Source organism: Cellulomonas fimi ATCC 484, from assembly GCF_000212695.1.
In the GTDB taxonomy this organism is placed as follows: Bacteria; Actinomycetota; Actinomycetes; order Actinomycetales; family Cellulomonadaceae; genus Cellulomonas; species Cellulomonas fimi.
Genome location: NC_015514.1, coordinates 3,207,181 through 3,263,700, shown reverse-complemented (window position 1 = coordinate 3,263,700; position 56,520 = coordinate 3,207,181). Strand labels below are relative to the sequence as shown.

Below are 56,520 nucleotides of genomic sequence, written 5' to 3'. Positions count from 1 at the left end.
TCGGACGCCTCGAGATCGGGCTCGGGTCCGCGATCTCCGTGCTCCTGTTCGTCGCCGTGATCGGCATCTGCTGGATCGCGATCAAGCTGTTCAAGGTCGATCTCGCCGGCGCGAGGGGGGAGCGGTGATGAGCGCGATGACGACGCGCATGAAGGTCGGCTGGGCCGTCATCACGGTCCTCGTCCTCGTCTACGCGCTGTTCCCGGTGCTGTCGATCCTCGCGACGTCCTTCAAGCTCCCGAGCGAGCTCAACCTCGGCACGTTCCTGCCGGCGCACTGGACGTGGACGAACTACGAGCAGATCCTCGGGCCCGAGGGCTCGGCACGGGACCTGTTCCTGCCGTCGCTGCGCAACTCGATCGGCATCTCGCTCATCGCGACGGCGATCGCGGTCGTGCTCGCGACGCTCGCCGCGTACGCGATCGCGCGGCTCGACTTCCCCGGCAAGCGGCTCATCCTCACCACGGCGCTCGGGGTGTCGATCTTCCCCGTCATCTCCATCGTCACGCCGCTGTTCAACCTGTGGCGCAACATCGGCCTGTACGACACGTGGGCGGGCCTCATCATCCCGTACCTGTCGCTCACCCTCCCGATCTCCATCTGGACGCTCGCCGCGTTCTTCCGGCAGATCCCGTGGGAGCTCGAGCAGGCCGCCCAGGTCGACGGGGCGACCACCTGGCAGGCGTTCCGCAAGGCGATCGTCCCGCTCGCCGCCCCCGGCGTGTTCACCACCGCGCTCATCGCGTTCTTCATCGCGTGGAACGACTTCGTCTACGGCATCTCGCTCACCTCGACGAGCCGCGCGCGCCCCGTGCCCGCCGCGCTCGCGTTCTTCACCGGCGCCTCGCAGTTCGAGGAGCCGACCGGCGCCATCTCGGCGGCGGCGGTGGTCGTCACCATCCCCGTCGTCATCCTCGTCCTGCTGTTCCAGCGTCAGATCGTCGCGGGCCTGACCCAGGGTGCGGTCAAGGGCTGACTAAGGAGACCTCCATGGCTGCGATCACCCTCCACGACATCCAGAAGCGCTACCCCGACGGGTTCCACGCGGTGAAGGGCGTGAGCCTCGACATCGCCGACGGCGAGTTCGTCATCCTCGTCGGCCCGTCCGGCTGCGGGAAGTCGACGCTGCTGCGGATGATCGTCGGGCTGGAGGACATCACCGACGGCGAGCTGACCATCGGCGGCGAGCGCATGAACGAGCGCGCACCGCGGGACCGGCAGCTCGCGATGGTGTTCCAGAACTACGCCCTGTACCCGCACCTCACGGTGTTCGAGAACATCGCGTTCCCGCTGCGGCTGACCAAGGGCCAGTTCAGCGACCAGGAGATCCGCGACAAGGTGACGTTCGCCGCGAAGACGCTCGAGCTGCAGGACCACCTCGACCGCAAGCCCGCGAACCTGTCCGGCGGGCAGCGCCAGCGCGTCGCCATGGGCCGCGCGATCGTGCGCGACGCGCGGGCGTTCCTGTTCGACGAGCCGCTGTCCAACCTCGACGCCAAGCTGCGCGGGCAGATGCGCACCGAGATCGCCCGCATGCAGCGCCGCATGGGCACCACCACCGTCTACGTCACGCACGACCAGACCGAGGCCATGACGCTCGGCGACCGCGTCGCGGTGCTGCGCAAGGGGGAGCTGCAGCAGGTCGCCTCCCCGCGCGCCCTCTACGAGCACCCGGTCAACCTGTTCGTCGCCGGGTTCATCGGGTCGCCGCCGATGAACTTCGTGCCGGGCGAGGTCGACGGCGACACGATGCACCTGCCGTTCGCGGACCTCCCGATCACGGACGACCTGCGTCGCCGGCTCGGCTCACGCCAGCTCGTCATCGTCGGCATCCGGCCCGAGCACTTCGAGGACGGCACCGTCGCCCAGAAGCAGGGGCGCACGGGTGGCGTGACGTTCGAGGCGGACGTCGACGTGACCGAGTGGCTCGGCTCCGACCTGTTCGCCTACATCCCGTTCGAGACGCACGAGTCGGTGCGCGGCAAGCTCGAGGAGCTCGACCGCGACCTCGACGGCGAGGGCCTGCGCACGCAGCTCGTCGTCGCGCTCGCGTCGGACAGCCGGGTGCGCGACGGCGACCGGGCGCCGCTGTGGTTCGACGCGACGAAGGCGCTCGTGTTCGACCCGGAGACGGGCGAGAACCTCACCTTCGACGCCGAGCAGGCGCGGACCATCGACGAGCAGAACGAGCAGGACCGCAAGGCGTCGATCGAGCGTGCGCACGCCCGCGAGCAGCGGGAGCGCGCGAGGACCGCCTGAGCGTCAGTCGCCGAGCTCGGCCGACGTCGGCGGGTTCGCGCCCGGGCGCGAGACCGTGATCGCGGCGATGCGCGCGCACCGCTCGAGCACCCGCTCGACGGTCGCGGCGTCCACGTCACGCAGCGCCTCGCGCCGGTCGGCGCCCAGCAGCCCCGCCGACCACAGGCCGTCGACGAGCCCGCCCATGAAGGAGTCGCCCGCGCCCACCGTGTCCGCGACCTGCACCTTCGGTGCCGGAACAGTGAGTCGCGCGCCCGCCGACGTGCTCGCGAACGCCCCCTCGCCGCCGTGCGTGACGACGACGAGCGCCGGGCCCGAGCGGCTCCACTCCTCGGCGATCTCCGCGGGGGCGACCCCCGGGTGCAGCCACGCGAGGTCCTCGTCGCTCACCTTGACGACGTCTGCGACGCGCACGAGCGCGTCGACGAACGGCAGCGCGTGCTCAGGGGAGCCCATGAGCGCCGGACGCAGGTTCGGGTCGTAGGTGATGGTCGACGTCGCCTGCCGGCGCGTCACCTCCTGCGCGACCCGGGTGCCGCCGGGCTGAAGCACCGCCGCGATCGAGCCGGTGTGCACGACGAGCGGGTCCCCCTCCGGCTCCTCCCACGTGCCGGGCAGGTCCCACTCCAGGTCGAACTCGTACGTCGCGACGCCGTCCGCGTCGAGGTGGGCCGTCGCCACGGGCGTGCGCGCGGCCTGCCGGTCGCCGCTCAGGACGCGCACGTGCGACGCCGCGAGGTGCGCCCGGACCGCGTCGCCGTCCGCGTCCGCGCCGAGCCACGTGAGCAGGTCGACCTCGCGCCCCAGCCGCCCGAGCCCGAGCGCGACGTTCGCGGGGCTGCCGCCGGGGTGCTGCGCGTGCGAGCCGTCGGGCCGCCGTACCGCGTCGACCAGCGCCTCGCCGATCACCAGGGCCCGCTCGCTCATCGCTCGTCCTCCTCGGGGGTGGGGGTGCGGCCCACGGGGCCGTCGTCGTCGGCCGCGCGCACCGCAGCCAGGCGCTCACGCGCGCCGTCGAGCCACTGCTGGCAGCGGGCGGCGAGGGCCTCGCCCCGCTCCCACAGCCGCAGCGACTCCTCGAGCGACGCGCCGCCGGCCTCCAGCCGCGCCACGACCTGGACGAGCTCGTCGCGCGCCTGCTCGTAGGTCAACGCGGCCACGTCGGGGTGGTCGACCTGCGCGGGGGGAGGTGAGTCGGGGGCGGCGCTGGGCTCGGGCGTCGTCGGCACGACGCACAGTCAACCACCCGCACCCCACACCCCCGGCCCGCCCCGCGTCCTCGTGCGAGACCGACGCATCGCCACGAGACGGCGACATGGTTGCCGCGCCGTCACGGCGACGTCACGGTCTCGACCGGCCCGGTCAGGGTGCGACGACCTGCGCCGCGAGCTCGCCACGGGCGACGCGGACGCGCAGGGCGTCACCGGGAGCCACGTCCGCGGGGTCACGGACCACGTGGCCGTCGTCGCGCTGCACCACCGCGTAGCCGCGGTCGAGCGTCGCGGCCGGGGACAGGGCACGGACCTGCGCCGCGAGGCCCGCGACCTCCGCCCGGCCGTGCACGAGCTCGGTGTGCAGCGCGCGCCGTGCCGCGTCCCGCAGCACCTGCACGCGGGCCTCGTGCGTGTCGACCAGCGTCGTGGGGTTCGCGAGCGCCGGGCGGCTGCGCCAGTGGTCCAGCCCCGCCTGCTCGCGCGTCAGCCGGTGCACGAGCGCACCGCGCGACCGCTGCCGCAGCTGGAGCACGCGCGCCCGCTCCTCGGTCACGTCCGGCACGACGCGCTTGGCCGCGTCGGTGGGCGTCGACGCGCGGAAGTCGGCCACGAGGTCGAGCAGCGGGGTGTCCATGTGGTGCCCGATCGCCGACACCAGCGGCGTCCGGCACGCCGCCGCCGCCCGCACCAGCGTCTCGTTGCTGAACGGCAGCAGGTCCTCGAACGAGCCGCCGCCGCGCGCCACCACGACGACCTCGACGCGCGGGTCGGCGTCGAGGTCCGCGATCGCCGCCGAGACCTCGGGCACCGCGCGCGGCCCCTGCACCGTCACGCGCCGGATCTCGAACCGCACCCCGGGCCAGCGTGCGCGCGCGTTCGACACGACGTCGTGCTCGGCGTCGCCCTGCTGCGCGCACACGAGCCCCACGACCGCGGGCAGGAACGGCAGCGGACGCTTGCGGCCCTGGTCGAACAGCCCCTCGGCCGCGAGCACGCCCTTGAGGTGCTCGATGCGAGCGAGCAGCTCGCCGAGGCCGACGAGCCGCACGTCGTCGGCCTGGAACGTCAGGTCGCCCTTCTTGGCGTGGAAGCGCGGGCTCGCGTGCACGACGACGTGCGCGCCGTCCGCAGCGGCGTCGCCCAGGCGCCGGATCGCGCTCGCGGGCGCGGTGACCGACAGCGACATGTCGAGGTCGGAGTCCCGCAGCGTGAGGAAGTACATGGTGTTCCACCGCTTGAGGTTGAGCACCTGCCCCTCGACCCACACCGGCGGCATCCGCGCGACGTAGTCCGCGATCTTCGGCGCGAGGTGCCGGACCGGCCACGGGCGCTCGGGCGTCGTCTCGGCGGCGCGCAGCGGCAGCGGCAGGCGGGCCGGCGACGGGTCGGTGCTCACCCGCACAGCCTGCCCCACGTCGCCGACAGCCCCGGCACGCGGGCGGGCGTGCGGCGTGACGTCGGCGTCGCCGCGCGCGGACGTCGGGCGACGCCCGGCTCGTGGGGACGTCGTGCGCGTCGCGTGCAGGTGCGTCACACCCGGGGCCCTGCGGCCGGTGCCCCGGCGGTCCGAACGTAGACTCGGGACGTGACCTCTGCGACCGACCAGGCCCCCGGCGTGCCGTCGACCAAGCGCGTGCTGCTCGCGGCACCGCGCGGGTACTGCGCCGGCGTCGACCGGGCCGTCGTCGCCGTCGAGAAGGCCCTCGAGCACTACGGCGCGCCCGTGTACGTCCGCAAGGAGATCGTGCACAACAAGTACGTCGTCGAGACGCTGTCCGCCCGTGGCGCGGTGTTCGTCGACGAGACCGACGAGGTGCCCGAGGGTGCGCGCGTCGTGTTCTCCGCGCACGGCGTCTCGCCCGCGGTCCGTGCCGCGGCGACCGCGCGGTCGCTGCAGACGATCGACGCGACGTGCCCCCTGGTCACGAAGGTGCACAAGGAGGCCGTGCGGTTCGCCGCCGACGACTTCGACATCCTGCTCATCGGCCACGACGGTCACGAGGAGGTCGAGGGCACGCAGGGCGAGGCGCCCGAGCACATCCAGGTCGTCAACTCCCCGGACGCCGTCGACGGGGTCGAGGTGCGCGACCCCGCGCGGGTCGTGTGGATCTCGCAGACCACGCTGTCGGTCGACGAGACCATGGAGACCGTCCGCCGCCTGCGCGAGAAGTTCCCGCTGCTGCAGGACCCGCCCAGCGACGACATCTGCTACGCGACGCAGAACCGCCAGGTCGCGGTCAAGAAGCTCGCGCCGCACTGCGACGTCGTCATCACCGTGGGCTCCGCGAACTCGTCCAACTCGGTGCGGCTCGTCGAGGTCGCCCTCGATGCCGGGGCGCGTGCGTCCTACCGCGTCGACAAGGCTGCCGAGATCGACCCCGCCTGGCTCGAGGGGGCCACGACGGTGGGCGTGACCTCCGGCGCGTCCGTGCCGGAGATCCTGGTCCGCGACGTCCTCGAGCTGCTCGCGCAGCACGGCTTCGGCGACGTCGAGGAGGTCCGCACCGCGACCGAGGACCTCATGTTCTCCCTGCCGCGCGAGCTCCGCGCCGACCTCAAGGCCTCGGGCGCCACGCCCGACCGCCCCCGCCGCGAGGACCGCCGCTCCCTGGACGTCCAGCCCGCCTGAGCGCGGCCCGCCCGTCAGGCGGAGGCGCCCGGGTCGACCGCGCCCAGGGCGTCCTGCCGTGCGCGCTCCGTGGCGAACGCCTGCTCGTCGCGTCGTGACGCCGCGTCGCCCAGGACGTGCTCGTCCAGCGCGACGATCTGGTCCGTCGCCGAGGCGACGAGCTCGGGGGCGCTCACGACCGACAGCTGCGGGTTCACCGGCGTCGGCGTCGGCAGGTCGCCGTCGACGACGTGCAGGTCGGCGAACCGGCGCGCGCTCACCAGGACCCGCGTCTCCAGCGAGCCGACGGCCTGGTTGTAGGCGCCCGCTGCGGAGTCGATCGCGCGCCCGAGCCGTGTGAGGTGCGTGCCCATGGTCGCGAGCCGCCCGTGCAGCTCCTTGCCGAGCGTCAGCACCGCCTGCGCGTTGCTCGCGAGCGCGTCCTGGCGCCACGCGTACGCCACGGTCCGCAGCAGCGTCAGGAGGGTGACGGGCGTCGCGAGGACGACGTTGCGCTCGAACGCGTACTCGACGAGCGTCGGGTCCTGCTCGGCGGCGGCGTGCAGGAACGACTCCGCGGGCACGAACATCACGACGAACTCCGGCGCGGGCGCGAACTGGTCCCAGTACCGCTTCGACGCGAGGTCGTCGACGTGCTTGCGGACGTGCCGGGCGTGCGCCGCGAGCCGCTGCGCCCGGACGGTCTCGTCGTCGGTCTGCGTCGCCTCCAGGTAGCCGAGGAACGCGACCTTGGCGTCGACGACGACCTGCTTGCCGCCTGCGAGCTTCACGACCATGTCGGGCCGCAGGAGCCCGTCGTCGGTGCGCACCTGCTCCTGCTCGACGAAGTCGACGTGCGCGAGCATCCCGGCGGCCTCGACGACCCGGCGCAGCTGGACCTCGCCCCACCGCCCGCGCACCTGCGACGACCGCAGCGCGGTGACGAGCTGCGCCGTCTCGCCGCGCAGCTGCTCGGACGCGACGCGCATCGCCCGGACCTGCTCGCCGAGCGCCGCGTGGCCCTCGACGCGCGCCTTCTCGGCCTCCGCGAGCTCGGTGCGCACGTGGTCGAGCGTGCGGGTCAGCGGCTCGACCAGGGCCCGGACGGCCTGCTCGCGCTGCGCGAGCTCCCCGACCTGCGTCTGGTGGTCGGCCGCGAACCGCTGGTGCGCGAGCGCGAGGAACTGGTCGGTGCTGGTCGCGAGGGCATCCGCCGCGAGCGCCCGGAACTGGTCGGCGAGCCGCTCCCCGTCGGCCTGCGCGGCCTCGATGCGCTGCGCCGTCGCGGCGCGCTCCGCGTCGAGCACGGCCCGCACGCGGGCGGCCTCGACCTCCGCGGCGTGCAGCCGGGCGCCCGTGCGGCGGGTCGCGGCGGACGACGCGAGGACCCACGCGACGACGGCGCCGACGACGAGACCGAGCGCGAGACCGAGGAGGAGCATCTGCATGCGCCCAGCCTCGCAGTCGCCGCCGACATCGCCCCGGAGCGGCACGCACCCCGCCTATGCTGGGCCGATGCTGCCCCAGGACTCCGTCAGCACCCCCGCCATCGCTCCACCGGCGCTCGCGCTGCGGGGGCTGTGGCGCCGGTTCGGACAGAAGATCGCCGTCGCCGGCGTGGACCTCGACGTGCCCGCCGGGTCGTTCTACGGCCTCGTCGGGCCCAACGGCGCCGGCAAGACGACGACGCTGTCCATGGCGACCGGCCTGCTGCTGCCGGACGCCGGGACGGTGCACGTGCACGGCCAGGACCTGTGGGCGTCCCCGAACCAGGTCAAGGCGATGCTCGGCGTCCTGCCCGACGGCGTGAAGCTGTTCGACCGCCTCACGGGCGAGCAGCTCATCACCTACGCGGGCCTGCTGCACGGCCTCGACCGCGACACGACCGCGGCCCGCACGCGCGACCTGCTCGCCGCGATGGACCTCACCGCCGACGCGGGCACGCTCGTCGTCGACTACTCCGCGGGCATGACGAAGAAGGTCGCGCTGGCGTGCGCGCTCGTGCACGTGCCGCGCCTGCTGGTGCTCGACGAGCCGTTCGAGGCGGTCGACCCGGTGTCCGCCGCCAACATCCGCGACATCCTCGCGTCCTACGTGCGCTCGGGCGGCACCGTGATCGTGTCGTCGCACGTCATGGACCTCGTGCAGCGCATGTGCGACCACGTCGCGATCATCGCGGGCGGGCACGTGCTCGCCGCGGGCACGGTCGACGAGGTCCGCGGCGACGCGAGCCTGGAGGACCGGTTCGTCGAGCTCGTCGGCGGCCGGGTCAGCGGGGAGGGGCTCGCGTGGTTGCGCACCTCGTCCGACTGAAGGTCACGCTGCTGCGCAACGGGTTCAAGCGCAGCGTGTGGCAGGTCGTCGGGATCGTCATCGGGCTGCTCTACGGGCTCTTCGTCACGGGTCTCGCGGTCGTCGGGATCATCGCCGTGTCGATCACCGCGCCGGACGCGCTGGCCACGGCCGTGGTGCTCGCGGGCTCGGTCGTCATGCTCGGGTGGTGGGTCGTCCCGCTCGTCGCCTTCGGGGTGGACTCCACGGTCGACCCGGCACGCTTCGCGACGTTCTCGATCCCGCGGCGCCAGCTCGTCACGGGTCTCGCGATCGGTGGCCTGATCGGCGTCCCCGGCATCATGACGACGCTCGTGTCGCTCGGGACCGTCGCGTCCTGGTGGCGCGACCCGGCGGCCCTCGTCGCGGCCGTGCCCGCGGCGCTGCTGTTCCTCGCGACCGCCGTCGTCGGGAGCCGTGCCACCACGACGCTCGTCGCCCCGCTCGTCGCACGCCGCCGCGTGCGGGAGCTGCTCGCGATCGTCGCGCTGGTCCCGATCTTCCTGCTCGGCCCGATCCTGTCGAGCCTCGACGGGGCCTTCGGCGGTCGCGACCTCGACGGCCTGGTCGAGAGCCTGGCGTGGTCGCCGCTCGGCGCGTCGTGGGGCGTGCCCGCCGCGGTCGCCGAGGGCCGGTGGCTCGTCGCGCTGGGCCGTCTCGCGGTCGCGATCGCGACGCTGTTCGTGCTGGCGGTCGCGTGGGAGCGGAGCCTGTCGCACAGCCTCGTGAACCCCGTCCAGGAGCGTGCCGGCGGCGGCAACCGTTCGCTCGGCTGGTTCGGCCGGCTGCCGGCGACCCCGCTCGGAGCCGTTACGGCGCGCTGCCTCACCTACTGGGTGCGCGACCCCCGGTACGCCGCGTCGCTCGTCTTCCTGCCGATCACGCCCGTGTTCCTGTGGTTCGTCGCCCCTGACGGCGCGCTGCTGCTGATCCTCGGTCCCGTCGCCGCGTACTTCATGGGCTGGGGCATCTCGGCGGACGTCGCCTACGACGGCACGGCGTTCTGGACGCACGTCGCTGCGCCCCTGCGCGGCACCGTCGACCGGCTCGGCCGGATCCTGTCCGCCGCGGTGCTCGGCGTGCCCGTCGTGCTGCTGTGCGCGGTCCTCCCGCCGGTCCTGCTGGGCCGCCCGGCCGACGCCGTGCCGCTCGTCGGGGTGTCGTTCGGCGTGCTGCTGACGGCGTGGGGTGCGTCGAGCATCGCGTCCGCGCTGTTCGTCTACCCGGTGCAGAAGGCGGGGGAGAACCCCTTCCAGACGAAGGCCAACGGCGGGACCACGGCCGTGGTGTCGCAGCTCGGCGGCTCGCTCGCCGTCGCGACCGCGTGCCTGCCCGAGGGGATCCTCGCGTTCCTCGCGATCCGGCAGGGCAGCGTCGTCCTCGGCGTCGTCACGCTCGTCGTCGGGCTCGTGCTCGGCGCCGTCGCGCTCGTCGTCGGTGTCCGCGTGGGCGGGCGGGTGCTCGAGCGGCGGCAGACCGAGCTCCTCGCGCGGCTCGTCTCCTTCGCCTGACCCTGACCGTCGATCAGAGAGGCGAGAACGTGGCGGTCGATGCGCAGGCAGGGTGGTATCCGGACGGCTCCGGGGCGATGCGGTGGTGGGACGGGCGCGTGTGGACCGACCAGGTGCAGCCGCCGGCCGCGCCGCGGGCCGGCATCGGTGGTGTCGTCGACAAGATCGAGGCAGAAGCAGTCGCGGGCGCGCGTCCCCACCCGGCCCCACCGAGCATGAACTACGTCGTTCTGCAGGTGATCCTCAAGGAAAAGCTGTGGGGGACGGGTTCGGGAAACCTGCCGGAGCTGGAGAGGGCCATCAACTCGCAGGCAGCGCTGGGCTACCGGTTGCACACCACCACGACGGCTGCGTCCGGCAGCAAGGGCCTCGGCGGCGGTGACCGGATCCAGGCGACGATGGTCTTCGAGCGGATCGAGCGGATCGAGCAGACCGCGGTGCGCCCGTAGACTTGCCGCCCGTGGCACTCACCATCGGCATCGTCGGCCTGCCCAACGTCGGCAAGTCCACCCTCTTCAACGCGCTGACCCGTGCGCAGGTCCTCGCGGCGAACTACCCGTTCGCGACGATCGAGCCCAACGTCGGTGTCGTGCCGCTGCCGGACCCGCGCCTGCAGGTGCTCGCGGACGTGTTCGGCTCCGAGCGCATCCTGCCCGCGACCGTCTCGTTCGTGGACATCGCCGGCATCGTCAAGGGTGCGAGCGAGGGTGAAGGGCTCGGCAACAAGTTCCTCGCGAACATCCGCGAGGCCGACGCGATCTGCCAGGTGACGCGCGCGTTCGCCGACCCGGACGTCGTGCACGTCTCGGGCGCGGTGAACCCGAAGGACGACATCGAGATCATCAGCACCGAGCTGATCCTCGCCGACCTCCAGACCCTCGAGAAGGCGATCCCGCGCCTCGAGAAGGAGGTCAAGGGCAAGAAGGCCGAGCCCGCGCTCCTCGCCGCCGCGGTCGCCGCCCAGGAGGTCCTGCAGAAGGGCCAGACCCTGTTCGCCGCAGGCCTCGCCGCCGACGAGCACGTCGCCCAGCTGCAGCTCATGACGGCCAAGCCGTTCATCTACGTCTTCAACACCGACGACGCGGGCCTGGCCGACACCGCGATGCAGGACGAGCTGCGCGCCCTCGTGGCGCCCGCCGACGCGATCTTCCTCGACGCAAAGTTCGAGTCCGAGCTCGTCGAGCTCGAGCCCGACGAGGCGGCGGAGATGCTCGCCGAGAACGGCCAGGAGGAGGCGGGCCTCGACCAGCTCGCCCGCGTCGGCTTCCACACGCTCGGCCTGCAGACGTACCTCACGGCCGGCCCGAAGGAGGCCCGCGCCTGGACGATCCGGCAGGGCTGGACCGCCCCGCAGGCGGCCGGGGTCATCCACACGGACTTCCAGAAGGGCTTCATCAAGGCCGAGGTCATCTCGTTCGACGACCTCGTCGCCGCGGGCTCGGTCGCGGCCGCCCGCGCCGCGGGGAAGGCCCGCGTCGAGGGCAAGGACTACGTCATGGCCGACGGCGACGTGGTGGAGTTCCGCTTCAACGTCTGATGCGGGGGCCTCGCGGGTCCCAGCGCTCACGCACGGCCGTGGCGAGGGCACGCAGCCGGGGCCGCGCCGTCGAGGCGCCGAACTGAACGTGACAGAGGCGCGGCGGGCTCGGGCACGGCTCCGCTCGTCGCCGCGCGTCAGACGACGGTGAAGGTCTCGCGGACGAACTGCTCGGACACGTCCCAGACGCGGCGGGCCTCGTCTTCGCTGCGCAGGGTGGGGTAGAGCCGCTGCTCGGCGGGGGCGCCGCCGAGGTGGCCCGGGCCGCTCGGGGCGTACATCCGGCCGTCGCGGGCGTCGGGGGAGGTCGCGGCGTAGAGCGCGGGGAGCGCGGCGGTCTCGGGGGTGCCGACGAGGATGCCGCGCGCGGACAGCCAGCGGATGGCACGGACGGCTCGCGTGTCGTCGGAGCGGCCGAGCTCGGTGCGGGCGGACAGCAGGCTGGTCGGGGCGACACCGGGGTGGGTGAGCGTGCTCGTCAGGCCCCAGCCGGCGGCGGTGCTGCGGCGTCCGAGCTCGAGGGCGAACAGGCCGAGCGCGATCTTCGACTGCCGGTAGGCGGCCATGCCGTCGTACGTGCGCTCCCACTGCAGGTCGTCCCAGCGGATCCGTCCACGGGCGGCAGCGACGCTGACCTGCGACGTCACGCGGGCGCGGCCCGCGCGCAGCAGGGGGAGCAGGTGCGAGACGAGCGCGACGTGCCCGAGGTGGTTGGTGCCGAGCTGCAGCTCGAACCCGTCGACGGTCGTCTGCCGGGCGGGCGGGGTCATGACGCCCGCGTTGTTGACGAGCAGGTGGACCGGCCTGCCGTCGCGCAGCAGCGTCTCGCCGAACGCCGCGACGGACTCGAGGCTCGCGAGGTCCATCGGGTGCAGCGTGACGGCGGCACCGGGGACGGTGGCGCGGATGGTCGCGACGGCGGCCTCGCCCTTGCGGACGTTGCGCACGGGCAGGACGAGGTCGGCGCCGGCCGCGGCGAGCCGCGTCGCGATGCGCAGGCCGATGCCGTCGCTGCCGCCCGTGAGGACCGCCCGGGTGCCGGTGAGGTCGGGGACGGTGAGGTCGCGCGGTGCCATGAGGTGCTCCTTGTCGTCGTGGTGCCTCGACCCTCGCCCGGCGCGGGGACCGTATCCAGGGCCTGGCAGTCAGTGGATGGGCCGGACGCCGCCCGGTAGAACGGTCGCGGACGACCCGAGGAGGACCACGTGAGCATCGACCGGCCCGCGGTGGCGCAGTTCCTGCGGCACCGCCGCGAGGCGCTGCAGCCCGAGGACGTCGGCCTGCCCCGCGGGCGGCGACGGCGGACCGAGGGCCTGCGCCGGGAGGAGGTCGCGGCGCTGTGCCACATGTCGACCGACTACTACGCCCGGCTGGAACGCGGCACGGGGCCGCAGCCGTCGGAGCAGATGGTCGCCTCGATCGCGCAGGGCCTGCACCTCACGGTCGCCGAGCGCGACCACCTGTTCCGGCTCGCCGGGCACCGGCCGCCCCCGCGCGGCACTCCCGGCGAGCACGTCGGCCCCGGCCTGCTGCGGATCTTCGACCGGCTGCAGGACACCCCGGCGGAGATCGTGACGGAGCTCGGCGAGACGCTCAGGCAGACGCCCGTCGGCGTCGCGCTCACGGGTGACACCGCCGGCCTGACCGGGCTCGCGCGCAGCATCGGGTACCGGTGGTTCGCCGACCCGTCGAGCCGGCGCCTCTACGCGCCGGACGATCACGCGTACCTGTCGCGGCTGTGGGTCTCGGGACTGCGCGAGGTCCTGGCGATGCGCGGGCGGCCGTCGCGTGCGGCGGAGCTCGCCGACGACCTGCTGGAGCGCAGCGAGGAGTTCCGCACCCTCTGGGACCGGCAGGAGGTCGGCCTGCGACCACCCGAGGTCAAGCACTTCCTCCACCCCGAGCTCGGGACGATCGAGCTGTCCTGCCAGACGCTCGTCGACCCCGTGCAGTCGCACTCGCTGCTCGTCTACACGGCGGTCCCGGGCACCGAGAGTCAGGAGAAGCTCGAGCTCCTCGGGGTGATCGGCGCGCAGGCGCTCCGCTGACGCCGGCAGGACCTCAGCCGACGAGGACCGCCGGCTCGGCCAGCGCGACGACACCCGCCGCCGCTGCACGCAGCGCAGGGTCACCGGCGACGAGCGCGTCCGCCTGCAGCTGCGCGACGGCGACGTACTCGGCGACGTGCACCCCGTCCCAGCCGTGCGCCAGGGCCAGCTCCCAGGCGCGCCGACGCGAGACGCGGTCACCGAGCAGCCGGATCCTGGTCTCCGTCATGCGGGTGTGCGCGCGCAGCGCGTCGTCGGCGTCGCGCTGCCCGGCCCGCACGGCGGCGAGCAGGAGCTCGAGGCCGTCGACGAGGACCGACTTCGGCGCGACGAGCTGCACGTCGGTCGGCGGCCGGTGCCCCTCGTCGACGAGCAAGAGCAGCGTGGTGGCGTCGATCGCGTACCGCGGCATGCCGCCATGCTGCGCCACGCAGGTCCCGACGCGCCACGACGGCGACGTGCCGGACCGGTAGGCGCGCTCAGACGCTCGCCTCCCAGCCGTCGTAGACGCCACCGGGGGCGCTCGCGGCGAGCCCCCGGACCCGGGCGAACGACCGCGGTCCGCCCCGGGGCGTGTCGGTCAGTCGGCGGCCCGGGCGACGAGCTCGCGGATCTGCTGCTCGACGGCCGGCGTGACCTGCGTGACCGCGAAGGACGTGGCCCAGATGTCGCCGTCGTCGAGGGTTGCGTCGTCGTTGAACCCGAGGGTCGCGTAGCGCGCCTTGAACTTGGACGCGGGCTGCACGAACACGACGACCTTGCCGTCCTTGGCCCACGCGGGCATGCCGTACCAGGTCTTGGGCGACAGCGCGGGGGCCACCTCGGTGACGATCGCGTGCACACGCTCGGCGAGGAGCCGGTCGTCGTCGGGCAGCGCGGCGATCTTCTCGAGGAGGTCCTGCAGGGGGTCGACCTTCGCCTTCTTCCCGCGGACCTCCTTCGCGCGCTCCTTCATCGCGGCGCGCTCGTCGTCGGTGAAGCCGTCGGTGGTCTCGTCGGCGGTGCTGTTGGTGGCCACGGGCCTGCCTCTCGTCGGGGACGGTGCGTCGTGGCCAGCGTAGGAACGGTGGGCCGACGGGCGCTTCTCCGATCCTGATCGATGCGTCAGAGGGGGTCGAGGACGAAGACGCGCAGGTCACGGCCCGACCGCTCGGCGTAGTCGTCGTACCCGGGCCACACGGCACGGAGCGCGTCGAGCAGGCGCCCACGCTCGGTGTCGTCGGCGAGGTGCGCGACCACGTCGACGCCCCGGCCGTGCACGGTGACGCGCGCGCGGGGGTCCGCCAGGAGGTTGAGCGACCAGGCGGGGTGGTGCTGCTGCCCCCAGTTCGAGCCGATGACGACCCACCGGTCACCGTCGCGCGCGTACAGCAGGACGGCGTCGCGCGGCTCGCCGGACCGGCGACCGGTGGTGGTGAGGACGAGCTGGGGGAGGGTCGGCCGCCCCAGGACGCTCCAGCGCCCGCCGGTGGCGCGCTGCAGGCGCAGGTCGAGTCGGGAGACGGCGCGGCCGACGCGAGCGAACGCGCGCGTGCGGCCGAGGTGGCGCAGCGAGCGACTGAGGTCCATGGCCGCATCCTGGGGCATCCGTGGGCGTGCGGGCCGTCAGCCGCCCGAGACAGGGGTGCCGACCGGGGTGGCGCTCGTCCATAGCAGACTTCCGCCGGCCGTGCGTGCGAATTGCCCGTTCAGAGCGTCCTGACCAGCGGATCGGACATGTTTCCGTGATGTTTCCCCAGGCGGCGTGTCTCGTATCGTGGACGGTACCAGCCAGTATCAATCAGGTAACGATCAGTCGGACCGCCTCGGCGTGCCCGATATGTCCGACGCTGCTTGACTAGCGTGTGCCCAACTCACGGCGGACGTGTACCAGTCTGCTGTCGGGCGACCGGTCATCCCGGACGCACGGTGGCGCCGCACGTCCTCCCCTTCCCAGGAGGAACATTGAAGATCAGGCGAATCAGCGCCGCGGCGGCCCCGGTCGCCATCGGCGCCCTGGTGCTCGGAGCATGCTCCGGACCTGAGACGGGCTCGGCGATCGAGGAGGACACCTCGGTCAGCGTCGGCTGGAACCAGCCGTTCTACTCGCAGAACAACCTCACGTCGGTCGGCAACGCGACCACCAACGCGAACGTTCTGTACCTGACGAACGCGCAGTTCAACTACTACGACGGCGACCTCAACCTCGTGAAGAACGAGGACGTGGGCACGTACGAGAAGGTCTCCGACGACCCGCTGACCATCAAGTACACCCTCAGCGAGGGCGTCAAGTGGTCGGACGGCACCGCCGTCGACGCCGCCGACCTCATCCTCTGGTGGGGCCCGCAGGACGACGACTTCGACAACGTCCAGCCTGAGTACGACGAGGAGGGCAACGTCTCCAACCAGGAGGCGATCGACGCGGGCGTCTACTTCGACGGCTCCTCCGTCGCGATGACCCTCATCAACGACGCGCCGACCATCGGTGACGACGGCCGTTCGGTCGAGTTCGTCTACTCCGAGCCGCGCTCCGACTGGGAGGTCTCGGTCCAGCCGTCGCCCGTCGCCGCGCACGCGGTCGCGAACCTCGCCCTCGGCATCGAGGACGCCGAGGAGGGCAAGCAGGCCATCATCGACGCGTTCACGGAGAACAAGACCGAGGACCTGTCGAAGATCGCCAAGGTCTGGAACTCCGGCTTCGACTTCACGTCGCTGCCCGACGACCCGCAGCTCTACCTGTCGTCCGGCGCGTACGTCATGTCCGACTACGTCGAGAACCAGTACATGACGCTCACGGCGCGCGACGACTACGAGTGGGGCCCCAAGCCCAACGTCTCGTCCGTCACGATCCGTTACACGGAGGACCCGCTGGCGTCGGTCACGGCCCTCCAGAACGGTGAGGTCGACCTCATCCAGCCGCAGTCGTCCGTCGACGTCATCAAGACGCTCGAGGGCCTCGACGGCATCGAGTACACGACCGCGCCCGAGGGCACGTTCGAGCACGTCGACACGATCATGAACAACGGTGGTCCGTTCGACCCGGCGACCTACGGCGGCGACGCCGAGAAGGCCCGCAAGGTCCGCGAGGCGTTCCTCAAGACGGTCCCCCGCCAGGAGATCATCGAGAAGCTCATCAAGCCGCTGCAGGAGGACGCCGAGACGCGTGACTCCTTCACGGTGGTCCCGGGCTCCCCGACGTACGACGACGTCATCGCGAACAACGGCTCCGAGGCGTACGCCGAGGTCGACATCGAGGGTGCCAAGGCGCTCCTCGCCGAGGCCGGCGTCGCGACCCCGGTCAACGTCCGCTTCCTGTACGGCAAGTCGAACGTCCGTCGTGCCAACGAGTACCAGCTCATCGCGGCGTCGGCGGCGCAGGCCGGCTTCACCGTCATCGACGAGGGCGACGACCAGTGGGGTCAGCGCCTGACGGACACGGCGTCCTACGACGCGTCGCTGTTCGGCTGGCAGTCGACCAACACCTTCGCGCTCAACTCCGAGGGCAACTACGTCACCGGCGGTCTGAACAACTTCGGTGGCTACTCGAACGCCGACGTCGACGCCTGGTACGAGGAGATGGCCACGGCGGAGGGCGACGAGGAGAAGGAGCTGACGACCAACATCGAGAAGCAGCTCTACGCCGACGCCTTCGGTGTCCCGATCTTCCAGTTCCCGGGCGTCGTCGCCAACCGCGACGTGCTGCAGGGCGTCTCGACGATCCCGCTGTCGCCGACCATCTTCTGGAACTACTGGGAGTGGGAGATCAGCGCGGAGGACTCGCTCGACGCGCCGTCGGCCACCCCGGCTGCGACCGAGGAGACCGAGGGCTGATCCTCAGCTCGCTGTGACACGCACGACAGGGGGTGCCGCGGCCGTCCGGCCGCGGCACCCTCGTCGTTCGCCCAGGCAACCAGCACCTAGCTGACCTGGGCGGACGCGCGCCTGGGACCTGCGGTACGACCGATGCGCCCAGGCCCTCGTAGAATCGTCCTTCGCCACCATCCCCACGCGAACGAGGTCAGGACCCCATGGTCACCTCTGAGAAGAGCCTGGCGCCGGCGCCGGCAGCGGCCACAGCCGCTCCGGCCGCGCAGGCCCCCCGGCGCCGACGCCTGAGCGTCTCCGCGCCGACGTTGACCTTCATCGGTCGCCGTCTGCTGTCCTCGGCGGTCGTCCTGCTCGGGGCGACGTTCATCGTCTACATGCTCCTGGCGTACGCGCTCGACCCGCTCGAGGACCTGTACGCGAGCAGCGCCCCCAACAAGGAGCAGCTGATCGAGGCCCGCATCCGGGCGCTCGACCTCGACACCCCGCCGGTCATCCGCTACTTCAAGTGGCTCGCCGGCGTGCTCGGCTACCTCGTGGGCCGCGGCACCCTGGGCGAGAGCTGGGTCACCAGCCAGCAGGTCACCGACCTCCTGGCGAGCGCGATCCCCTCGACCGTGCAGCTCGTCGGCGGAGCGACGGTGCTCGCCGTCGTCCTCGGCATCACGGTCGGCATCGCGTCCGCCCTGCGCCAGTACACCGGCTTCGACTACTCGGTGACGTTCCTGTCGTTCGTCCTGTACTCGCTGCCGTCGTTCTGGGTCGCGGTGCTCCTCAAGCTGTGGGGCGCGATCGGCTTCAACGACTTCCTCGCCGACCCGACGATGAGCACGCTGACGATCGTCCTGCTCGCCGTGCTGTCCGGGTTGCTGTGGCAGGTGCTCGTCGGCGGCAACCTGCGCCGGCGCCTCATCACGTTCGGCATGTCCGCCGTCGCGTCCGGGCTCGTCCTGTTCGGGGTGCTGCAGAGCGGCTGGCTCCTCGACCCGAGCCTCGGCATGGCGGGCATCGCCGTCCTCGGCGCCGCCGCCGCGGTCGGTCTCACGGCCATGACGACGGGCCTGCGCAACCGCCGGGCGCTGTACTCCGCGCTCACGGTCGTGGTCATCGGCGTCGCGCTGTGGTTCCCGCTCAAGTACGTCTTCGTCGCGCCCGGGTTCAACGGCACGTGGGTGCTCGGCCTCGCCGTCCTCGCCGTCGTCGTGGGTCTCGTCGTCGGCCGGCTGTTCGGCGGTCCGGACTACGGGCAGTCGATGCGCAACGCGGCCATCACGGCCTTCGTCGTCGCGGGCCTCATCTACGTCGACCGGGTCATGGACGTCTGGAAGCCGTACACGGACTCGAGCTACATCAACGGCCGCCCCATCGCGACCATCGGCTCGCAGACGCCCGGCCTCAACGGCGACTACTGGGTCGAGACGCTCGACCGGTTCACGCACCTGATCCTGCCGACGATCGCGCTGATCCTCATCTCGTTCGCGTCGTACACGCGGTACTCGCGCGCGAGCCTGCTCGAGGTCATGAACCAGGACTACATCCGCACCGCGCGGGCCAAGGGCCTGCCGGAGCGGGTCGTCACGGTGCGGCACGCGTTCCGCAACGCGCTCATCCCGCTCGCGACTATCATCCCGCTCGACATCGCGGCCCTGTTCGGCGGCGCGATCATCACCGAGCGCATCTTCTCGTGGAGCGGCATGGGCTCGCTCTTCATCCACTCGCTGGGGGCGAAGGACGCCGACCCGATCATGGGGTACTTCCTCGTGGTCGGGACCCTGCTCGTCCTCGCCAACATCGTCGTGGACTTCGTCTACGCCGCCCTCGACCCCAGGATCCGGGTGAACGCATGACCACGCCCACGCCCATCTCGCCTCAGCTCGACACCGAGCACCACGACGCCGTCGAGAACGCCATCGAGCTCAAGGAGGTCGAGGGCCTCTCGCAGGGCCGCATCGTCCTGCGGCGGTTCCTGCGCCACCGCGGCGCCATGGCGTCCGCGTTCGTGCTGCTCTGCGTCGTCGTGCTCGCCACGACCTCGATCGGCTGGGGTCCCATCCCCGGCTGGTGGAAGTGGACGCCGACGGACCTCGCGCCAGTCGTGAACTCCGGCGGTGCGCCGACCATGTCGTTCTCGGGCGGCATCACGTTCGGCGAGCACCCGTTCGGCCAGGACAACATCGGCAAGGACGTGTTCGCGCTCGTCATGCGCGGGACGCAGCAGTCGCTGCTCGTCATGTTCGTGATCGGCCTGCTCGCGTCCGCCATCGGCATCGCGCTCGGCGCGTTCGCGGGCTTCTTCCGCGGGCGTCTCGACAACCTGCTCATGCGCTTCACGGACATGGTCATCACGATCCCGGTGATCATGGTCGGCGCGATCCTCGGTGCGTGGGTCGGCGGCGCCAGCCCGATCACGCTCGCGCTCGCGCTCAGCGTCGTGACGTGGACGTCCATGGCCCGTCTGGTCCGTGGCGAGTTCCTGTCGCTGCGCGAGCGGGAGTTCGTCGACGCCGCGCGCGTCGCCGGCGCCAGCAACGGCCGGATCATGTTCAAGCACATCCTGCCGAACGCCGTCGGCGTCATCATCGTCAACGCGACGCTGCTCATGGCCGCGGCGATCCTGCTCGAGACGGCGCTGAGCTACCTCGGCTTCGGGATCACGTACCCCGACGTCTCGCTGGGCAACCTCATCAACGAGTACCAGACGGCCTTCGCCACGCGGCCCTGGCTGTTCTGGTGGCCGGGTCTGTTCATCGTGACGATCGCGCTGTGCATCAACTTCATCGGCGACGGACTGCGCGACGCGTTCGACCCGCGGCAGCGCCGCATCCCGACGCGCCGTGCCCTGGCCCGCGCCGCGCGTCGCGCGGACCGCAAGTCCGGCGTGGCGACCGCCCAGGCCTGATCCCCGTGACCCTCCGCTCAGAGCACGAGCGCCACGACGCTCGCCACCAGCAGGACCGCCGTCGCGGCGATCGTGCCGGTGTGCCAGCGCACGCGCGGGCGCTCGTGCTCGAGGCGGGGGTCGTCGAGCAGGCCTGCGTCGCGCACCTGCTCCCAGCGGTGGCGGACGATCGCGGCGGCCTCACCGGACCCGGTCCGGGCGAGGTCGCCGGGACGCACGCTGCCGCCGGGGCCGTAGGTGCTGCTCGGCAGGTGCTTGTCGTCACCGGCCTGGGCCCGTCCCGTGCGCACCGCGCTCGGTGCGGGAGCGGCCCACGCGGCGTACGAGCCGTACGCGGTGCGCAGCGTGAGCGCGTACTGGGTGCCGATCTCCTGCACGGCGGGCCACGGGATCTCGACCGTGCGCAGCACGTTGCGCAGCTCGACCCCCGCGGGCGTCACCACGACGGCGGGACGCCAGTACGCCGCCCAGGCGCCGACGGCGATCAGCGCGAGCAGGGGCAGGTAGGGCAGCGTCGTGCCGGCGTCGGTCAGCAGACCGCTCACGGCACCCACGAGGCACAGCACCACCACGACCACAGCAAGACCTCGGCCGAACCCCGGCCGGTACTCCACGACGTCCGCCACCATGCGGTCATCGTCCCAGACGGCTCCGGACCGGCTGCGCGCCACCGCGCGACCGCACCGGAGATCCCCGCACGGAAGGAACCGCTCGAACCGTGAGCACCGAGACCCTCGCGCCCGTCCCGGCCCCCCAGCCGGACGGCAAGGCGCCCATCCTCGAGGTCCGTGACCTGGCCGTCGAGTTCTTCGTCGACGGCGAGTGGTACCCCGCCGCGATCGACGTGTCCTACGACGTGCGCCCCGGGGAGGTGCTCGCCATCGTCGGCGAGTCCGGCTCCGGCAAGACGCAGTCGTCGATGTCGCTCATCGGCCTGCTGCCGCCCAACGGCCGCGCGTCCGGCTCCGCGAAGCTCGCGGGCCGCGAGCTGCTCGGGCTGACGCACAAGCAGCTCAGCAGCGTCCGCGGCAAGGAGGTCGCGGTCATCTTCCAGGAGCCGATGACCGCCCTGAACCCCGTCTACACCGTCGGGTTCCAGATCATCGAGACGCTGCGCGTCCACTTCGACATGGGCCCGAAGGCCGCGCGGGTGCGGGCCGTCGAGCTGCTCAAGCTCGTCGACATCCCGGACCCCGAGCGTGCCGTCGACAAGTACCCGCACCAGCTGTCGGGCGGGCAGCGGCAGCGCGCGATGATCGCCCAGGCGCTCGCGTGCGACCCGAAGCTGCTCATCGCGGACGAGCCGACGACGGCCCTCGACGTGACCGTCCAGGCCGAGATCCTCAAGCTCATGCGCGACCTGCGCAGCCGCATCGACTCCGGGATCGTGCTCATCACGCACGACATGGGCGTCGTCGCCGACCTGTCCGACCGCGTGCTCGTCATGAAGAACGGGCGGATCGTCGAGCAGGGCACGTCCGACGCGATCTTCAACCGCCCGACGCACCCGTACACGATCCAGCTCCTGGAGTCCGTGCCGCACCTCGGGTCGGAGACGTTCCAGGCGCCCGGCGCGGAGCACGACGTCACGTCGGCGACCACCGCCACGCCGGTGACCGCGCCCGCCGCGGCACCCACCGAGTTCGCGCTCGAGGCGCGCGACCTCGTCATCGAGTACCCGTCGCGCGGCCGCATCCCCGCGTTCCGGGCGATCAACAGCGTCGACCTGACGATCGGCCGCGGCGAGGTGCTCGGCCTCGTCGGCGAGTCCGGCTCGGGCAAGACGACCGTCGGCCGTGCCGCGGTCGGTCTGCTCCCCGTCGCCGGTGGGTCCATGAAGGTCAACGGCGTCGAGCTGGCCGGCATCAAGCCCAAGGCCCTGCGCGGGGTCCGCCAGGACGTGTCGATCGTCTTCCAGGACCCGGGGTCGTCGCTCAACCCGCGCCTGCCGATCGGCGAGTCCATCGGCGAGCCGCTCAAGCTGCACGGCATCGCCAAGGGCGCCGAGCTGAGCAAGCGCGTCGAGGACCTGCTCGACCGGGTCCACCTGCAGCGCTCGATGCGCAACCGCTACCCGCACGAGCTGTCCGGCGGCCAGCGCCAGCGCGTCGGCATCGCGCGTGCGCTCGCGCTGAGCCCCAAGCTGCTCATCGCCGACGAGCCGACGTCCGCGCTCGACGTGTCCGTGCAGGCCCGCGTCCTCGAGCTGTTCCAGGAGCTGCAGCGCGAGTACGGCTTCGCGTGCCTGTTCATCAGCCACGACCTGGCCGTCGTCGAGATCCTGTCCAGCCGGATCGCGGTGCTCAACAAGGGCCAGCTCGTCGAGGTCGGTCCGCGCGACGAGATCCTGCGCCGCCCGCAGCAGGACTACACGCGGCGCCTGCTCGCCGCGGTCCCCGTGCCGAACCCCGCGGAGCAGAAGCTGCGCCGCGAGGAGCGCGACCGGCTCATCGAGGAGGCCGAGGCCGCGCTGCGCCAGGCCGACACCGAGGCCGGACGCCGTGCCGCGGGCGACGAGCGCAAGCGGCTCCTGGCCGAGCTCGACGACCGCGAGCAGAAGGCGAAGTCCGACGTCGACTCGCGTTCCGCACGCGACGGCGGGACCGGCGTCTGACGTCGAGGACCTCGAAGGGCGGGCTGCGCGGGACGACCGTGCGGCCCGCCCTTCGCCGTGCCGGGCCCGTCGCGGACCGAAGCCGTCCGCGTGGCGCGGCGTCGACGTCCCTGATGTCCGGCAGAGTTCAGGTCCGGGTGGTCCCGACCGATATCCGCTGGTAGGGGCGGTGTGAGACCGTCCTGGGTGATGCCCGACGGTTCGTCCGTCGGATCCGTTCCGAGCGGGAGGTCCGTGGCGTGCGCAGGTCGTCGGTGGGGGGCGCGGCGCTCGTCGTGCTGGTCGGGCTCGTGGGCGGCTGCACGCAGGTCGAGCCCGACCCGGAGCGCGCCGGGACGGTCGTCGTCGCCGTCGACGCGGACTTCGGCTCGCTCAACGCGGGGACGTCGCAGGGGCGCACCGCAGGCAGCACGCTCGTCCGCTCGCTCGTGCAGTCCGGGTTCGTGTCCGTCGAGGAGGACGGCTCGCCCGCCTTCGACACGTCGTTCGGGACGGTCGAGAAGGTCGCCGACGCGCCGCTCACCGTCCGGTACACGATCGCGGAGACCGCCACGTGGTCGGACGGCGTCCCGGTGACGCCGCACGACCTCGTCCTGGAGTGGGCCGCGCGCAGCGGCATGTACGACGACGTGGTGCCCGAGGTCGACGCCGCCGGGGAGCTGACGAACGGCGACGCGCTCGACGCGGGCGTGGCCTTCGCCGCGACGTCGGCGGCGCTCGTGCACGTCCCGCAGGCCCCGGCGGTCGACGGCGCGACGGTCACGCTCGTCTACGACGCCCCGGTCGCGGACTGGGCGGTCGCGCTCGACGTCAACGTGCCCGCGCACGTCCTCGGGACGAGCGTGCTCGGCGTGGAGGACCCGCAGGAGGCCGCCGCCGCGGTGACGGCGGCGTTCGCCGCCGAGGACAAGGGCGCGCTGCGGTCGCTGTCGCGCGCGTGGCGGACCGCGACGACGGCCGAGCTGCTCGCCGAGGACGCGACGGCCGCCGTCACGACCGGCCCCTACGTCGTCGACCGCGTCGTGCCGGGGCGGACCGTCGAGCTGGTCCGGAACGAGGAGTACGACGGCGAGCGGCCGGCAGCGTACGACCGGGTCGTGCTGCGCACCGACCTCCACCCGCTCGACCAGGTCACGGCGCTGCGGGACGGCGAGGTCGACGTCATCGCACCCGCGGACACCGTCGACGTGCTCGACGCGCTCGACGACGTCGAGGACGTGACGACGGCGGCGGGTGGTGACGCCACGCTGCAGCTGCAGCTCCAGGTCGCGGGCGGGGGAGCGTTCGACCCGGCCGCCTACGAGGGGGACGCGGCGAAGGCCGCGGCGGTGCGCACCGCGTTCCTCGCGACCGTCCCGCGGGACGAGGTCGTCGAGTCGGTCGCGTCGCGCCTGTGGCCGGAGGCGGAGCCGGCGGACGCGCTGCTGCCCGCGGTCGGTCCCGAGGCGGGCGAGGTCGACGGACCCGAGACCGACGTCGCCGCCGCGGAGTCCGCGCTCGCGGCGGCCGGGGTCAGCACCCCGGTCGTCGTCCGCGTGCTCACCAACACGGCTGACCCGGTGCGCCTGCGGGTCCTCGACCTCCTCACCGAGCAGGCCGCGGAGGCCGGCTTCGCGGTGCGCCGGTACGAGCCGGTCGGCGACGTCACGGCGGACCTGCGCGACGCGACCGACGCGTGGGACGTCGCGCTGCTGCCCGTCCCGCAGGCCGACCTCGGGGCCGCGGCGACGGCCGCCCGGTGGCGCACGCAGGGCGCGACGAACGTCACCGGCTGGACGTCGCCCGCGACCGACGCGGCCGTCGACGCCCTGACCACGTCCCTCGACACGGCGGCCCGGCCCGAGGCGCTCGACGCCGTCGCTGCCACGCTCGCAGACGGCGCGGCGGTCCTGTCGCTGGTGCGCCAGCCGGTCCTGGTCGCCACCCGCGAGCCGGACACCGAGACGGCCGACCGGCTCCCGCAGGTGGCCGACGTGCCGCCCCTCGCCCTCAGCCGCGCGGACCTGACGTCGTGGTGGGGGTGGGCCCGCTCCGCGTCCTGACGCGTGACGGGCGCCACGGCGCCCGCAGGGGTCGGGCGGGTAGAATCGTCCGGCGCCACGTCCCGGCGCGCTCCCCACCTGCGAAAGCCGAGTACACCCATGCCTGAGTCCACGACCGTCACCGGCGTGCGCGCCGACCTGCGCAACGTCGCGATCGTGGCCCACGTCGACCACGGGAAGACCACCCTCGTCGACGCGATGCTGTGGCAGTCCGGCGCCTTCGGCGAGCACGCGCACGTCGACGAGCGTGCGATGGACTCCGGCGACCTGGAGCGCGAGAAGGGCATCACGATCCTCGCGAAGAACACCGCGATCCGGTACGCCGGGCCCGCGGCGGCCGCGGCGGGTCAGCCCGACGGCATCACGATCAACGTCATCGACACCCCCGGGCACGCCGACTTCGGCGGCGAGGTCGAGCGCGGCCTGTCGATGGTCGACGGCGTCGTCCTGCTCGTCGACGCGTCCGAGGGCCCGCTGCCGCAGACGCGCTTCGTGCTCCGCAAGGCCCTCGCGGCCAAGCTGCCCGTGATCCTCGTGGTCAACAAGGTCGACCGCCCCGACGCCCGCATCGACGAGGTCGTGCACGAGGCGACCGACCTGCTGCTCGGGCTCGCGTCCGACCTGCACGAGGACGTGCCGGACCTCGACCTCGACGCGATCCTCGACGTCCCCGTCGTCTACGCCGCCGCGAAGGCCGGCCGCGCGTCGCTCACCCAGCCCGCCGACGGCGGCCTGCCGGACTCGGAGGACCTCGAGCCGCTGTTCGCGACGATCCTCGAGAAGATCCCCGCCCCCACGTTCGAGGAGGGCGCCCCGCTGCAGGCGCACGTCACCAACCTCGACGCGTCGCCCTTCCTCGGCCGCCTCGCGCTGCTGCGCATCTTCAACGGCACGCTGCGCAAGGGCCAGACGGTCGCGTGGGCCCGGCAGGACGGGTCGCTGCAGAACGTGCGCATCACCGAGCTGCTCGAGACCAAGGCGCTCGAGCGCGTCCCCACGGACTCCGCCGCCCCCGGCGACATCGTCGCCGTCGCGGGCATCGAGGACATCACGATCGGCGAGACGCTGACCGACCCGGACGACCCGCGGCCGCTGCCGCTCATCACGGTCGACGACCCGGCCATCTCGATGACGATCGGCATCAACACCAGCCCGCTCGCGGGCAAGGGCGGCAAGGGCCACAAGGTCACCGCGCGCCAGGTCAAGGACCGGCTCGACAAGGAGCTCGTCGGCAACGTGTCGCTGCGCGTCGTCCCGACCGACCGGCCGGACGCGTGGGAGGTCCAGGGCCGTGGCGAGCTCGCGCTCGCGATCCTCGTCGAGCAGATGCGCCGCGAGGGCTTCGAGCTGACCGTCGGCAAGCCGCAGGTCGTCACCCGGAAGGTCGACGGCCAGGTGCACGAGCCCGTCGAGCGCATGACGATCGACGTCCCCGAGGAGTACCTCGGCGCGGTCACGCAGCTCCTGGCGCAGCGCAAGGGCCGCATGGAGACCATGTCGAACCACGGCACCGGCTGGGTCCGCATGGAGTTCCTGGTCCCCGCCCGTGGCCTCATCGGCTTCCGCACCCGGTTCCTCACCGACACGCGGGGCACCGGCATCGCGTCGTCCATCTCCGAGGGCTACGAGCCGTGGGCCGGACCGATCGAGACCCGCCAGTCGGGCTCGCTCGTCGCCGACCGCGCGGGCGTCGTGACGCCGTTCGCCATGATCAACCTGCAGGAGCGCGGCTCGTTCTTCGTCGACCCCACGCAGGAGGTCTACGAGGGCATGATCGTCGGCGAGAACTCCCGCAACGAGGACATGGACGTCAACATCACCAAGGAGAAGAAGCTCACCAACATGCGCTCCTCCACGGCGGACAACTTCGAGAACCTCGTGCCGCCGCGCAAGCTCACGCTCGAGGAGTCGCTCGAGTTCGCGCGCGAGGACGAGTGCGTCGAGGTGACCCCGGAGATCGTCCGGATCCGCAAGGTGGTGCTCGACCAGACGGAGCGCGCCCGCATCACCGCGCGCAACAAGAAGTCCTGAGCGTGACGCCGGTCGGCGGGGTCGTCGCGGTGCACGCGCACCCCGACGACGAGAGCCTGTCGACCGGCGCGCTGCTCGCCACCTGGGCCCACGCCGAGCGGCCCGTCACCGTCGTGACCTGCACGCGCGGCGAGCGGGGCGAGGTCATCGGCGCGGACCTGGCGCACCTCGAGGGCGACGGCCCCGCGCTCGCCGCGCACCGGGAGGGTGAGCTCGCGCGCGCGCTCGCGGCGCTCGGCGTGCGCGACCACGTCTTCCTCGACGGAGCGGCGGGCCCTCGTGCCGACCGCTACGAGGACTCCGGCATGGCGTGGCTCGGCGCCGGTCTTGCGGGAAGCACCGCCGACGTGCCGCCCCGCGCGTTCGTCGCGGTGCCCGTCGACGTCGCCGCGGCGCGCCTCGCGCGCGTCCTGCGTGACCGACGCCCGGACGTGGTCGTCACCTACGAGCCCGCCGGCGGGTACGGGCACCCGGACCACGTGCACGCCCACCGCGTCACGGAGCGCGCGCTCGAGCTCGCCGCCACGGCCGCCGACGACGACCACCCGGCGCACCGGGTGCCGACCGTCCTGTGGGCCGCGCAGCGCGAGGACGCCCTGCGCGCGGCGTACCGCGCCCTGGCCCCCACCGCGGACGCCTCCGGTGCGGCACGCGGCGACCGACTGCTCACCGCCCCCGATCCCGGCGGCGACCTGCCGTCCGTCGCGGTCCCCTCCGTCGACGTCGAGGTCGCCGTCCCGCCCGTCCGGGACGCGGTCCTCGCCGCGCTGCGCGCCCACGGGACCCAGGTGCAGGCGGTCGAGGCCGTCGACGGCGACGACGCCCTCGTCGGCCGCTACGCGCTCAGCAACGACGTCCTCGCCCCGCTGCTGCCCACGGAGGGCTACCGGCTCGCGCGCGGCACCACCTCGACCCTGACCGGGGTCGCCGGGATCCGGCCGGTAGCCTGACGCGCGTGCATCCCCTGACGCCCGGCGCGCTCGGCAAGGCCGCCGCGACCTTCGTCCTCGGCCTCCTCGTGGGGGCCGTGGGGACCGTCATGCACCGCAGCACCCCGCCCTGGGGCCTGCTGCTGTGCGTGCTCCTCGTCCTCGGGGCGGGACTGCTGTCCCGTGCGTGGGCCGGGGGAGTCGCGCTCGGGGGCTTCGCCGGCGGGATGTTCCTCAGCGTCACCACGCTCGCCCGCACCGGCCCCGGCGGCGACGTCCTCGTCCCCGCGCAGCAGGGGATCGGCTGGGTGTGGGTGCTGGCCGCGGCCGCCGCGCTCGTCGCCGCCGCGCTCGCCCCCCGCGGGCTCTTCCGGGACGAGCCGCGCACCGAGCGGCCCGCCCGCACCACGGACGAGGTCCAGCCCGCCCCGGACCCCGCACCGTGACGTCCGCGGCCCTGCCCGCGGACGTGTTCCGTGCCGCCGTCGGCCGCCTGCCCGCAGGTGTGGCCGTCGTGACGCTGCGCTGGCGCGGGACCGACCACGCCGCGACCGTCGGGTCCGTCGTGTCGGTGTCGCTCGAGCCCCCGATGCTCCTGTTCTGCGTGCACACCGACGCGCGTCTGCGCGACGCCCTCGACGACGTCGACACGTGGGCCGTCTCCGTCCTCGCCGACGACCAGGCCCCCACCGCGGACTGGCTCGCGTCCGCGGGCCGGCCCGCGTTCGACCAGCTCGCGCGTGTCCCGCACCGCCGCTCGGCCACGACCGACGCCGCCTGGCTCGACGGCGCCGCCGCCTGGTTCGACTGCCGGACCGCCGACGTCCACCGGGCCGGCGACCACGACGTCGTCGTCGGGACCGTCCTGGCCGCGCAGCAGGGCGCGCCCGACGCCGGGGGACTCGTCCACCTGCGCGGCCGGGTGCGCGGCGTCCGCTGACCGCCCGCGTGGCGGACCTGTGCCCGACCTGCGCGCGGCGGGTGAGAAAGCACCCCGGCGCGGCCTGACCTCGCACGATCGTCCCAGGCAAGGGCCGTAGAATCGCGCGGGCGCACGACGCGCGCGCAGACCGCAGGGGAGCAGGATGAGCGACCGGACCGACCGCGACACGACCGACCGGCCGGACGCCGCCGCCGACGAGACGAGGGCGGTCCCCGTCGTGGACCCGGCCGGCGCCGACACCCCCTCGGACGAGACCGGTACCGACGGCGCCGACCAGGCACCCGACGACGCGACGGAGCCCGGCACCGCCGACCCCGTCCCCGGCTCGACCGGGGTCGGTGAGGACGCCGACGCGGTGCCCGCCACCACGGCTGAGGCTGCCGGTGCGGGGACGGATGGCGACGCTCCTGCGGACGAGACGACCGCCGAGGACGCCGCGGCCGGTGCCGCGATCGGCGACGACGCCGCGGCACATGCCGTGACCACCGCCGACGTGACCACCGCCGACGTGACCACCGCCGACGTGACCACCGCCGACGCGACCGCCGCCGACGCGACCGCCGCCGACTCGGACACCGCCGACGCCACCGCCGCCGACTTGGGCGCCGCTGACGCGACCGCCGCCAACGTGAGCGCCGCTGACTCGGACACCGCCGACGCGACCGCCGCCGACGCCGCTGCCGCTGACACGGCCGTCGCCGACGCCGCTGGAACGGACGCCGTCGACGCGACCGCGGCCGACGTGACCGCCGACGACAGGACCGCTGCCGACGTGCCCGCGGACGGCGCCCCTGCACGCGACGTGACTGCCGACGACGCCCCGATCGGTGCCGCGACGGTCGACGACTCCTCGCGTGGCGACGCCGCGACCGACGCGCCCACCGTCGAGGACTCCGGTGCCGACCCGGCAGCGGACGCGGGTGCCGAGGGCCGTGGCGAGCTCGCCGAGCCGCACGCGGGCTCCCCGGTCGACGCCTCCGCCGCCGCTGTCACCGGTGCCACCGCGTCCACCGAGGACGACGCGGTGGTCGCCGAGCACGCCACGACGCCCGCCGAGGACCGCTCGACGGGTGCCGGCGTGCCAGGCGCCGCGGACACCGGCTCCGTGACGCCGGGCGACGCCGCCGCGACGCCGCCCACCGCACGCGAGAGCGCGACGCCGACTGCGACCGCCACCGAGCCGACCACGGACGCCACGCCCGCGTCGGCCAGCGGTGACCGGCCGGCCGGCCGCGACCTCGGCGCGGAGCGTGCCCCCGACGCCGCTGCGACCTCCGAGTCCTCGCGCGCCGACGACGCTGGTGCGGGCACCTCGCCCGCCGACGCGGAGGCCCCCGTCTGGCCCGTCTGGGGCGGTGCGACCAGCGCCGCTCCCGTGCGCACCTCGCCGCCCGTGCCCACCGGCGAGGCGACCGGGACACCGGTCGTGGCGAGCTCGACTCCCGAAGCCGGGACGTCCGCCGCCTCCGCCGCCCGGACGACGGAGACGTCCGCGCCCGCCGGGCCGGCGACGGAACCGCCCGCGACACCGTCGACGCCCGCTGCCTCCGCGGCCGGCCCGGAGCAGACGAGCGCTGCTCCCGGCACTGCCGCACCGGCGCAGGCGCTCGCAGGAGCCGGGCACCCCGCCGCCGAGGACCGGTCGTCCGCGGCGACCCGCCCGACCAGCGCCGAGCCGGCGCCCGAGGCCCCGGCCGCTCCGCGTGCAGCGGCCGCGGCAGGCGCTCCGGCCGTCCCGTCGGCGAACGCTCCCGCGGGCACTCCGGCCGCGCCCCCGGCGACCACACCCGCGGGCGCCCCGCCCGCGCTCCCGGCGACCGCACCCGCGGCGGCTGCGCCGTCCCCGGCCACGGCCTCGCCGACCCCGGCCTCGTCGACCACGCAGCCCCCGGCCCAGCAGGCCGGGCCGCCCCGTTCGGCACCGGCGCAGCCCACGGCCTCCGCGGCCGGCGGTCCTGCGTCGCCGGCGGCCCCGCAGCCCCCCGCGCGGACCGCGACGCCGACCTCTGCCGGACCGACCGGCGCAGGCGCGCCCGGCCCGAGCGGGGCAGGCGCGCCCGGCCCGACCGGCGCAGGCTCGACCGGCGCAGGCGCGCCCGGCCCGAGCGGCGCGAGCGCGCCGGGCGCGGGGCATCCGGCGGCGGCTGGCGCGGCACCGGGTGGCGCGGCCGGAGCCGTGCCTCCCACGGGCCCCGCGCCGGTGCGGCCCGCGGGAGCGACTTACCCGGGTGCGGCGGCGACGGCTGCCGCAGCCGCCGCGGCAGGGACCTCCTCCGCAGCCGTCGCCTCCTCGGCGGCCGGAGCCTCCTCCGCTGCCACGACGACGCCCCCGACTCGTCCCGTGACCCCGCCGACGGCGCCGGCGGGGTCGGGCGGCGCGGTGCCGAACCCGGCCGCGCGCCCCGCGGCCGGCCAGGCGCCGGCTGCCCCGCCCACCTCGGGTCCGCGGCCTCCCGCGGCACCGCCCGAGCCGGCACGCGCGGCGGGCACCGCGGCGGCACCGGCCGCGGCCGGCCCGTTCTCGCCGGTCGGCGGCAGCCGCCCGGACCCCCTCACGCCGCGGATCGCGTCCGGCCCGGTGCCTCCGCAGCCCGCGGAGGAGCGCGAGCCGTCGCCGCTCGACGTGTTCGAGCCGGAGGAGCGGCGCCGGCCGTGGCTCAAGCCGCTGCTCGTGGTCGCGATCGTGCTGGTCGTGCTGGTCGGCGGGTACGTCGGTGCGTCGTACGCGCTGGGCGACCGCGTGCCGAACGGGGCGACGGTCGCGGGCGTCGACATCGGCGGGCTGACGTCGCAGGACGCCGTCGCACGGCTCGAGGAGTCGCTCGCGGACGCGTCGACGGAGCCGATCCCGGTCGAGGCGCAGGACGTGCAGGCGACGATCGACCCCGCCGCGGCGGGCCTGACGTTCGACCCGCAGGCGACGGTCGACGGGCTCACGGGCGTCCGGCTCGCGGAGCCCGCGCGGCTGTGGCGGCACGTGGTCGGCGCGGGCGAGACGACGCCGGTGACGTCCGTGGACGACGCGGCGCTGGAGTCGGCGGTCGAGGGCCTCGGGTCCTCGCTCGTGCTGGCCCCGGTCGACGGGACGGTCGTCTTCGCGGACGGCGAGGCGCACGCGACGCAGGCCGTCGACGGCTGGGAGCTCGACTCGGAGGGTGCGCTCGACGTGGTCCGGCGGGACTGGCTCGCGGGTGAGCGCCCGCTCGAGCTGCCGACGACCACGGTCGAGCCCGACATCACGCAGGCGGAGACGGACGCGGCGCTCGCGGACGTCGCGACGCCGCTCGCGTCGGCGCCGGTGACGGTCGCGGTCGCCGACCGGCAGGCCACGCTCGAGCCGGACGTGCTGACGGCGAACGCGTCGCTCGTGCCGACGGACGGGGACCTGGTCCTGCAGCTCAACGGCGAGGCGCTCGTCGAGTCGGTGCTGGGCCAGCTGCCGGACCTGCTCACGACGTCGGAGGACGCGCACTTCGACCTGTCGTCGGGGACGCCGGTGATCGTGCCGGGGACGCCGGGGACGACGCTGGACCCGGCCGCGCTGGCGACGGCGGTGGCGGGTGCGGCGGTCGCGCCGGACCGGACGGCCCGCGTCGAGCTGGTGCAGTCCGACCCGAGCGAGTCGACGGCGGAGCTGGAGGCCCTCGGCGTCAAGGAGATCGTGTCGGAGTTCTCGACGCCCCTGACGGCGGAGCCGCGCCGCACACGCAACATCACGAACGGCGCGGCGAACATCAGCGGCACGCTGGTCCGTCCCGGCGAGACGTTCAGCCTCACGGAGGCGCTGGGGCCGGTCGACGCGGCGCATGGCTACGTGCAGGCGGGCGCGATCGTCAGCGGGGAGCACGTCGACGCGTGGGGCGGCGGCCTGTCGCAGATCTCGACGACGACGTACAACGCGGCGCACTTCGCCGGCTTCGAGGACGTCGAGCACAAGCCGCACAGCGAGTGGTTCGCGCGCTACCCGGAGGGCCGTGAGGCGACGATCTTCACGGGCACGCTCGACATGCGCTGGAAGAACAACACGCCGTACGGCGCGCTCGTACAGGCGTGGGTCGACGGCGGGCGGGTGTACGTGCGGATCTGGGGCACGAAGTACTGGACGGTGGAGTCGACGACGAGCCCGCGCTCGGGCGTCGTGTCGCCGACGACGGTGTACTCGCAGTCGCCGACGTGCGAGCCGCAGTCCGCGGGCAACCCGGGCTTCTCGGTCACGGTGACCCGCAAGCTCTACCTCGACGGCGAGCTCAAGGACACCGACACGAACTCGTGGCGGTACAAGCCGCAGAACAAGGTCGTGTGCGGGACCGCGCCGACGCCGGGAGCCGCCCCGACGCCGTGACCCTCGCGACCGCCGCGGGCGCTCGGCGTCAGCGGCGGTCGCGGCGGGGCGGGGGCGGGGGGACGCGCTTGGCGAGGAACACGTCGGCGGCGGGCACGTCGACGACGCCCGCGCGGGTGCGGACGGTCAGGCCGTCGTCGTCGCACCGCAGCACCTCGCCGAGCACGTCGGTGAGCCGGGGCTCTCCTGCGCCGGGCTCGTCGGGGCGGCGACGCCGCACGACGACCCGCTCGCCGGGCACGAACTCCCGCCAGTCGGTGCTCACGTCGTCCACCACCGTGGACACCAGGTCACGCCGCGTCGCATGTGGGGGATACTAGGCAGACCCCCTGCGCGTTGGAGGACGCACCGTGACGTATGTGATCGCCGAGCCTTGTGTGGACGTCAAGGACAAGGCGTGCATCGAGGAATGTCCCGTGGACTGCATCTACGAGGGCAAGCGGTCGCTGTACATCCACCCCGACGAGTGCGTCGACTGCGGGGCGTGCGAGCCGGTGTGCCCGGTCGAGGCGATCTACTACGAGGACGACGTCCCCGAGCAGTGGAGCGAGTACTACAAGGCGAACGTCGAGTTCTTCGACGACCTCGGCTCGCCGGGCGGCGCCGCGAAGATGGGTGAGATCGACAAGGACCACCCGATCATCGCCACGCTGCCGCTGCGCGTGCACGGCGACTGACCAGCGCCGTTGGGCCTGGTCACCGGCACGCTGCCGGACTTCCCCTGGGACACGCTCACGCCCTACGCGGAACGCGCGCGCGCCCACCCGGACGGCATCGTCGACCTGTCGGTCGGCACCCCGGTCGACCCGACGCCGCAGGTGGTGCGTGACGCGCTCGCCGAGGCGGCGGACTGGCCGGGGTACCCGCTGACGCACGGCACGCCGGACCTGCGCGACGCGGTCGTGCGCTGGTTCGCGCGCCGGCGCGGAGTCCCGGGCCTGGACCCGCGGGCGGTGCTCCCGACAGTCGGCTCGAAGGAGCTCGTCGCGCTGCTGCCGTCGCTGCTCGGCCTGGGCGCGGGCGACGTGGTGCTGCACCCGGCGACGGCGTACCCGACCTACGACGTCGGCGCCCGGCTCGCTGGCGCCACGCCGGTCCCGACCGCCGACCCGGCGACGCTGCTCGAGCAGCGCGCGGGGGACGTGCGGCTCGTGTGGCTGAACTCGCCGGGCAACCCGGACGGGTCGGTGCTCGGGGTCGAGGAGCTGCGCCGGGTCGTCGACGCGGCGCGGGCCGCGGCGGAGCGTGACGGGCATCCGGTCGTGGTCGCGTCGGACGAGTGCTACGCGGAGCTCGCGTGGGACGAGCCGTGGGCGTCGTCGGGCGTGCCGAGCGTGCTGGACCCGCGCGTCACGGGCGGCGACCTCACGGGTCTGCTCGCGGTGTACTCGCTGTCCAAGCAGTCGAACCTCGCGGGCTACCGTGCAGCCTTCGTCGCGGGCGACCCCGCCCTGGTGGCGTCGCTGCTCGAGGTCCGCAAGCACATGGGCATGATCGTGCCCGGGCCGGTGCAGGCGGTCACGACCGCGGCGCTGGACGACGACGCGCACGTCGCGGAGCAGCGCGAGCGGTACCGCCGGCGGCGCGGGCTGCTGCGGGCGGCGTTCGAGGGCGCCGGGTACGCGGTCGACCGGTCGTCGGCCGGGCTCTACCTGTGGGTGCGACCGGAGGGGGCGCGGCAGGACTGCTGGGCGACCGTCGGGGACCTCGCCGGGCAGGGCATCCTCGTCGCGCCGGGGGAGTTCTACGGCGCCGCGGCGGCGGGTCACGTGCGCGTGGCGCTCACCGTCTCGGACGAGCGCGCGGCCGTCGCGGCGGCGCGTCTGGCGGGCGCGTGAGCACCGCCGAGAGAGCACTTGTGACGACTGTCACACCGGGACCCAGGTCCCGTCGAGGATTGGTCAGGGCAGGCTAGCCGCAGGTACCGTCGAGCTGGCCAACGAGGGCCCCAGCAGCTGGCCGAGCAGGCCGCACGAACCGACCGAACCCGAGCCCAGCGCACCTCCTGGGCCCGGGGCGTCGCAGGAAGGAACCACATGTCGGACGTCGTCGCCGCGCCGGTCCAGCTGATCGTCGACGGGCAGTCCCGGGACCTGCCGGTCGTGACCGCGTCCGAGGGGAACGACGGCATCGTCGTCGCCACGCTGCTGCGCGACACCGGGCTCGTCACGGTCGACCCGGGCTTCATGAACACCGCGTCGTGCGAGTCGAAGATCACCTACATCGACGGCGACGCCGGCATCCTGCGCTACCGCGGCTACCCGATCGAGCAGCTCGCGGAGCACTCCTCGTTCCTCGAGGTCGCGTACCTGCTGATCCACGGCGCGCTGCCGAGCACCAGCGAGCTGCAGGCGTTCGAGGAGCGCGTCAACCGGCACACGCTGGTGCACGAGGACTTCCGGACGTTCATGGGGACGTTCCCGCGCAACGCGCACCCGATGGCGGTCATGTCGTCGGCGCTCAACGCGCTGTCGACGTTCTACCCGGAGTCGCTCGACCCGCACGACCCCGAGGCCGTCGAGCTCGCGACCGTCCTGATCCTGGCGAAGACGCGCACCATCACGTCCTACGTGCACCGCACGTCCAAGGGCGAGCCGCTGCTGTACCCCGACTACTCGCGCGGGTACGTCGAGGACTTCCTGCGCATGACCTTCGCGGTGCCGTACCAGCAGTACGAGCCCGACCCGGTCGTCGTTCGGGCCCTCGACAAGCTGCTCATCCTGCACGCCGACCACGAGCAGAACTGCTCGACGTCGACGGTGCGGATCGTCGGCTCCTCCAACGCCAACCTGTACGCCTCGGTCGCGGCGGGCATCAACGCGCTGTCCGGCCCGCTGCACGGCGGCGCCAACGAGGCCGTGCTCAAGATGCTCGCCGAGATCAAGGCGAACGGCGGCGACGCCTCGGCGTTCATGAAGCGCGTCAAGGACAAGGAGCCCGGCGTCCGCCTCATGGGCTTCGGGCACCGCGTCTACAAGAACTACGACCCGCGCGCGGCGAACGTGAAGGAGAGCGCCGACGCGGTGCTGGCTGCCCTCGGCAAGGACGACGAGCTGCTCGACCTGGCCCGCGGGCTCGAGGAGATCGCGCTCAACGACGACTACTTCGTGTCCCGCAAGCTCTACCCGAACGTGGACTTCTACACGGGCCTCATCTACAAGGCGATGGGCTTCTCGGAGTCGATGTTCACGCCGCTGTTCGCGCTCGGCCGCATGCCCGGCTGGATCGCGCAGTGGCGCGAGATGATGCTCGACCCGCAGACGAAGATCGGCCGCCCGCGCCAGGTGTACACGGGCGCGACCGAGCGCGACTACGTGCAGGTCGCCGACCGCTGAGCCCGCCGACGACGCCGGACCGTCACCGACGGCTCCGGCGTCGTCGCACGTCCGGGCCCCGGCGCGCGACGCCGTGACGGCCGTGCGGGTCGCACCGCTCCGGCCGGCCGGTCCGCGCGCGCGTCAGGACAGGGTCAGCCGCACGATGCCGTCGTCGGGGGAGGCGGTCGCTGCGGCCGCGGTCCACTCCTGCGCGCCGCGGTCCCACACGCGCCCGCCCGCCTCGACACGCGCCAGGCCGAGCGGCGACGCGACGGCGACGCCCCACTGCGCGACCGCCCAGGTGACCCGTCCGGCACCGCTCGGGTCCACGACCGTCAGGGGCGACGGGTCGACGAGCAGGACGGTGCGCCCCGCGTCGTCGGTCGACGTGGTGACCGGGAGCTCGCCGAGGTCGCGGTGCAGGCGCGCCGTCACCGTTGCGGCGTCGACGGTGCCCGGCGCGGCGTCGTCGAGCGTGCAGGTCACGGCCGCCGGCGACCAACCCGTGAGCGCGGACGCCCAGGCGCGCGACCGGCCCTCGTGCTGCGCGTAGGCGTCCGGGAAGCCCGAGCGCTGCACGGCCTGCGCCGCCTCGGTGATCGGCAGGTCCTGGTAGCCGTCGACCTCGACGAGCCCGTCGTAGAAGCGTCCCGTCGCGTAGACGGGGTCGAGGATCTGCTCGGGCGTGCCCCAGCCCTGGGAGGGACGCTGCTGGAACAGCCCGAGCGAGTCGCGGTCGCCGTAGTCGACGTTGACGAGCTTCGACTCCTGCAGCGCGGTCGCCAGGCCGATCGTCGCGGCCCGCGCGGGCAGCCCACGGCGCACCGCGGTGCCCGCGACGAGCGCGGCGTTGTCCGCCTGCTCGGGGTCCAGGTACCAGCTCGTGCCGTCGATCGTCGCCGCGCACCGCTGGACGAGGGGCGGCGCGCTCTCGTGAGCGCGCAGCAGCCCGACGACGCCGGCGACGGCCGCTGCGAGCACCACGACGAGCGCGAGCGCGCCGCAGCCGACGCGGGTCGCGGTGCGTCGACGGGAGCGGCGGCGGGCCACGGCGTCAGTTCGCGTGCAGCGCGGCGTTGAGCTCGACCCCGGCGCCTGCGCGGGCGACCGCCTCGACACCGCCGGTGAGCGAGTTGCGGCGGAACAGCACGCCGTGCGCGCCTGCGAGCTCGCGCGCCTTGACCACGCGGGGCTCGGCGGCCGTGTCGGGGCTGCCGTCGGCGCCCCAGCCGATGAGCGTGACCTTGGTGCCCGCGGTGACGTACAGGCCGGCCTCGACGACGCAGTCGTCGCCGAGGGCGATGCCCAGCCCCGAGTTCGCGCCGAGCAGGCTGCGCCGGCCGACGGACACGACGACCTTCCCGCCGCCGGACAGCGTGCCCATGATCGACGCGCCGCCGCCGACGTCCGAGCCGTCGCCCACGACGACGCCCGAGGAGATGCGGCCCTCGACCATCGACGTGCCGAGCGTGCCGGCGTTGAAGTTGACGAACCCCTCGTGCATCACGGTCGTGCCGGCCGCGAGGTGCGCGCCCAGGCGCACGCGGTCCGCGTCGGCCACCCGCACCCCGGACGGGACGACGTAGTCGACCATGCGCGGGAACTTGTCGACGCCGAGCACCGTGACGGGGACGCCCGTCGCGGCGCGCAGCCGGGCACGGGTGAGCTCGAAGCCCTCGACCGCGCACGGGCCGCGGTCCGTCCACACGACGTTGGGCAGGACGCCGAAGACGCCGTCGAGGTTCTGGCCGTGCGGGGCGACGAGGCGGTGCGACAGCAGGTGCAGGCGCAGGTACGCGTCGGCGGTGTCCGCGGGCGGGGAGTCGAGGTCCACCACGGTCAGCACGACCTCGACGCTGACGCCTCGCGCCTCGTCGACGCGTGCGGCGGCCGTGAGCTCGGCGGGGGCGACGGCGTCGGCGGGCGGCTCGCCCAGCGCGGGCGCGGGGTACCAGGTGTCGAGCGTGGCGCCGTCGGCGGCGATCGTGGCCAGGCCGAAGCCCCAGGCCGTGCGTGCTGTCATGCCGACAACCCTAGACAACGCCCGCGACCTACCGTGCGGTAGCGGACGGCCCCGCCGCACCGCGCGCCCGGCGGCTAGGGTCGGCCCGTGAGCGGCGCGAGCACCCCCGTCCTGGACCTGCGCGGCGACCTGGTCGCCCTGACCCGTGCGGTGTGCGACGTGCCGTCCGTCTCCGGTGACGAGGCGACGCTGGCCGATGCCGTCGAGACCGCGCTGCGTGCGTACCCGCACCTCGAGGTCTTGCGGGACGGCGACGCGGTCGTCGCACGCACCCGGCTGGGACGTGGGTCGCGCGTCGTCGTCGCGGGCCACCTCGACACCGTGCCGCTCGCGGACAACCTGCCGACGCGCGTCGAGGGCGAGGGGGACGACGCGGTCGTCTGGGGTCGCGGCACGGTCGACATGAAGGCGGGAGTCGCGGTGCAGCTCGCACTCGCGGCCGAGCTCGACCAGCCTGCGCACGACGTCACCTGGGTGTTCTACGACCACGAGGAGGTCGCGGCGGACCTCAACGGCCTCGGCCGGCTCGTGCGCGACCACCCGGACTGGGTCGCGTGCGACTTCGCCGTGCTGTGCGAGCCGACCGACGGTGGCCTCGAGGGCGGCTGCAACGGGACGCTGCGCGCCGAGGTGCGCCTGACCGGCGTCGCCGCGCACTCGGCGCGCGCGTGGACGGGCCGCAACGCGATCCACGCCGCCGGCGAGGTGCTGCGGCGCCTGGAGGCGTACGAGCCGGCCGTCGTCGAGGTCGACGGGCTCGAGTACCGCGAGGGGCTCAACGCCGTGCTCGTCTCGGGCGGCACCGCGGCCAACGTCATCCCGGACTCGTGCGTCGTCACCGTCAACTACCGCTTCGCGCCCTCGCGCGACGTCGCCGAGGCGACCGCGCACGTGCAGGAGCTCTTCGCCGGCTACGACGTCGTCGTGACCGACGCCGCACCCGGCGCGCGACCGGGGCTCCAGCACCCGGCGGCCGCGGCGTTCGCGGACGTCGTCCTCGCGGTCACCGGGGGAGTGCCGGCGGCGAAGCTCGGCTGGACCGACGTCGCGCGGTTCAGCGCGCTGGGCGTGCCGGCCGTCAACTTCGGTCCCGGCGACCCGCTGCTCGCGCACAAGGACGACGAGCGCTGCCCGGTCGCGCAGATCCACGGGTCGTACGCCGCGCTGCGGGCCTGGCTGACGGCCTGACCAGGTCGGGAGCACGCACGGGGGGTGGGGACGTGATCATCCGGCCGGCTCCCGGCACCGCCACGCGACAGGCCCGGGTGCGGCCTAGAGTCACCCCATGAGCGACGACGGTCAGCCCGCACCGGGCCGGGGATACCGCAAGGGGCCGGTGCTCCTGCGCGGACGGCAGATCCCCTCCAGCACGTCCGACCAGCGCCTGCTGAGCAGCGGCGACGGCGCCTCCTGGCTGCACGACGACCCGTGGCGCGTCATGCGGATCCAGAGCGAGTTCGTCGAGGGTTTCGGGGCGCTCGCGGAAGTCGGCCCTGCCGTCAGCGTGTTCGGCTCGGCGCGCACCCCGGACGACAGCCCCGAGTACGCGGTCGGCGTGGAGGTCGGGCGCCGGCTCGCCGAGGCCGGGTACGCCGTCATCACCGGGGGAGGCCCCGGGATCATGGAGGCCGCGAACCGGGGGGCCGCCGCGGCGGGCGGGCTGTCCGTCGGGCTCGGCATCGAGCTGCCGTTCGAGCAGGGCATGAACGGCTACGTCGACCTCGGCGTGAACTTCCGTTACTTCTTCGCCCGCAAGACGATGTTCGTCAAGTACTCCGAGGGCTTCGTGGTGCTGCCCGGCGGGTTCGGGACGTTCGACGAGCTGTTCGAGGCCCTCACGCTCGTCCAGACCCACAAGGTCACGAGCTTCCCGATCGTGCTCGTCGGCCGGTCGTACTGGCAGGGCCTGCTGGACTGGCTGCGCAGCGCCGCGCTGGACCGCGGCATGATCTCCGCCGTGGACCTGGAGCTGCTCCAGGTCGTCGACGACGCCGAGGAGGCCGTCGACATCGTCCGCACGCGCGGCGCCGAGCTGCGCGCCCACGAGGAGGCGGCGGCCAGCGCGACCGCGGAGGCGGAGACGTCGCCCGAGGGCGCGGGGTGAGCACGGCCGTACCGCCGGCGGGGGCACACCTGCGGCTGCGCGGCCGCGTCGTCGGCGACGGCGGGCCCGTCGTGATGGCCGTGGTCAACCGGACGCCCGACTCGTTCTACGCCGCCGCGCGGCACGACGACGCGTCCGCGGACGCCGCGGTGGACCGCGCGGTCGAGGAGGGGGCGGACCTCGTCGACCTCGGCGGCGTCCGCGCCGGCCGGGGTCCGCGCGTCGACGTCGCCGAGGAGATCGCGCGCGTCGTCCCGCTCGTCGCGCGCGTGCGTGCCCGGCACCCGGAGCTGCTCGTCAGCATCGACACGTGGCGTGCGGAGGTGGCGCGAGCCGCGGCCGCGGAGGGCGTCGACCTCGTCAACGACACGTGGGCAGGCCACGACCCGCGGCTCGTGGAGGTCGCGGCCGAGCACGGCCTGGGCGTCGTCTGCTCGCACACCGGCGGCGCGCGGCCGCGCACCGACCCGCTGCGCGTCGAGTACCCGCGCAGCGGACCGCTCGAGGACCCGGACGACGGGCTCGACGGCGTGCTCGACGACGTGGTGGCGACCGTGACCGCGGGCGCCGCCCGTGCGGTCGCGCTCGGCGTGGACCCGGGGTCGGTGCTCGTCGACCCGACGCACGACTTCGGCAAGAACACGTGGCACTCGCTGCACCTGGTCCGCCGCACGGCGGCGCTCGTCGCGCTCGGTCACCCCGTCCTCATGGCGCTGTCCCGCAAGGACTTCGTCGGCGAGAGCCTCGACCTGCCGGTCGACGAGCGGCTCGAGGGCACGCTCGCCGCGACGTCGGTCGCCGCGTGGCTCGGTGCGCGCGTGTTCCGGGTGCACGACGTCGCCGCGACGCGCCGCACCCTCGACATGGTCGCGGTCGTCCGTGGGGACCGGCCGCCGGCGCGGGCCGTGCGGGGGCTCGCATGAGCGCCGAGCAGGCTGTGACGGGCGCCGACGAGGCCCCGTCCCGCCCGTCGCCCCGGCTGGACCCGCGGACGTGGCCGTGGTGGGTGCAGGCCCTCGCGGTGTTCCTCGCCGGCCGTGCGTTCAGCGCGGTCGCGCTCGTCGTCACCGCGCAGGGCCAGGTCGAGAACTACTGGACGCGGGCCAGGCCGGGGTACCTGGAGTTCACCGGGCTCATGTGGGACGCGAGCTGGTACCGGCAGGCGGCGGAGCAGGGCTACCCGTCGACGCTCCCCGTCGGCGAGGACGGTCTCGTCCAGCAGAACGTCTGGGCGTTCTTCCCCCTGTTCCCGCTGCTCGTGCGCGGCCTCATGACGCTGACGACGGGGCCCTGGTACGTCGTCGCGCCGCTCACGGCGCTCGCCCTCGGCGCGGGCGCCGCGGTCGTCATCCACCGGCTCGTCGAGGTCGGCGCGCCGCGCGCCGTCGCCGCCCGACCGGGGCTGCCGCTCGCGACGGTCGCGCTCGTCACCGCGTTCCCGACGGCCGTCGTCACGCAGGTGGCCTACACCGAGTCGCTCGCGCTGCTGCTCATCGCGTCGGCCCTGCTGCTCCTGGTGCAGCGCCGGTACCTCCCGACGGCCGCCGTGGTGCTGGCGCTGGGCTTCACGCGCGCCGTCGCGCTCCCGATGGCGGTCGTCATCGTCGTGCACGCGCTGGTCCGGTGGCGCGCGAGCCGCCGTGGCGAGGACCGGCTGCGCGCGCGTGACCTGGGCGGCCTGACCGCGCTCGCGGCCGCGGCCGCGGTCTCCGGCGTCGCGTGGATGCTCATCTGCGGGTGGGTCACCGGCGTCCCCGACGGCTACCTGCAGACGCAGGAGGCGTGGCGCGGCGTGCGCGAGGTCGCGCCGTTCGGGGCGTGGGGGTACGTGTCGGAGTTCTGGTTCCAGGACCGCGCGCCGTGGGTGCTGGCCGCGGGCTTCGGGCTCGTGCTCGCGTGCCTCGTCGTGCCGGCGGCGTGGCGGCTCGGCAACGAGCTGCACACCTGGCCGGCGGCGTACCTGCTCTACATCGCGGCCGTGATCGAGCCCGGCAGCAGCCTCGCGCGCTTCCTGCTGCTCGCGTTCCCGCTCGCGACCGTGACCGCGGGGGTCGTGCGGCGACCGCCGGCGGCGCGCCGTCTGTGGCTCGCGGGTGTGATCGTCGTCATGCTCGCGCTCCAGCTCGTCTGGGTGTGGAACATGTGGCGGCTGACCCCGCCGCAGGGCTGGCCTCCGTGATCGGCCCGCCGCGCGTGTCCCTGGACGCCTGTCCGGCCCGCGGTCCGTCCGGGCGTCTCGTGCGCCATCGGTCGAGGTAGAGGACCGATCGTGAACTAAGATGGTCCCGGACAACCGGCATCTCGGGCTCTCGTCGTGCGCGCGCACCCGCGCGCCCGGGCGCCCGGTCGGTACGTACGAGGCGAAGGAGAGGCCCCCCGCATGGCCGCGATGAAGCCGAGGACCGGTGACGGACCGCTCGAGGTGACCAAGGAGGGGCGCGGCATCGTCATGCGCGTCCCGCTCGAGGGCGGTGGACGGCTGGTGGTCGAGCTCAACGCGACCGAGGCCGCCGAGCTGGGCGAGGCCCTGACGTCCGTCGTCTCCTGACGACGGACCGCACGAGATGGCACGGCCGACCCCGACCACGACCATCGGCCGCACCCCGCCGGAGGTGGCCCTCGTCGGCGGCGCTCTCGCCACGAGCCCGCTGCTGACGGACGGCACGACCGACGCGGTCGCCGTCCCCGTCGCACCCGCGCGCAGCGGGGACGACGGCGTGCAGCCCCGCGAGGGCACCGCCGACGCGGCCGCCCGCTACGGCGTCGACCTCGCCGAGATCGCCGAGCGCGTCCGCCTGACGGGTGCGGCCGGCGAGGCGTACGTCCTGCAGCTCCCGCGGCCGGTCGGGTCGGCCGTCACGCTGCCCTGGCAGGGGCTGCCGCCGCGACTCGTCCTCGTCGGCGTGGGCGACGGCTCCCCGCGTGACGTCCGCCGGGCCGGCGCCGCGCTCGCCCGCGCGACCCGTGGTCTGCGCCGCGTCGTCACGACCGTCGGCGCCTACGCCGCCCAGGACGCCTCGCAGGAGGCCGCGGCCGCACGGGCCCTCACCGAGGGCTACCTGCTCGCGGCCTACCGCACGCCGACGCTCGCGACGGGGACCCCGGACCCGGAGCCTGCGTCGCTCGTCCTGCTCGGCCGCGACGGGACCCGCACGGGTGCCGCGGTCGCCGCCGGCCGGACTGCGGCCCGCGCCACGTGGCTCGCGCGCGACCTCGCCGCGACCCCGTCGAGCACGAAGAACCCCGCCTGGCTCGCGGAGCAGGCGCGCCGGCTCGGCCGTCAGGCCGGGCTCGAGGTCACCGTCCGCGGCCCGCGCGAGCTGGCCGCCCAGGGCTTCGGCGGGATCCTCGCCGTCGGCGCGGGCTCCGCGTCACCGCCCCGGCTGGTGACGGTCGCGTACACGCCCGCGACGCCGGACGTCGCGCGGCACGTCGTGGTGGTCGGCAAGGGCATCACGTACGACACGGGCGGCCTGTCGATCAAGCCGCGCGAGGCGATGGTCCCGATGAAGACGGACATGACCGGTGCCGCCGTCGCGCTCGCGACCGTCCTGGCCGCGGCCGAGGCGGGCGTCGCGCACCGCGTCACCGCCGTGCTGCCGCTCGCCGAGAACCACGTCGGCGCGGCGTCCTACCGTCCAGGGGACGTCCTCACGCAGTTCGGCGGCACGACCGTCGAGATCGCGAACACCGACGCCGAGGGCCGGCTCGTGCTCGCCGACGCGCTCGCCTGGGCCGACGCCGAGCTGGACCCCGACGTCCTCGTGGACGTCGCGACGCTCACGGGCGCCGCGACGCTCGGTCTCGGCAAGCAGCACGCCGCGCTGTACGGGTCGGACGACGAGGTCGTCGCGGACCTCGCAGCTGCCGGGGAGCGCTCGGGCGAGCTCGCGTGGCCCATGCCCCTCGTCGAGGAGTACGAGGAGGCGGTCCGCTCCGAGGTGGCGGACCTGCGGCACGTGCCCCTCGACCGGCGGATCGGTGGCGGCTCCATCACGGCCGCGCTGTTCCTGCGCCACTTCGTCGGCACGCGGCGCTGGGCGCACCTCGACATCGCCGGCCCTGCGCGGGCCGCCGGGGACAAGCACGAGGTCACCGAGGGCGCCACGGGCTTCGGCGCACGGCTGCTCCTGGAGTACCTGAGCGACCTGCGCTGACGGCCGCCGGGCTCGTCGCACCCGTCGGCGGCCGCCGGAGGTCGGCGTGTGGCGCGGACCCGGGCGTCGGCGGTCCGCGTGCCTCCGCACGCGCGCGGGCGGGCCGGCGTCCGCGTCAGCGACGGACGGCCACCAGCAGCCCGTCGCCCGTCGGCAGCAGCGCCGGGACCAGCCGGTCGTCCGCCCGCACGACGCGCCCGACCTCGCGGATCGTGGTCGTCGTCTCGTCCCGGCGGGCCGGGTCCGCGACGCGGTCGTGCCACAGCGCGTTGTCGACGGCCAGCACGCCGCCGGGCCGCAGGAGCCGCACGGCCTGCTCGACGTAGCCGGGGTAGGAGCCCTTGTCGGCGTCGACGAACACGAGGTCGTACCCGCCGTCCGTGAGCCGGGGCAGGACGTCGAGGGCGCGGCCCGAGATGGTGCGCGTGCGCGTCGCCCGGACACCCTCCTCGGCGAACGCCTCCTTGGCGGCCCGCTGGTGCTCGACCTCGATGTCGATCGTCGTCAGGACGCCGTCCGCGGGCATGCCACGCAGCAGGTAGAGCGAGCCGACGCCGGCGCCCGTGCCGATCTCGACGACGGCGCGCGCGCCGGCCGCCGCGGCGAGGACGGACAGCGCCGCGCCCGAGCCGGGCAGGACCGGCACGCAGCCGAGCTGCGCCGCCCGCTCCCGGGCGCGCAGCAGCACGTCGTCCTCGGGGAGGAACTCCTCGCAGTAGACCCAGCTCTGGGCCTTGTCGGTGGAGATGGCGACCTCCCGTGGTGCGGTGCTCGTGTCGGGTGCGCGGCGGCCAGGTGCGGCGCTCGTGCCGGTCGACGTGGGGTGCGAGCAGCCTATCGGTGCGTCCGGCGACGGTCCGGGAGGCGTCCCGTGCGGCCGGTGCGGAACTTCCGGGACCCCTCGCGCGTTGCACCGAGTCGAACACGTCCGCACGACCTGGGAGACTGGTGGCCCGCAGCACGACGACCAAGGAGCCCGACACGATGACCACGCCCCCGGCCGCCTGGCAGCCGCCGACGTGGGAGCAGATCGTCCGGGACCACTCGGCGCGCGTCTACCGGCTGGCCTACCGCCTGACCGGCAATCGGCAGGACGCGGAGGACCTCACCCAGGAGACGTTCGTCCGGGTGTTCCGCTCCCTGAGCACGTACACCCCCGGCACGTTCGAGGGGTGGCTGCACCGCATCACCACCAACCTGTTCCTCGACCAGGCGCGCCGCCGCCAGCGCATCCGGATGGACGCGATGGGCGAGGAGCAGGACCGCCTGCCCTCGGGGGACCACCTGTCGAGCCCGGAGCGGGCGTTCGAGCACGGCAACCTCGACCACGACGTGCAGCGCGCGCTCGACGAGCTGCCGCCGGAGTACCGCGCGGCGGTCGTCCTGTGCGACATCGAGGGCCTGTCCTACGAGGAGATCGCGGTCACCCTCGGCATCAAGCTCGGCACCGTGCGCTCGCGCATCCACCGGGCCCGTGCGCGGCTGCGCGTCTCGCTCGAGCACCTCGCGCCCGACGCCGGGCGGGCCGCGGCGGACGACGAGGCGGTCGCCGCCCCGAGCGCGCCGGGGCGTGCGGGATGAGCCACCTCGGGTCGCGGATCAGCGCGCTGGTCGACGGGCAGCTCTCGGTCACCGCGACGGAACGTGCGCTCGCGCACGTCGCGCTGTGCCCCGCGTGCGCGGGCGAGCTCGCCGCGGCACGGGCCGCGCGCCGGGCCCTCGCGGCCGCCGCCGACGACGTGCCGCCCGCCCCTGACCTCACGGCGCGGCTCCTGTCGCTCGCGCCCGACGGGCCGGGCGCCGTGCGTCCCTTCCCGTCGCGCGACCCGTTCGCCGCACCGCCGGACCGGACGGCGCTCGCCGCTGCCGGGCTCGTGCCGCGCTCGTGGACCGGGCGGGAGACGCTGCACGGCTCGGTGACCGCGCGCCGCAACCCCGTGCGGCTCGCGGTCGGGTCCGTCGCCGGGTTCGGCGCCGTCGCCGCGATGCTGTTCGTCCTGGGGGAGCGGCCCGACATCGTCCCCGTGAGTCACCCCGGCGCCGACCTGGAGCTGCTCGCGCAGACCACGTCCGACGGGACCGTCGACGGCCGCCCGGCGCTCGAGGACGCCGTCGAGGGCGGCGAGGTCGACACGCAGGTGGCCTCGTGGCTGCGGTCCCACTCGTGGTCGTTCCCCACCGACCTCCCGCCCGGCTGGTCCGTCACGGGTCTGCAGTGGTCCGGCGAGGACGGCGACGTGCTCGAGGTCGACCTGTCGGGGCCGGGCGGGTCCGTCGTCGTCACCGAGCAGCAGGGCCGCCTCGACGCCGACGCGCTCGCGGGGGCGGGGGAGCACGAGGTCGGCGGCCGGTCGGTGTACCTGCTGTCCGTGCAGCCGACGCACGTCGCGTGGCAGTGCGGCTCGACGGTCGTGCAGGTCGTCGGCGCGAGCGGGCACGACGTGCTCGCTCCGCTCGTGGCAGCCTTTCCCGGGGGCGCCTACGACGACGGGGTGCCCGCGCGGATCACCCGCGGATGGCAGACCGTGACAGGAGCCCTGCAGACCCCATGACGACGCCCGACGACGACGCGCAGCGCCCGACGAGCGGGCCCGTCGGGTCCGGACCCGTGCCGGCGTCAATCCCGCAGGACAACCCGTTCGCCTCCCCGTCCGGGCGTCGGCCGCTGCCGACCGCTCCGACTGCTCCGCGGGCAGCGCAGGCGGGGTCCGAGGCCCCCGCCGGTCCGCGTCCCGCCGCGCCCGGACCCGCCCCGGCACCCGCGCCCCACGGCGCACCGGCCCCGTTCGGCGCACCCACCCCGTTCGGCGCACCGGCTCCCTACGGTGCGCCCGCGCCCTACGGTGCTCCCGGCCCGTCCGACGCCGCCGGCCCGCACGCGGCCCCGCCGCACCACGACGCGATCCCGTCGTACGCCGTTGCCGCACCGCACCCGGCGCCCGTGGTCGCGACCCGGCGCCGCCGCCGTGTCCTGTCCGTCGCCTGGGTCGTCCCGCTCGTCCTGCTCGCGCTCGTGGCGGGCGTCCTCGGCGGGGTCCTGGGCGCGCGGATCGGCGACGACGACCACCTGCGCGACGCGGGTCTGCCGGCCGCCGTCGCCGGCTCGGCCGACGAGTCGCGCCCCCCGGAGTCGGTCGCGGGGATCGCGTCGACGGTGCTGCCGAGCGTGGTGTCGATCGACGTCGACGGGCCGGAGGGCGCCTCGACCGGGTCGGGCTTCGTGCTGCGCGCCGACGGCTACATCGTCACGAACAACCACGTCGTCGCGCAGGCGGCGGAGGCGGCGTCGACGAGCGTCGTCGTGACGTTCGCGGACGGCAGCGAGGAGAGCGCGTCGATCGTCGGCCGCACCTCGGAGTACGACCTCGCGGTCATCAAGGTCGAGGTGGACGGGCTCACGCCGCTCCTGCTGGGCGACTCGGGGGCCGTCGTCGTCGGCGACCCGGTGGTCGCGGTGGGCGCGCCGCTCGGGCTCGCCGGCACCGTGACGACCGGGATCGTGAGCGCGCTCAACCGCCCGGTGTCGGCGGGCGACGAGGGCGGCGACACGGCGTTCATCAACGCGATCCAGACGGACGCGGCGATCAACCCCGGCAACTCCGGCGGGCCGCTCGTCAACGCGGCCGGCGAGGTGATCGGCGTGAACTCGGCGATCGCGCAGCCGCCGGGCACGCTCGCGCCCGCGGGCGGCAGCATCGGCCTCGGCTTCGCGATCCCGTCCGACCAGGTGCGCCGCACCGCCGAGCAGCTCATCGAGACGGGCCGTGCGACGTACCCGATCATCGGGGTGCTGCTCGACCAGCGGTACGTGGGGGAGGGCGTGCAGGTCTCCACGGAGGACCAGGACGGGACGGCGGCGGTCAGCCCGGACGGCCCTGCGGAGCGTGCCGGGATCCGGCGCGGCGACGTGATCCTCGCGATCGACGGGCGCCCGGTCACCGACCCGGACGAGCTCATCGTGGCGATCCGTGCCCGCACGCCGGGCGAGACCGTGGTGCTCCGGGTCCGGACCGGGTCGGACGAGCGGGACGTGCGCGTGCGCCTCGACGAGGCCGACGCCCGCTGACGCCCGCCGCCCCCGCCGCCCCGTCGGCGGGTCGCGCCGGGACGCGCGGTCGTGCCCGGGGGGCGGGCCGGACCGACGCCTGCGGGCAGCGGGCGCGGGGTACCCTGACCCGGTGTTCGGAATCAACGGCGGAGAGCTGCTCGTGCTCTTCCTCGTCGCGGCCTTCGTGATCGGCCCCGAGCGCCTGCCGAGGTACGCGGAACAGCTGGGCCACTGGGTCCGCCGGGCACGCCAGTTCGCCTCCGACGCCAAGGCGCGCGTCGACGAGGAGCTGGGCGAGGAGGCCCGCGACGTCGACTGGGCGGCGCTCGACCCGCGCAAGTACGACCCGCGTCGCATCGTGCGCGAGGCGCTGCTCGACGACCTGCCGCCCGCCTCCGCCCGCACGGCCGCGGCTGCGGCCCGCCCGCCGGCACCCGTCAAGACCGCCGCGGCTGCTGCCGCGACCGGGGTCGCGGGCGCGTCCGGCGAGCGATGGCGCAGCGCGCCGTTCGACGACGAAGCCACCTGACGGTCCCGCGTCCGCGGGTCCTCGCAGGCCGCCGACGGCCGGGCGCCGACGCCCGACGGACGCAGGCCGCCCGCACGACGCACACCCCCGCTCCGCCCGGACCCCGCCCTCGGCAGGGGCCGGCACCCGACAGAATGGACTGATGGTCCGCATGGCCACGCACCGCTCGCGCATCTTCTCCGGGATGCAGCCCACGTCCGACTCCCTCCAGCTCGGGAACTACCTCGGCGCCCTGACGCAGTGGGTCGCCCTGCAGGACGAGCACGACGCGATCTACTGCGTCGTCGACCTGCACGCCCTGACGGTCAACCCGGACCCGGCCGTCCTGCGGGACCGCACCCGCCGGACCGCCGCCCAGTTCCTCGCGGCGGGCGTGGACCCGGCGCGCTCGATCCTGTTCGTGCAGTCGCACGTCCCCGAGCACGCCGAGCTGGCGTGGCTGCTGTCCTGCCAGACCGGCTTCGGCGAGGCGGGCCGGATGACGCAGTTCAAGGACAAGTCGAGCAAGCAGGGGTCGGAGGGCACGACGGTCGGCCTGTTCACGTACCCGGTGCTCATGGCGGCGGACATCCTGCTGTACGACACCAACCTCGTCCCGGTCGGCGAGGACCAGCGCCAGCACCTCGAGCTGTCGCGCGACCTGGCGCAGCGGCTCAACCAGCGGTTCGGCCCGGGTACCGCCGTCGTGCCGGACCCGCACATCGTCAAGGCGACCGCCAAGATCTACGACCTGCAGGACCCGACGTCGAAGATGAGCAAGTCGGCCGAGAGCCCCAACGGCCTCATCGAGCTGCTCGACGACCCGAAGGTCGTGGCGAAGCGGATCCGGTCCGCCGTGACGGACGCCGAGCGTGAGATCCGGTTCGACCCCGCCGCGAAGCCCGGCATCTCGAACCTCCTGACGATCTACTCGGCCCTCACGGGCCGGCCGGTCGACGCGATCGTCGCCGACTACGACGGCAAGGGCTACGGCGACCTGAAGAAGGACCTCGCGGAGGTCGTCGTCGGGTTCCTCGCCCCGTTCCAGGAGCGGGTGCACGGCTACCTCGCCGACCCGGCGTCGCTCGACGAGGTCCTCGCCGACGGTGCCGACCGGGCGCAGGCGCTCGCGGCGCCGACGCTCGAGCGGCTGTACGACCGGTTCGGGCTGCTGCGGCGCCGGGGTGCCCGGCACGCGGCCGTCGACGCGCTCGTCGACGCACGGACGCCCGCATGAGGTTGCCGGAACGCACCGGCGACCAGCTGCGGATCGGGGTCGCCGTGACGGTGCCCGAGCCGTGGAGCGGCGCGCTGCGCGCTGCGCGGGCCCGGTACGGCGACCCCCTCGCGGACTTCATCCCGCCGCACATCACGCTGCTCGGCCCGACCGTCGTCGAGCCGGGCGACGTCGACGAGATCGAGGCGCACCTGGCGCGCGCCGCGGCCGAGCACGTGCCGTTCCGGGTGCGCCTGCAGGGGTCCGGCACGTTCCGGCCCGTGTCGCCCGTCGTGTTCGTGCCGCTCGTCGAAGGGGCGCAGGGGTGCGCGGCGCTCGAGCGCAGCGTGCGGTCGGGCGTGCTCCACCAGGAGGTCCGCTTCGCGTACCACCCGCACGTCACGGTGGCGCACGAGGTTCCGGACGCGCAGCTCGACGCCGCCGAGGCGGGTGTGGCGGGGTTCGTCGCCGAGTTCGTGGTGACCGCGTTCCACAGCTACCTGCACGGGGACGACGGCGTGTGGCGGCCCGTACAGGACTTCGCGCTCGACGGGCAGCGCGACGGCGTGGACCCCACGGCTGCGGCCGGACGGGCCGACGGCGCGGATGCCGAGGTAGTGCGGCCGACCTAGGGTCGGTCCATGGCGAGAGGCACCGGCACGGTCGGCCCGGCCGCGGGGTCGGGTGCCGCGCAGGCACGGGCCGAGCGCACCGAGGCCGCCCGCACCCCGGCGCCCCGGCCGTCCCTCGTCGAGCGCGGCAAGGCGCTGCTCGCCTGGTGGCAGCAGACCCGCCCCGCGCGTGCGAACGCCCGGTTCGGCGCGGCAGGTGGCGCACTGCTGTCGGGCGGCATCGCCTACGCGGCGCTGTTCTCCGTCTTCGCGGGCCTCACGATCGGCTACACCGCGTTCATGGCCGTGCTCGGCGACGACGCCGCGCTGCGCCAGCAGGTGCTCGACGCGATCGACCAGACGCTGCCCGGACTCATCGACACCGGTGAGAACGACGGCCTGGTGGACCCCGCGACCCTCGTGCTGAGCCCGGCGCTGACCGTCGCCGGCGTCGTCGCCCTCGTCGTCCTCGTCCTGAGCGCGATCTCCGCGACCGCCGCGCTGCGCACGGGCGTGCGGGCGATGTTCGGGCGCGTCAGCGGCGACAACGCGGTGCTGTCGAAGCTGCGCGAGGTCGGCGGGTTCGTCGGCATCGCGCTCGCCGTGCTGCTCTCCGCGGTGCTCACCACCGCCGCGACGGCCGCGGCCCGCTGGCTCACCGGCCTCCTGGGCTGGACCGCCGGGCCCGGCACGGTGGTCGCCGCGCTCGTGTCGTTCGTCGTCGACGCGGGCATGTTCCTGCTGGTCGTGTGGTTCCTCGCGGGTCAGCGCCCGGCGTGGCGGGACCTGCGCGGCGGCGCCCTCATCGCCGCGACCGGGATGGGTGCCGTGCGGCTGCTCGGGACGTCCGTCGTGGCGAGCAGCGCGACCCGCAACCCGCTGCTCGCGTCGTTCGCCGTCGTCGTGACGCTGCTGGTCTGGGTCAACCTGCTGGCCCGCATCGTGCTGCTCGCCGCGGCCTGGACCGCGGACCCGCCGCAGGAGAAGCCGCAGGACGTGGAGAGCCCGGTCGGCGCGGACTGACGGGCGTCACCCGCGGGCCCGGCGTCAGAGCAGGGCGCGAATGGCGGGGAGGTGGCCGCGCAGGGTCGCGACCCGAGCCCGTGTCGACGCCGGCTCGCCGATCTCGCCGAGCCGCAGCATGCCGGGGTCCCCGCGCCGCTGACCCTCCTCGATCCGGTCGGACGCGTCGGTCATGCGCACCGTGACGTGGTCCAGGATCGCCGCAGGCGAGACGTCGCCGTACGCCTCCGCCATGACGCGAAGGTCGTGCGCGGCGGCCGCCGGGTCGCCGTCGGGGAACAGCAGCGGCCCGTTCCACGCGAAGATCGCGAGGTCGTCGACCGGCCGACCGGGTCCGGCGACGTCCCAGTCGAAGACGCCCGCGAGCTCGTCGCCGTCGAACGCCAGGTTGTACATGGCCACGTCGTGGTGGCAGACGATCTCGCCGGGCTCCAGCGCGCGCTCGACGAAGCGCCACCGGCGGCCGTCCCGGGGGAAGCCCCGGACGACCTCGTGGAAGTGCCGCAGCCACCGCATCGCCGACCGCACCTGCGCGTCCGTGAGCGGCTCCACGCCGATCGGCACGACGCGGCCGGGCAGGTAGGTGAGGACCTCGCGGCCGCGGTCGTCGGTGCCGAGCACGCGCGGCACGTGCGGCAGGTCCGTCGTCGCGAGGAAGTCGAGCAGCTCGTGCACCGCGGGCGTCCACGGGCCGGTCGGCCGCCGGACGGTCTCGCCGACGCGCACGGCGCCTCCGACGTTGCCGCCCTCGAGCGGGATCTCGGTCGCGTCGTCGGCGGGCTGCACGCGCGACACCGTACGGGACGGACGCGTCAGCGCGCCGTTGTCGGCGACGCCTGAAAACTGACCCCGTGGCGACGGATGAAAACGGACCCCCTCGGCAACGCTGAGGAGGGTGATGACCGTGGAGGACTGGGCGGAGATCCGTCGGCTGCACAGGGTCGATGGCATGGCGATCAAGGCGATCGCGCGCCGGCTGGGTGTCTCGAGGAACGCGGTGCGCCGCGCGCTGGCCCGTGACGCGCCACCGAGGTACGAGCGGGCGGCGAAGGGGTCGCTGGTCGACCAGGTCGATCCGGTAGTCCGCGGGCTGCTGGCGTCGTGCCCGACGATGCCGGCGACGGTGATCGCGCAGCGGATCGGCTGGACCCACTCGTTGACGATCCTCAAGGACCGGGTCCGGGTGCTGCGCCCGTACTACCTGGCGCCGGACCCGGCGACGCGCACCAGCTACGAGGCTGGGCAGCGGGTGCAGTGCGACCTGTGGTTCCCGCCTGTCGACGTGCCGCTCGGCGCCGGGCAGGTCGGCTCACCACCGGTGCTGGTGATGGTCGCGGGCTACTCGCGGATGATGTTCGCGACGATGCTGCCCTCCCGGCAGGCGCCCGACCTGATCGCCGGGCACTGGCGGCTGCTGAACGCGATGGGCGTGGTCCCGCGCGAGCTGGTCTGGGACAACGAGGCCGCGGTCGGGTCCTGGCGGGCGGGCAAGCCGAAGCTGACCGAGGAGTTCGAGGCGTTCCGCGGGGTCCTGGGCATCGGGGTCCATCAGTGCCGGCCGCGCGACCCGGAGGCCAAGGGCCTGGTCGAACGGGCGAACGGCTATCTGGAGACGTCGTTCCTGCCGGGGCGCATGTTCACCAGCCCGGGCGACTTCAACACCCAGCTGGCCGACTGGCTCGTGCTGGCGAACCGTCGCCCGCATCGCGCGCTGGGCTGCAAGCCGGTCGAGCGGTGGACCGCCGACCGTGACGCGATGCTCGCCCTGCCGCCGGTCGCACCGCAGCTGGGCTGGCGGGCGCGGGTCCGGCTGCCGCGCGATCATTACGTTCGCCTGGGCTCCAACGACTACTCCGTCGACCCGGTCGCGGTCGGCAGGTTCGTCGAGGTGATCGCCGACCTGCAGCAGGTCACCGTCCGGCTCGGCACGAGGGTCGTCGCGGTCCACGAGCGGTGCTGGGCGCGCTGGCAGACGATCACCGACCCCGCCCACCGGGCCGCGGCGCTGGAGATGGCATCAGTTGCGGCGCACCGACCGGCGAGCAGCGCGGCGCCCGATGAGGTCGAGCAGCGTGACCTGGGTGCCTACGACGTCGCGTTCGGCCTGACGGACGTGGCCTGATGACCGCCACCAAGACCACCGCCCGGGACGTGTCCAGCGAGCTCGTGTTCCTGACCCGGGCGCTGAAGGCCCCGACGATGCGTGATGCGGTCGACCGGCTGGCCGAGCGGGCCCGGGCCGAGTCCTGGACGCATGAGGAGTTCCTCGCCGCTTGTCTGCAACGTGAGGTCGCCGCCCGCGAGGCCCACGGCGGTGAGGGACGCATCCGCGCCGCGAGGTTCCCCGCCCGCAAGTCTTTGGAGGACTTCGACTTCGAGCACGCCCGCGGCCTGGCCCGCGACCAGATCGCCCACCTGGGCACCCTCGACTTCGTCGCCGCCCGCGACAACGTCGTGTTCCTCGGCCCGCCGGGCACCGGCAAGACCCACCTCGCGACCGGGATCGCGGTCCGGGCCTGCCAGGCCGGGCACCGGGTCCTGTTCGCGACCGCGTCCGAGTGGGTCGACCGGCTCGCCAGCGCGCACCACGACGGGCGCCTGCAAGACGAGCTGCGCCGCCTGGGCCGCTACCCGCTGCTCGTGATCGACGAGGTCGGCTACATCCCGTTCGAACCCGAGGCCGCAAACCTGTTCTTCCAGCTCGTCTCCGCCCGCTACGAACGCGCGTCCCTGATCGTCACGTCGAACAAGCCGTTCGGGCGCTGGGGCGACGTCTTCGGCGACGACACCGTCGCGGCCGCGATGATCGACCGCCTCGTCCACCACGCCGACGTCATCGCCCTCAAGGGCGACTCCTACCGGCTCAAGAACCGCGACCTCGGCCGCCCACCAGCGGCCACCACCGACTGACCACCACACGAGAGGGGTTCACTTTCGGACGTCGCCAGGGGGTTCGTTTTCAGCCGTCGTTGACAGCCGTCCTGTCCGGCACCTCGACCCCGCGCCGCTCCAGCTCCTCGCGGACCGTGCGGGGGATGTCGCGGCACCCGCACTCCTGCGCGTGCGCGAGGTGCCACGTGACGCGTGCGTCCATCGGCGCGCCCTGGCCCAGCACGTGGGCGTCGTGCCACTCGGCGTTCATGCGTCCACCCCAGCACTGCGTCCCGGACCTGTCGAGGGGCGCAGGTCCCGGGGACGACGCGAGGCCGCCCCGACGGACGGGACGGCCTCGCGACGAGGGGCGTCAGAAGGCGCGCGTGATCATCGCGCGCTTGGCTCGTCTGCCCGCGGCCTCGGTGGTGCGCGTCAGAAGGCGCGCGTGATCATCGCGCGCTTGGCTCGTCTGCCCGCGGCCTCGGTGGTGCGCGTCAGAAGGCGCGCGTGATCATCGCGCGCTTGACCTCTTGGATCGCCTTCGTGATCTCGATCCCGCGGGGGCACGCCTCGGTGCAGTTGAAGGTCGTGCGGCAGCGCCACACGCCCTCCTTGTCGTTGAGGATCTCCAGGCGCTGCGCGCCGCCCTCGTCGCGGCTGTCGAAGATGAACCGGTGGGCGTTGACGATCGCCGCGGGCCCGAAGTACTGCCCGTCGGTCCAGAAGACCGGGCACGAGGACGTGCAGGCCGCGCACAGGATGCACTTGGTCGTGTCGTCGAACCGCTCGCGCTGCTCGGCGGACTGGCGGCGCTCCTTGGTCGGCTCGGTCCCGGTCGTGATGAGGAACGGCATGATCTCGCGGTACGACGCGAAGAACGGCTCCATGTCGACCACGAGGTCCTTGACCACGGGCAGGCCCTTGATGGGCTCGACGGTGATCGGCTTGGACGGGTCGAGGTCCTTGAGCAGCGTCTTGCACGCGAGGCGGTTGCGGCCGTTGATGCGCATGGCGTCGGACCCGCAGATGCCGTGCGCGCACGACCTGCGGAACGTCAGCGAGCCGTCCTGCTCCCACTTGACCTTGTGCAGCGCGTCGAGGACGCGGTCGGTGCCGTGCGCCTGCACACGGAACTCGTCCCAGTGCGGGACGGGCGCGGAGCCGTCGTCGGCGGGAAGGTAGCGCATGACCTTGAGCGTGACCTCGAACGAGGGCACGGCCCCGACCTCGGGGGTGGCGTCGAGCGTGGCAGTCATCAGTACTTGCGCTCCATCGGCTGGTAGCGGGTGACGGTGACGGGCTTGGACCCGAGCACGAGCTGGTAGTCGTCGAACACCGTGGTGTGCGCGAACGAGCCCTTGTGGTCGCCGTCGGAGTCCTTGCCCCACAGGCGGTGGCCCTCGGCGGGCAGCGGCCGGCGGTACGCCATGGTGTGCCGCATGTAGCCCTTGTCGTCGCGGTCCGGGTAGTCCTCCCGGAAGTGCCCGCCGCGCGACTCCTTGCGGTTGAGTGCCCCGACGACGACGG

The 56,520-nt window shown here is 74.1% G+C and carries 54 protein-coding genes (2 of these 54 cut by a window edge); 37 read left to right on the top strand and 17 right to left on the bottom strand.

The features are described 5' to 3' along the window. The 3 genes in view from CELF_RS14740 to CELF_RS14730 are tightly spaced (at most 14 nt apart) and all read left to right on the top strand, a layout consistent with a single transcriptional unit that may run on beyond the window. A protein-coding gene (locus tag CELF_RS14740) for a carbohydrate ABC transporter permease (protein ID WP_013772071.1) crosses the window boundary here: on the top strand, positions 1-128 show its end. It extends 841 nt beyond the left edge of the window; 128 of the gene's 969 nt are visible here — the last part of the coding sequence; its start codon lies off the left edge, out of view; its stop codon occupies positions 126-128. Between the two features lie 8 nt (positions 129-136). Next, positions 137-976 carry a carbohydrate ABC transporter permease gene (locus tag CELF_RS14735; RefSeq protein ID WP_041554458.1) on the top strand — a complete coding sequence of 280 codons (840 nt, stop codon included), beginning with the start codon at positions 137-139 and terminating at the stop codon, positions 974-976. A gap of 14 nt (positions 977-990) precedes the next feature. Continuing rightward, positions 991-2,259: an ABC transporter ATP-binding protein gene (locus CELF_RS14730; RefSeq protein ID WP_013772069.1), complete on the top strand. Its 1,269-nt coding sequence runs from the start codon at positions 991-993 to the stop codon at positions 2,257-2,259. Between the two features lie 3 nt (positions 2,260-2,262). Here the strand turns inward: CELF_RS14730 and CELF_RS14725 are convergent, their stop codons facing one another. The 3 genes from CELF_RS14725 to xseA form a co-directional block, all read right to left on the bottom strand. Then, positions 2,263-3,186: a carbohydrate kinase family protein gene (locus CELF_RS14725; RefSeq protein WP_013772068.1), complete on the bottom strand. Its 924-nt coding sequence runs from the start codon at positions 3,184-3,186 to the stop codon at positions 2,263-2,265. Continuing rightward, positions 3,183-3,488: an exodeoxyribonuclease VII small subunit gene (locus tag CELF_RS14720; RefSeq protein ID WP_013772067.1), complete on the bottom strand. Its 306-nt coding sequence runs from the start codon at positions 3,486-3,488 to the stop codon at positions 3,183-3,185. The genes CELF_RS14725 and CELF_RS14720 overlap by 4 nt, the downstream gene beginning before the upstream one ends. A gap of 133 nt (positions 3,489-3,621) precedes the next feature. Then, positions 3,622-4,869, bottom strand: coding sequence for an exodeoxyribonuclease VII large subunit (gene xseA, locus CELF_RS14715; protein ID WP_013772066.1), 1,248 nt, complete (start codon positions 4,867-4,869; stop codon positions 3,622-3,624). 189 nt (positions 4,870-5,058) lie between these two features. On the opposite strand from xseA, the gene CELF_RS14710 reads away from it, so the two are divergent. Continuing rightward, on the top strand, positions 5,059-6,102 hold the full coding sequence (locus CELF_RS14710; RefSeq protein ID WP_013772065.1) for a 4-hydroxy-3-methylbut-2-enyl diphosphate reductase: 1,044 nt from the start codon (positions 5,059-5,061) through the stop codon (positions 6,100-6,102). 14 nt (positions 6,103-6,116) lie between these two features. Here the strand turns inward: CELF_RS14710 and CELF_RS14705 are convergent, their stop codons facing one another. Beyond that, positions 6,117-7,529, bottom strand: coding sequence for a DNA recombination protein RmuC (locus tag CELF_RS14705; RefSeq protein WP_013772064.1), 1,413 nt, complete (start codon positions 7,527-7,529; stop codon positions 6,117-6,119). A 67-nt stretch (positions 7,530-7,596) separates the two neighbouring features. Here CELF_RS14705 and CELF_RS14700 point away from each other — a divergent pair, with 67 nt between their 5' ends. Genes CELF_RS14700 through ychF form a run of 4 tightly spaced genes read left to right on the top strand, consistent with a single transcriptional unit; the run spans position 7,597 to position 11,460 of the window. Beyond that, complete coding sequence (locus CELF_RS14700) at positions 7,597-8,394, top strand: ABC transporter ATP-binding protein (protein ID WP_013772063.1); 798 nt, start codon at positions 7,597-7,599, stop codon at positions 8,392-8,394. Then, positions 8,370-9,923, top strand: coding sequence for a hypothetical protein (locus CELF_RS14695; RefSeq protein WP_013772062.1), 1,554 nt, complete (start codon positions 8,370-8,372; stop codon positions 9,921-9,923). Before CELF_RS14700 ends, CELF_RS14695 begins: the two co-directional genes overlap by 25 nt. Positions 9,924-9,952: 29 nt before the next feature. Further along, entirely contained in the window at positions 9,953-10,372 is a 420-nt protein-coding gene (locus CELF_RS20030) for a DUF2510 domain-containing protein (RefSeq protein ID WP_013772061.1), read from the top strand. 11 nt (positions 10,373-10,383) lie between these two features. Next, a complete protein-coding gene (gene ychF, locus CELF_RS14685; protein ID WP_013772060.1) occupies positions 10,384-11,460 on the top strand; it encodes a redox-regulated ATPase YchF in 1,077 nt (358 codons plus the stop codon). A 137-nt stretch (positions 11,461-11,597) separates the two neighbouring features. Here ychF and CELF_RS14680 read toward each other — a convergent pair whose 3' ends face one another. After that, a complete protein-coding gene (locus CELF_RS14680) occupies positions 11,598-12,536 on the bottom strand; it encodes an SDR family oxidoreductase (protein ID WP_013772059.1) in 939 nt (312 codons plus the stop codon). 129 nt (positions 12,537-12,665) lie between these two features. Here CELF_RS14680 and CELF_RS14675 point away from each other — a divergent pair, with 129 nt between their 5' ends. Then, the gene (locus tag CELF_RS14675) at positions 12,666-13,508 is read left to right on the top strand and encodes a helix-turn-helix transcriptional regulator (RefSeq protein WP_013772058.1); all 843 of its coding nucleotides are present in this window, start codon (positions 12,666-12,668) and stop codon (positions 13,506-13,508) included. 13 nt (positions 13,509-13,521) lie between these two features. On the opposite strand, the gene CELF_RS14670 is transcribed toward CELF_RS14675, so the two are convergent. The 3 genes from CELF_RS14670 to CELF_RS14660 all read right to left on the bottom strand — a co-directional run bounded on the left by CELF_RS14670 (position 13,522) and on the right by CELF_RS14660 (position 15,077). Next, on the bottom strand, positions 13,522-13,920 hold the full coding sequence (locus tag CELF_RS14670; RefSeq protein ID WP_013772057.1) for a hypothetical protein: 399 nt from the start codon (positions 13,918-13,920) through the stop codon (positions 13,522-13,524). Between the two features lie 168 nt (positions 13,921-14,088). Further along, on the bottom strand, positions 14,089-14,526 hold the full coding sequence (locus tag CELF_RS14665) for an iron chaperone (RefSeq protein WP_013772056.1): 438 nt from the start codon (positions 14,524-14,526) through the stop codon (positions 14,089-14,091). Positions 14,527-14,612: 86 nt separating this feature from the next. Next, on the bottom strand, positions 14,613-15,077 hold the full coding sequence (locus CELF_RS14660; RefSeq protein ID WP_013772055.1) for a nitroreductase/quinone reductase family protein: 465 nt from the start codon (positions 15,075-15,077) through the stop codon (positions 14,613-14,615). 375 nt (positions 15,078-15,452) lie between these two features. On the opposite strand from CELF_RS14660, the gene CELF_RS14655 reads away from it, so the two are divergent. From CELF_RS14655 to CELF_RS14645, 3 genes are all read left to right on the top strand, one after another. Further along, a complete protein-coding gene (locus CELF_RS14655; protein ID WP_013772054.1) occupies positions 15,453-17,318 on the top strand; it encodes an ABC transporter family substrate-binding protein in 1,866 nt (621 codons plus the stop codon). Positions 17,319-17,515: 197 nt separating this feature from the next. After that, a complete protein-coding gene (locus tag CELF_RS14650) occupies positions 17,516-19,159 on the top strand; it encodes an ABC transporter permease (RefSeq protein WP_013772053.1) in 1,644 nt (547 codons plus the stop codon). Next, positions 19,156-20,211, top strand: a complete 1,056-nt coding sequence (locus CELF_RS14645; protein WP_013772052.1) for an ABC transporter permease — start codon at positions 19,156-19,158, stop codon at positions 20,209-20,211. Before CELF_RS14650 ends, CELF_RS14645 begins: the two co-directional genes overlap by 4 nt. Before the next feature lie 17 nt (positions 20,212-20,228). Here the strand turns inward: CELF_RS14645 and CELF_RS14640 are convergent, their stop codons facing one another. Beyond that, positions 20,229-20,840 (bottom strand): PH domain-containing protein, encoded by a 612-nt coding sequence (locus CELF_RS14640; protein ID WP_013772051.1) that lies wholly within the window; start codon positions 20,838-20,840, stop codon positions 20,229-20,231. Positions 20,841-20,929: 89 nt separating this feature from the next. Between CELF_RS14640 and CELF_RS14635 the strand changes: the two genes are divergently transcribed. The 7 genes from CELF_RS14635 to CELF_RS19620 all read left to right on the top strand — a co-directional run bounded on the left by CELF_RS14635 (position 20,930) and on the right by CELF_RS19620 (position 33,112). Further along, entirely contained in the window at positions 20,930-22,825 is a 1,896-nt protein-coding gene (locus CELF_RS14635) for an ABC transporter ATP-binding protein (RefSeq protein WP_013772050.1), read from the top strand. A gap of 239 nt (positions 22,826-23,064) precedes the next feature. Continuing rightward, on the top strand, positions 23,065-24,867 hold the full coding sequence (locus tag CELF_RS14630) for an ABC transporter substrate-binding protein (RefSeq protein ID WP_013772049.1): 1,803 nt from the start codon (positions 23,065-23,067) through the stop codon (positions 24,865-24,867). A gap of 99 nt (positions 24,868-24,966) precedes the next feature. Beyond that, the gene (gene typA, locus CELF_RS14625; RefSeq protein WP_013772048.1) at positions 24,967-26,898 is read left to right on the top strand and encodes a translational GTPase TypA; all 1,932 of its coding nucleotides are present in this window, start codon (positions 24,967-24,969) and stop codon (positions 26,896-26,898) included. Positions 26,899-26,900: 2 nt separating this feature from the next. Next, positions 26,901-27,848, top strand: coding sequence for a PIG-L family deacetylase (locus CELF_RS14620; protein ID WP_013772047.1), 948 nt, complete (start codon positions 26,901-26,903; stop codon positions 27,846-27,848). Between the two features lie 5 nt (positions 27,849-27,853). Next, a complete protein-coding gene (locus CELF_RS19625) occupies positions 27,854-28,273 on the top strand; it encodes a hypothetical protein (RefSeq protein ID WP_013772046.1) in 420 nt (139 codons plus the stop codon). After that, the gene (locus CELF_RS14610) at positions 28,270-28,767 is read left to right on the top strand and encodes a flavin reductase family protein (protein ID WP_013772045.1); all 498 of its coding nucleotides are present in this window, start codon (positions 28,270-28,272) and stop codon (positions 28,765-28,767) included. Before CELF_RS19625 ends, CELF_RS14610 begins: the two co-directional genes overlap by 4 nt. Before the next feature lie 145 nt (positions 28,768-28,912). Next, positions 28,913-33,112 (top strand): VanW family protein, encoded by a 4,200-nt coding sequence (locus tag CELF_RS19620; RefSeq protein WP_013772044.1) that lies wholly within the window; start codon positions 28,913-28,915, stop codon positions 33,110-33,112. 28 nt (positions 33,113-33,140) lie between these two features. On the opposite strand, the gene CELF_RS14600 is transcribed toward CELF_RS19620, so the two are convergent. Further along, the gene (locus CELF_RS14600; protein ID WP_041554446.1) at positions 33,141-33,377 is read right to left on the bottom strand and encodes a putative acetyltransferase; all 237 of its coding nucleotides are present in this window, start codon (positions 33,375-33,377) and stop codon (positions 33,141-33,143) included. Between the two features lie 85 nt (positions 33,378-33,462). Here CELF_RS14600 and fdxA point away from each other — a divergent pair, with 85 nt between their 5' ends. From fdxA to CELF_RS14585, 3 genes are all read left to right on the top strand, one after another. After that, complete coding sequence (fdxA, locus tag CELF_RS14595; protein ID WP_013772042.1) at positions 33,463-33,789, top strand: ferredoxin; 327 nt, start codon at positions 33,463-33,465, stop codon at positions 33,787-33,789. A 9-nt stretch (positions 33,790-33,798) separates the two neighbouring features. Beyond that, the gene (dapC, locus tag CELF_RS14590) at positions 33,799-34,950 is read left to right on the top strand and encodes a succinyldiaminopimelate transaminase (RefSeq protein WP_013772041.1); all 1,152 of its coding nucleotides are present in this window, start codon (positions 33,799-33,801) and stop codon (positions 34,948-34,950) included. A 198-nt stretch (positions 34,951-35,148) separates the two neighbouring features. After that, entirely contained in the window at positions 35,149-36,447 is a 1,299-nt protein-coding gene (locus CELF_RS14585) for a citrate synthase (protein WP_013772040.1), read from the top strand. 123 nt (positions 36,448-36,570) lie between these two features. Here CELF_RS14585 and CELF_RS20725 read toward each other — a convergent pair whose 3' ends face one another. Together CELF_RS20725 and dapD are read right to left on the bottom strand one after the other, a co-directional pair. After that, a complete protein-coding gene (locus tag CELF_RS20725) occupies positions 36,571-37,479 on the bottom strand; it encodes a hypothetical protein (RefSeq protein ID WP_013772039.1) in 909 nt (302 codons plus the stop codon). A gap of 4 nt (positions 37,480-37,483) precedes the next feature. After that, positions 37,484-38,452, bottom strand: a complete 969-nt coding sequence (dapD, locus tag CELF_RS14575; protein ID WP_013772038.1) for a 2,3,4,5-tetrahydropyridine-2,6-dicarboxylate N-succinyltransferase — start codon at positions 38,450-38,452, stop codon at positions 37,484-37,486. 87 nt (positions 38,453-38,539) lie between these two features. On the opposite strand from dapD, the gene dapE reads away from it, so the two are divergent. The 6 genes from dapE (at position 38,540) to CELF_RS14550 (ending at position 44,713) form a co-directional block, all read left to right on the top strand. Beyond that, positions 38,540-39,640 carry a succinyl-diaminopimelate desuccinylase gene (gene dapE, locus CELF_RS14570; RefSeq protein WP_013772037.1) on the top strand — a complete coding sequence of 367 codons (1,101 nt, stop codon included), beginning with the start codon at positions 38,540-38,542 and terminating at the stop codon, positions 39,638-39,640. A gap of 97 nt (positions 39,641-39,737) precedes the next feature. Beyond that, positions 39,738-40,556 carry an LOG family protein gene (locus CELF_RS14565; RefSeq protein WP_013772036.1) on the top strand — a complete coding sequence of 273 codons (819 nt, stop codon included), beginning with the start codon at positions 39,738-39,740 and terminating at the stop codon, positions 40,554-40,556. Further along, positions 40,553-41,479, top strand: coding sequence for a dihydropteroate synthase (gene folP, locus CELF_RS14560; protein WP_013772035.1), 927 nt, complete (start codon positions 40,553-40,555; stop codon positions 41,477-41,479). The genes CELF_RS14565 and folP overlap by 4 nt, the downstream gene beginning before the upstream one ends. Further along, complete coding sequence (locus CELF_RS14555) at positions 41,476-42,735, top strand: hypothetical protein (protein ID WP_013772034.1); 1,260 nt, start codon at positions 41,476-41,478, stop codon at positions 42,733-42,735. Before folP ends, CELF_RS14555 begins: the two co-directional genes overlap by 4 nt. A 201-nt stretch (positions 42,736-42,936) precedes the next feature. Continuing rightward, positions 42,937-43,104, top strand: a complete 168-nt coding sequence (locus CELF_RS20025) for a DUF3117 domain-containing protein (RefSeq protein ID WP_013772033.1) — start codon at positions 42,937-42,939, stop codon at positions 43,102-43,104. Positions 43,105-43,120: 16 nt separating this feature from the next. Continuing rightward, the gene (locus CELF_RS14550) at positions 43,121-44,713 is read left to right on the top strand and encodes a leucyl aminopeptidase family protein (protein ID WP_013772032.1); all 1,593 of its coding nucleotides are present in this window, start codon (positions 43,121-43,123) and stop codon (positions 44,711-44,713) included. Between the two features lie 115 nt (positions 44,714-44,828). On the opposite strand, the gene CELF_RS14545 is transcribed toward CELF_RS14550, so the two are convergent. After that, a complete protein-coding gene (locus CELF_RS14545) occupies positions 44,829-45,461 on the bottom strand; it encodes an O-methyltransferase (RefSeq protein ID WP_041554444.1) in 633 nt (210 codons plus the stop codon). 236 nt (positions 45,462-45,697) lie between these two features. Between CELF_RS14545 and sigE the strand changes: the two genes are divergently transcribed. From sigE to CELF_RS14510, 7 genes are all read left to right on the top strand, one after another. Then, complete coding sequence (sigE, locus tag CELF_RS14540) at positions 45,698-46,294, top strand: RNA polymerase sigma factor SigE (protein ID WP_013772030.1); 597 nt, start codon at positions 45,698-45,700, stop codon at positions 46,292-46,294. Continuing rightward, positions 46,291-47,265, top strand: a complete 975-nt coding sequence (locus CELF_RS14535) for a zf-HC2 domain-containing protein (RefSeq protein WP_013772029.1) — start codon at positions 46,291-46,293, stop codon at positions 47,263-47,265. Before sigE ends, CELF_RS14535 begins: the two co-directional genes overlap by 4 nt. Next, entirely contained in the window at positions 47,262-48,779 is a 1,518-nt protein-coding gene (locus CELF_RS14530) for a S1C family serine protease (RefSeq protein WP_013772028.1), read from the top strand. Before CELF_RS14535 ends, CELF_RS14530 begins: the two co-directional genes overlap by 4 nt. 112 nt (positions 48,780-48,891) lie before the next feature. Continuing rightward, positions 48,892-49,290, top strand: coding sequence for a twin-arginine translocase TatA/TatE family subunit (locus CELF_RS14525; protein ID WP_013772027.1), 399 nt, complete (start codon positions 48,892-48,894; stop codon positions 49,288-49,290). A gap of 151 nt (positions 49,291-49,441) precedes the next feature. Continuing rightward, positions 49,442-50,506, top strand: coding sequence for a tryptophan--tRNA ligase (gene trpS, locus CELF_RS14520; protein ID WP_013772026.1), 1,065 nt, complete (start codon positions 49,442-49,444; stop codon positions 50,504-50,506). Beyond that, the gene (locus CELF_RS14515; protein WP_013772025.1) at positions 50,503-51,117 is read left to right on the top strand and encodes a 2'-5' RNA ligase family protein; all 615 of its coding nucleotides are present in this window, start codon (positions 50,503-50,505) and stop codon (positions 51,115-51,117) included. Before trpS ends, CELF_RS14515 begins: the two co-directional genes overlap by 4 nt. Positions 51,118-51,126: 9 nt before the next feature. Beyond that, on the top strand, positions 51,127-52,119 hold the full coding sequence (locus CELF_RS14510; protein WP_013772024.1) for a YihY/virulence factor BrkB family protein: 993 nt from the start codon (positions 51,127-51,129) through the stop codon (positions 52,117-52,119). Positions 52,120-52,143: 24 nt separating this feature from the next. Here the strand turns inward: CELF_RS14510 and CELF_RS14505 are convergent, their stop codons facing one another. Then, complete coding sequence (locus CELF_RS14505; RefSeq protein WP_041554437.1) at positions 52,144-52,905, bottom strand: phosphotransferase; 762 nt, start codon at positions 52,903-52,905, stop codon at positions 52,144-52,146. A 109-nt stretch (positions 52,906-53,014) separates the two neighbouring features. Between CELF_RS14505 and istA the strand changes: the two genes are divergently transcribed. Together istA and istB are read left to right on the top strand one after the other, a co-directional pair. Next, complete coding sequence (gene istA, locus CELF_RS14500) at positions 53,015-54,241, top strand: IS21 family transposase (RefSeq protein ID WP_041553553.1); 1,227 nt, start codon at positions 53,015-53,017, stop codon at positions 54,239-54,241. Beyond that, complete coding sequence (istB, locus tag CELF_RS14495; RefSeq protein ID WP_013772021.1) at positions 54,241-55,029, top strand: IS21-like element helper ATPase IstB; 789 nt, start codon at positions 54,241-54,243, stop codon at positions 55,027-55,029. The genes istA and istB overlap by 1 nt, the downstream gene beginning before the upstream one ends. Positions 55,030-55,078: 49 nt before the next feature. On the opposite strand, the gene CELF_RS14490 is transcribed toward istB, so the two are convergent. The 3 genes from CELF_RS14490 to sdhA form a co-directional block, all read right to left on the bottom strand. Next, entirely contained in the window at positions 55,079-55,261 is a 183-nt protein-coding gene (locus CELF_RS14490) for a hypothetical protein (protein ID WP_013772020.1), read from the bottom strand. A 226-nt stretch (positions 55,262-55,487) separates the two neighbouring features. Next, positions 55,488-56,249 carry a succinate dehydrogenase iron-sulfur subunit gene (locus tag CELF_RS14485; RefSeq protein WP_013772019.1) on the bottom strand — a complete coding sequence of 254 codons (762 nt, stop codon included), beginning with the start codon at positions 56,247-56,249 and terminating at the stop codon, positions 55,488-55,490. Next, on the bottom strand, positions 56,249-56,520 hold the 3' end of the coding sequence (sdhA, locus tag CELF_RS14480) for a succinate dehydrogenase flavoprotein subunit (protein ID WP_013772018.1). The gene runs 1,579 nt beyond the window's last position; the window shows 272 of its 1,851 coding nt (coding positions 1,580-1,851); the start codon falls outside the window, past its right edge; its stop codon occupies positions 56,249-56,251. Before sdhA ends, CELF_RS14485 begins: the two co-directional genes overlap by 1 nt.

Bases quoted from the DNA above. Each gene is read 5' to 3' on its own strand.
- CELF_RS14645 (WP_013772052.1), top strand. From the start codon at position 19,156: ATGACCACGCCCACGCCCATCTCGCCTCAGCTCGACACCGAGCACCAC.
- CELF_RS14490 (WP_013772020.1), bottom strand. From the start codon at position 55,261: ATGAACGCCGAGTGGCACGACGCCCACGTGCTGGGCCAGGGCGCGCCG.
- CELF_RS14485 (WP_013772019.1), bottom strand. From the start codon at position 56,249: ATGACTGCCACGCTCGACGCCACCCCCGAGGTCGGGGCCGTGCCCTCG.
- CELF_RS14535 (WP_013772029.1), top strand. From the start codon at position 46,291: ATGAGCCACCTCGGGTCGCGGATCAGCGCGCTGGTCGACGGGCAGCTC.
- CELF_RS14680 (WP_013772059.1), bottom strand. From the start codon at position 12,536: ATGGCACCGCGCGACCTCACCGTCCCCGACCTCACCGGCACCCGGGCG.
- dapD (WP_013772038.1), bottom strand. From the start codon at position 38,452: ATGACAGCACGCACGGCCTGGGGCTTCGGCCTGGCCACGATCGCCGCC.
- CELF_RS14585 (WP_013772040.1), top strand. From the start codon at position 35,149: ATGTCGGACGTCGTCGCCGCGCCGGTCCAGCTGATCGTCGACGGGCAG.
- CELF_RS19620 (WP_013772044.1), top strand. From the start codon at position 28,913: ATGAGCGACCGGACCGACCGCGACACGACCGACCGGCCGGACGCCGCC.
- CELF_RS14730 (WP_013772069.1), top strand. From the start codon at position 991: ATGGCTGCGATCACCCTCCACGACATCCAGAAGCGCTACCCCGACGGG.
- CELF_RS14565 (WP_013772036.1), top strand. From the start codon at position 39,738: ATGAGCGACGACGGTCAGCCCGCACCGGGCCGGGGATACCGCAAGGGG.
- CELF_RS14555 (WP_013772034.1), top strand. From the start codon at position 41,476: ATGAGCGCCGAGCAGGCTGTGACGGGCGCCGACGAGGCCCCGTCCCGC.
- CELF_RS14510 (WP_013772024.1), top strand. From the start codon at position 51,127: ATGGCGAGAGGCACCGGCACGGTCGGCCCGGCCGCGGGGTCGGGTGCC.
- sigE (WP_013772030.1), top strand. From the start codon at position 45,698: ATGACCACGCCCCCGGCCGCCTGGCAGCCGCCGACGTGGGAGCAGATC.
- CELF_RS14670 (WP_013772057.1), bottom strand. From the start codon at position 13,920: ATGCCGCGGTACGCGATCGACGCCACCACGCTGCTCTTGCTCGTCGAC.
- CELF_RS14660 (WP_013772055.1), bottom strand. From the start codon at position 15,077: ATGGACCTCAGTCGCTCGCTGCGCCACCTCGGCCGCACGCGCGCGTTC.
- CELF_RS14705 (WP_013772064.1), bottom strand. From the start codon at position 7,529: ATGCAGATGCTCCTCCTCGGTCTCGCGCTCGGTCTCGTCGTCGGCGCC.
- typA (WP_013772048.1), top strand. From the start codon at position 24,967: ATGCCTGAGTCCACGACCGTCACCGGCGTGCGCGCCGACCTGCGCAAC.
- CELF_RS14650 (WP_013772053.1), top strand. From the start codon at position 17,516: ATGGTCACCTCTGAGAAGAGCCTGGCGCCGGCGCCGGCAGCGGCCACA.
- CELF_RS14530 (WP_013772028.1), top strand. From the start codon at position 47,262: ATGACGACGCCCGACGACGACGCGCAGCGCCCGACGAGCGGGCCCGTC.
- istB (WP_013772021.1), top strand. From the start codon at position 54,241: ATGACCGCCACCAAGACCACCGCCCGGGACGTGTCCAGCGAGCTCGTG.
- CELF_RS14735 (WP_041554458.1), top strand. From the start codon at position 137: ATGACGACGCGCATGAAGGTCGGCTGGGCCGTCATCACGGTCCTCGTC.
- CELF_RS14700 (WP_013772063.1), top strand. From the start codon at position 7,597: ATGCTGCCCCAGGACTCCGTCAGCACCCCCGCCATCGCTCCACCGGCG.
- CELF_RS20025 (WP_013772033.1), top strand. From the start codon at position 42,937: ATGGCCGCGATGAAGCCGAGGACCGGTGACGGACCGCTCGAGGTGACC.
- CELF_RS14550 (WP_013772032.1), top strand. From the start codon at position 43,121: ATGGCACGGCCGACCCCGACCACGACCATCGGCCGCACCCCGCCGGAG.
- trpS (WP_013772026.1), top strand. From the start codon at position 49,442: ATGGCCACGCACCGCTCGCGCATCTTCTCCGGGATGCAGCCCACGTCC.
- CELF_RS14725 (WP_013772068.1), bottom strand. From the start codon at position 3,186: ATGAGCGAGCGGGCCCTGGTGATCGGCGAGGCGCTGGTCGACGCGGTA.
- CELF_RS14515 (WP_013772025.1), top strand. From the start codon at position 50,503: ATGAGGTTGCCGGAACGCACCGGCGACCAGCTGCGGATCGGGGTCGCC.
- CELF_RS14640 (WP_013772051.1), bottom strand. From the start codon at position 20,840: ATGGTGGCGGACGTCGTGGAGTACCGGCCGGGGTTCGGCCGAGGTCTT.